Raw genomic sequence first — 54,199 nt, forward strand, 5'->3', positions numbered from 1 at the left:
GTGGCCATGATCGACGTGGCGCTCGCCCGCCGGGAAAGTCGGGGGTGTCACACCCGCGAGGACTTCCCCGACCGACTCGACGACTTCCGAGTGCGACTGCTCATCGGCGGCTGATCGCCCGGCGACCGGGCGTCCCTGACCATCAGGTGGTGACGTCAAGTTCCAGGCGAGCCTGTGGCCTTCCGCGACACGGGCAAGAATGGCACCATGCCCGGACCAGTCGATGACTACCTGTCCCCTCCAGCATTGGCGGTTCGTTCCGCCGTCGAACGTGCGTTGGCTGAGGATCTGACCCCGCTCGGCGATCTCACCAGCGTGCTGGTGCCCGCTGACGCGGTCACCACCGCCGAGCTGCGCGCCCGGCAGGCAGGCGTGCTCGCCGGCGTCGACTGCGTGATCGAGACCTTCGCGCAGGTCGATCCCTCCCTCACGCTCACCTGGCGGCTGAGCGATGGCGATCGTCTGGAGGCAGGCTCGGTGATCGGCACCGTGGAAGGTCACCTGCGCACGGTGCTGACCGCCGAGCGCACGGCGTTGAACTTCCTGTCGCACCTGTCCGGCGTGGCCACGAACACGGCCGCATTCGTCGACCGGGCGGCCGCCACCGGGTCGAGCACTCGGGTGTGGGATACCCGAAAGACCACGCCCGGTCTGCGGTCGTTGCAGAAGGCCGCGGTGCGGGCGGGCGGCGGGCGCAATCATCGGGCCAACCTGTCCGACGCGATCATGGTGAAGGACAACCATCTCACCGGGCTGGGCGTGGCCGAGGCGGTTGGCCTGGCCAAGGACCGTTGGCCCAACCGCACCGTCGTGGTGGAGTGCGAGCGTTCCGACCAGATGGTGGTCGCCATCGAGGCCGGTGCCGATTCGGTGCTGCTCGACAACATGACGCCGGAGCAGGTCTCCGAGTGCGTGGCGCTGGCGGCCGAGTTACAGGGCTCCTCGCCCCGCCGCTGCCTGCTGGAGGCGTCCGGTGCCATCACCCTGGAAACGGTGGCCGCGTACGCCGCCACCGGTGTCGACCTGGTGTCCTCCGGGGCGATCACCAACTCGGCCCCGGTGCTCGATATCGGCCTCGATATCGCCACCTGAGCGTCCCGCAGTAATGACACCCATGCAGCAACTGGGTGTCATTACTGCGGGACGCCCCACAACAAAGACACCCAGTTCGACCTTGGGTGCGATCGCTGTGCGTCGTGCCGGTGCCCGAGGCCGGCTTCACTGCGATCGGCTCCCCGTGGGAGAATGTCGGGTCCCCTGCCCCAAGGAGAAGTCGTGACCTCCGAAGTTCGACCGGTGCTCTCGGTTGTGATGCCCGCCTACAACGAAGAGGAGACGTTGCTGGCCTCGGCCACACGTGTGCTCGCGTCGCCCTGGTGCGCCGAGCTGGTGATCGTCAATGACGGCTCCACCGACAACACCCTCGAGCTGGCCCGTTCGATGGACGACCCTCGCGTGGAGGTGTACGACCAGGGCTACAACCAGGGCAAAGGCGCCGCGCTGCGACGAGGTTTCGCCGAGGCGACCGCCGACTACGTCGTGGTGCAGGACGCCGATCTGGAGTACGACCCCGCCGAGTTCGGGGTGTTGCTGGAGCCGCTGCTCGATGGCCGGGCCGACGTGGTCTACGGGTCGCGCTTCCTCGCCGGTGGGCCCCACAGGGTGCTCTACTACTGGCATTCGGTGGGCAACCGGTTCCTCACCACCCTGTCGAACATGTTCACCAACCTGAACCTGACCGACATGGAGACCTGCTACAAGATGTTCCGCCGTGAGGTGATCCAGAGCATCGAGATCGAGGAGGACCGCTTCGGTTTCGAGCCTGAGATCACCGCCAAGGTGTCAGCCCGCAACCTGCGCATCTATGAGACGGGCATCAGCTACTCGGGGCGCACCTACGACGAGGGCAAGAAGATCGGCTGGCGTGACGGTGTGCAGGCCCTGCAGTGCATCGTGCGTTATTCGCCGACGGGCACCCGCTTCAGGCGCCTCGCCCGGCGTTAGTTCGCTCTCGCCCGTTGGGCGGGGCGACGGTCAGTAGGTCGTCGTGTCGGTGGGGTTGCCGTCGCCGTCGTAGCTGCGCCACATGCCGGCCCGCTCGCCGACCCGGAAGGTGCCGACCCGCTCGAGGCTGCCGTCGGCGCGGAACCACTTCCATCGCCCGCTCGGCTTGGCGTCCTTCAACTTGCCCTGGGCCTTCAGTTGGCCATCGGGGTAGTACTCCGAGCGGATGCCCCGGTCGGTGTGGCCCAGCTCGTCCAGCTTCAACGAGACCATCAACGCAAGGATCGACTTCGGCAGCGGGGTGTCGACATCGAAGTGGATGCCGGAGCGGGTCGTGACGTAGCCGTCGAGCCGCTCGCCGGCCGCCTCGGTCGTGGAACCGCTGTGGGCGTAGTAGCCGCAGTGGTTCTTGTTGGCCGAGTAGCCCGCAACGGAGATACCGTCGAGCTTCACCGCCGGCATCGAGTAGCTCATCGCATCGCGCCCGTGGGGGAGCAGCTCCAGCAACGTGGCTCTGACCGTGCGCAGGGTCTCCCGTTGCGGCGACGGCGCTGCGTCGAGGTATGCGTCCACTTCGGTAATGTCGGCGGTACGGGTGTCGACGGTGAACGTCTTGTTGGCATCGTTCAGCGCGTCGCGCAGGATCGTGATCGCCTTGGGGCCAACCCCGTGCAACTCGCCAAGCGCTGCCTCGCTCCAGCCGGCGAGGTCGGTGAGCGACACGATGCCCGCCCGGGTGATCGCCCGGGTAGCGGGTGCGCCAATGTTGGGTGGAAACTCGGCCATGACCGAACGATACCGGCGCCCCGAGACCCGAGTGGGACTCCGACGGTTCACAGCATTGAGTAGCGTTCGACGCGATCGGCAGAACCTCCCACTATCGTCTCGCCGTGCAGCAGCGACCCATGAATCGAAGGCAGTTTCTCACTCGAGCGGGGGGCGGCGCGCTGGGCGTTGCTGCCCTTCCCGGCATGTTGGCCGCCTGCGGCGGTGACGTGGAGACAACGTCGGGGTTGTCGTCCTCGACGTCGGCCGGACCGAGCACCACGCGTGCGCTCACCCAGGTGAAGGGCGACAAGCCCTGGTGGCTGCAGGGCAACTTTGCGCCGGTCTCCAAGGAGGTTCGGTCGACCTCGCTCAAGGTCACCGGCTCGATCCCCGACGAGCTGGCCGGGCTGTACGTCCGCAACGGATCCAACTCGGTCAACGCCGACACCGGCCACTGGTTCATTGGCGACGGCATGTTGCACGGGGTTCGCCTTGAGGGCGGCGAGGCCAAGTCGTACGCCAACCGTTGGGTGAGGACCACCCTGTACGAAAGCGGTGACGGGTTCGCTGACGCCGGGATACCCGGTGGGGACATCGGCTACAGCAACGTCTCGGCGTTCACCCACAACAACAAGCTGTTCACGTCGGGCGAGATCGGCTTTCCCTACGAGCTGTCGCCGAAGGACCTGTCCACGGTCGGCGTCTACGACTTCGACGGCAAGCTGGACACCAACATGACCGCGCACCCCAAGGTGGATCCCGAGACCGGCGAGCTGCACTTCTTCGGCTACGGGTTCTTCGAGCCGTTCCTCACCTACCACGTGGCCGACGCCCAGGGCCGGTTGATTCACTCGGCGCCGATCGAGGTGGGCAAGTCGACGATGATGCACGACTTCGCCATCACCGACCGCGACGTGGTGTTCTGGGAGTTCCCGGTGGTGCTCGACCTGTCGATGGCGGCCAAGGGTGCCGACCTGCCGTTCCGCTGGGAGCCGGAATACGGCGCCCGCATCGGCGTGCTGCCCCTCGGCGGCACCAATGCCGACATTCGCTGGGTGGAGGTGCCGCCCGCTTACGTCTTCCACGGCATCAACGCGTTCCGGGACGGCGACGATGTGGTGGTCGACGTCAGCCAGTTCGAAACGATGTTCGAGAACGGGCCGCTGGGCCAGGCACCCGAACTGCACCGCTGGCGCATCAACACCGCCGGCAAGCAGTTGACGTTCTCCGACGACACCCTCGAGGCCGACCTGCACATGGACCTGCCCAGCAGGGACCCCCGCCGGGTGGGACGGCCCTACCGCTACGGCTACCTGATCGAGGCGGTGAACAACCCCGACACCGTGCAGCTGGGTGGGTTGTACAAGCAGGACTTCGAGACCAACACCCAGGAGTACTTCGACCCGGGCGCCGACCGGGTGTGCGACGAAGGGCTGTTCGTCCCCACCGGCGACGCCGAGGACGACGGCTACGTGTTCACCTACAGCTACAACGCCGAGCGTGACGGCAGCGACCTGTTGATCCTCGCCGCCCAGGACTTTGCCGCCGAGCCGGTGGCCACGATCGAGCTGCCCCAGCGGGTGCCCCACGGGTTCCACGCCACCTGGGTCGCCGCCGACGACGCCTGATCGGATGGTCATGTCGTGAGCCGACGATCGAGGGGATGGATCTTGGTCGCTGTGGCGGTCGTCGCGTTCGGCGGTTTCCTCTGGTTCCGACATCAGCAAGGTGTCGCCACCGACCAGGCTGCGGTCGAAGCCAAGGCGGTGGCCGCCGAGCTCTCGACCAAGTTCGACGCCGGGTCGGCGCGCCCCACGCCCGGCGCGGTGGCAGCCGAACTGTTTGACCCCGAGCGGGTCACCGTCACCTGGCCGGACGTCCCGGGCGTTCAGCAGTACACGTACACGGCTCAGGATGGGCTCGGCGATGCGGCAGCGACTCGGAAAGCTCGGGTGGCGGTGGTCTACGTCGGCCGTGGCCGGGCGCCGGGCTGGTGTTTCCACGTGGCCTATGGAGACGCCGGCAGCGCGGACGTCGAGAAGCGCGAGTGCCCGGATGGTCCGGGGCCGGTGACCGGCGAGAAGTAGCCGGAGTGCCGTCGCCGCACCCGTAGTTACTACGTTGCGGAGATGGCGAAGCAAAAGGTCACGCTGAGGCTCGATGCCGACCAGCTCGCCGAGCTGCGCGCGTTGATCGATCCAGGGAGCCTGTCTGCCTCGGTGGACGAGGCCATTTCGGCCCATCTCACTGAGGTGCGTCATGCTCGCTCGACGGACCAATGGCTCCAAGAACTCGTCGATGAGCACGGTCCCATGCCAGAGGAAGCGACGGACTGGGCCGCCGGAGTATTCAACGAGTGGCAGGCAACGAAAGCAGCCACGCTGCGCTGAGCCTTAGGACCGCCAGTGCACCGACCAGGTGCCCCAACCGGCCGACGACGCGACACCGGCCCACTCCCCGGGCAGCGCCTGGTCCACATCGTTCGACGGCAGACCGATGGGCGTCGCGGCGCCGCGGGAGTTCACCCAGATCAGCACCCCGTTCGGCGCCAGCACTCGTTCGATCTCAATGGGGAAGAGAAACGCGTTGATCAGGAGGATCACGTCGACCGAACGGTCGGCGACGGGCAGGCCTGAGCCGTCGGCCTGGACGCGGTTGGTGACGTGGTCGGTCGCGCTCCGCAGCATCTCCAGCGACAGGTCCAGCGTGATCAGGTCGGGAAACGTCGGCGTCAGGTGCCGGTCGTTGATGCCGTCGGCGGCACCCACATCGATGGCCACCCGACGCTCGGTCGAAGGCGCTGCTGCCAGTCCCCGGTCGAGCGCATCGAGGATGGGTGCCTCGCGGCCGGGTACATCCCGGCTCGACCAGTCCTCGGCCAGGGTGTCGAACAGTGCGATGAGCCGCCGTCGGCGTTCATCGGTCCAGGCGTCGGGGTCAAAGGCCGCGTCACGGGCGATCGTGCGCAGCGGGTGATCGGCTGACAAGCCATCGGGTGGTCCGTGCGCTGGGCAGCCGATCACGACCGGGAGATCACGGATCATCGGATCGCCTCGGGGGAGCGGGGAATCGGTCGGCCGGTCAGCAGGTGTGCCATCGGGTCAGCCTACGACGCACATAGTGCTTTTGGGCCTGGGGCCTGCTTCGCCTGATCGCCGCGGCTCGCCGCTCGTTCAAGTTGGTCAGGTACACTTGGTCACTATGGTCATCCAGATGAATGTCGCCGAAGCGAAGGCCAAGCTGTCCGAACTGCTCGATGCAGCGGCTGACGGGAACGAGGTGGTCATTGCCCGCTCTGGTCGCCGGGTGGCGCGTCTGATCCCGATCGAGGAACCCGCGCCGCGGACGCTTGGGTTCATGCACCTCGATGTACCGGACGAGATGTTCGATCCGTTGTCCGACGACGAGTTGGCGGAATGGGAGTGAGCACGGTTTTGCTGGACACCCATGCGTTGGTTTGGGCGCTGAGCGCACCGGAACGGCTGGGCGACACGGCGCGCACCCTGATCGAGAGTCCGTTCACCGAGGTCCTGGTTTCGGCGGCGTCGGCCTGGGAGCTGGCAACGAAGACCCGATTGAGAAAGTTCCGCGAAGCTGAGCCCATCGTGGCCCAGTACCTCTCGGTCGTCCAGACTCTCGGTGCTACCCACCTTCCTGTCGGGCCGGAACATGCGCTCCGAGCGGGCGGACTCCGGTGGGACCATCGCGACCCGTTTGATCGCATGCTGGCTGCCCAAGCGCTTCTCGAACACGCAACGTTGCTGAGCCGTGATGGCGTCTTCGCGGAGCTGGGCGGGCTCGACGTTGTTTGGTAGCCGCCGCCCAGTTGGCTGAGCGGTTGCGGGTTCAGCCCTTGCGAACCCGGCGGTACCAGGCCTTGGGGCCGAAACTCTCGGGCAGTGCCAGGGCGCCGATCTTGCGAACGACCGTGCCGAACTGCCTCGCCAGGCCGCCGGTGTTGTACTCCAGCCCGAACTCCTCGCACAGCTCCCGCACCCGGGGCGCCATCTCGGCGTAGCGGCGGGCGGGAATGTCGGGGAAGGCGTGGTGCTCGATCTGGTGGCTGAGGTTGCCGGTCATCAGGTGGAACAGCTGACCGCCGTCGATGTTGGCGGAGCCGAGGATCTGTCGGGCATACCAGTCGCCCCGGGTCTCACCCTCGATGATCTCCTCTGGAAACTGCTCCACCCCGTCCGGGAAGTGACCGCAGAAGATGATGAGGAACGTCCACAGGTTGCGCATCAGGTTGGCGGTGAGGTTGGCCCCGGCCACCGGCAGGAACCCAGGCCCGGTAAGCGCCGGGAACAGCACGTAGTCCTTCAGCGCCTGCTTGCCTGACTTCTGACCGATCTCCTTGAGGAGCGGCTTCACGTCGGCGAAGCTGCGGCGGCCGCGCTGGATCTCCTCGATGTGGATCTCGTGCAGTGCGACGCCGTGGTCGAAGTTGATCGCCAGCAGCGTGGCGAACACCGGGTTGAGGAGAAACACCGGCTTCCACGGGTGATCCTCGGACATGCGCAGCGTGCCGTACCCGACGTCGCGGTCGCGGCCCACGATGTTGGTCCAAGTGTGGTGCTCGTCGTTGTGGGAGTGCTTCCAGTGGGTGGACACCGACGGGTGATCCCACTCCCAAACTCGGGAGTTGATTTCGTCGTCACGCATCCAGTCGTACTGGCCATGCATGATGTTGTGGCCGATTTCCATGTTGTCGATGATCTTGGCCAGACCCAGCGATACGGCGCCCGCAACCCACAGCGGCGGAAGGAACCAGCCGAACAGGGCCAGGCGACCGCCGACCTCCAGCTTGCGCTGGGCGGCGATGACTCGGCGGATGTAGTTGGCATCCTCAGTGCCGAGGTCGGCCCGGATCAGTTCGCGAAGCTCGTCCATGGCGGCGCCGAAGGCCTCGGACTGCTCCAGGGTGAGCCCACCGGCGCGGGGGGTGGGCTTGGGGTCGAGCGCTTCGGTGTGACCTGGCGCCGTGGCGCCGTTCGGGCCGGACTCGTCGAGGTCGACCTGGTCGAACCTGGTGGTCGTGCGGGGAGTGAGGGTTGCGGTCATGCGGGGTCTCCGGTGGTGCGGATGGCGGGTGTGCGAGGGATGTTGAACTGGTGTTTTGGGTACGGGGCCGTGCGGCTACAGGGCGATGTCGACATCGCCGGCCGCGACCGACACGCAGATCTGTACCTGGGTGCCGGGCTCGGAAATGAGTTCGCCGGTGCGAACATCTCGGACGCAACCAGACTCGAGGGGCGCGATGCAGGTGTGGCAAATGCCCATGCGGCAACCCGATGCAGGGGTGAGGCCTGCTTGCTCGGCCCCATCCAACAGGGTGGTTGCGCCGTTCAGCACCGTCTCGGTGCCGCTGGAGGTGAAGGTCACCTTGCCACCCTCACCGGCTTCGCCGAGGTCGGTGCGCACCTTGGGAACGAACCGTTCGATGTTCAGCAGGTCGGTGGCATCGACCGATTCGAACGCGGTCTCGGCATCGTTCAGCATCGGTGCCGGGCCACATGCCCATGTGGTGCGGGTGCCCCAGTCGGGACACTCCCGGTCGAGACGCTCAGAGGTGAGCGCCAACTCGGGGGGAGGCGCTCCGGCGCCGGTGTGTGCGACGTTGACGGTCAGCCCGGGGGTTCGGGCGGCCAGTTCTGCGAGCTCGTCGGCGAAGATCGTCTCGTCGGCGCTGGGTGCATGGTGCATGAGGACCACGTCGTGGCACTCGCCCGCACCGATCAGCGTGCGGATCATGCCCATGGCCGGGGTGATGCCCGACCCGCCGGTGATGAACAGCATGGGAGTGTTGCGGTCGGCGGGCAGATGAAAATCGCCGGCCGGCTGCTCCAACGTGAGGTGATCGCCCGGCTGGGTCGAGTACACGAGGTGGTTCGACACCAGTCCGTCCTGAATGGCCGACACGGTGAAGGAGATCAACCCGCCCGAGTTTTTTGGGTCCGAGGTGAGGGAGTAGCAGCGTCGGTGCCGTACCCCGGCGATTTCGACTCCGATGGTGACCCACTGGCCTGCTTCGTACTGGCCGAAACCCCGGCCGGGATGGAGGACGATGGTGGTGGCCCGACTGGTCTCTGGTGCGACCGACACAACCCGACCTTTCAAGGAGCTGGACGACCAGAGGGGGTCGATCATGGAGAGGTACGCGTCCACGGGCAGCGGGCTGGCCAGCGCATTGGCGGCCCGACGGAGGGTGGATCGGGTTTGGGTGAACATATGTGCACTGTAACGTCCCTCAGGGTTTGAGTCAACGAGTGTTCACTCAATGTGACCAGGTCCACACCGGGCAACGGCGCATTGGGCATGGCGGCTACCGTTGAGGCGTGATCTCAACCGTCGTCTTGGAAACACCGTGAACTCCCCGGAGGACGAGATGGTCGAGCCCTCCAGGGAGCCTGCATCCGTTGAGGGCGATGCCGCCGCCGTCCGAAGTCACCGTCGATCTCCATCGAGGAGTCGTAACCCAGCGTCGCAGATTCCGGGAGCGAGAGCAGGCAGCGACGCTGCTGCCAAGAAGGGGAACGCGCCCGGCTCCGCGTCGTCGCCGAAGCGCAAGGCCGCAGCATCGAAACCGACGTCGAAGGCAAACCGCGCTCCGACGGGTACTCGCAGCGAACAGAAGGAACGCACACGTCGCTCGTTGTTGGACGCAGCCCTTGCTCGATTGGCCGGTGATCAGGCGTTCACCGATATTTCAATCCGCGAGATCACCGGGGATGCGGGTGTGGTGCCGGCCACCTTTTACCGGCACTTCGCCGATATGGGCGAGGTGGGGCTGGTTTTGGTCGATGAGAGTTTCACCGAGCTTCGCCAGGTCATGCGGGCAATCCGTGCTCAGCCGGTGTCCACCGCCGAACTGGTGGACAACTCGGTGGTGGCCTTTCTCGGGTATGCCCGCGAGCATCCCAAGCATTTTCGGTTCATCGCCAAGGAGCGGTACGGCGGATCGAGCGCGTTGCGCATGGCGCTTGGCCGGGAGATGCAGTTGTGGATCAGCGAGTTGGCCACCGATCTGGCCCGCTTCCATCAGGCTCGCGACCTGACCACCGAGGAACTCATGGCGGTGGCGTCACTGGTGATCGGGGCGGTGTGGTCGGGCACCGAACGGGTGGTCGACCTCCTCCCGGGCGCCTCGGGCGACAGCCAGTACGGGTTGATCGGCACGGAAGTGGAGTTGCAGGTCAACGTGATTTTGGCGGGCGCCATCTTCTATCCCGCGTATCGCGAAGGCTCGTTCTCGATGTCGGCAGCCAGGATGGTGGCCAACGTGCGCAGGGAGTTGGAGAAGTCGAAAAAGAAGTCCAAGTGATGCAGGCGGCGGCGACGAGGGCAGCCCGATGCTGCTGACCATCGATGTGGGCAACACCCAAACCGTGGTGGGCCTCTATCGGACCGCCCCGGAGCACAACGCCGACGTTGTCTCGGGCACGCCAAGCAGTGGGGCTGACGATTCAGACCTGGTGGATCACTGGCGCATTTCCACCGACGTTGACCGCACCTCCGACGAACTGGCCATGGTGCTGCGCCAACTCCTCGAGTCGGCCGAGGACGTCCTCGACGACGAGATCGAGTTGCATGGCATCGCCATCAGTTCCGGCGTGCCGTTTGTGACCGGTGAGCTCCGCCAAATGTGCGAGCACCGCTTCGGTATCGAGCCGGTGGTGGTGGGGCCGGGCGTGAAGACCGGCCTTCCGATTCGCTACGACAACCCTGCCGAGGTGGGTGCCGACCGGGTGGCCAATGCCGTCGGCGCGCTCGACCGATACGGCGGCCCCACCGTGGTGGTCGACTTCGGCACCGCCACCACGTTCGACGTGATCTCGGCCGACGGGGCCTACCTGGGCGGCGCCATCATCCCCGGGGTGGAGGTCAGCCTCGATGCGCTGTTCGGGCGCGCCGCCGGGCTGCGTCGGGTGGAGTTGGTGCCGCCCCGGTCGGTCGTTGGGCGTACCACGATGGAGTCGGTCCAGTCGGGCGTGCTCTACGGCACCGCCGCCATGGTTGATGGCATGATCAAAAGGATTGTCGATGAGCTGGGCGGATCGGCCACCATCGTTGCCACCGGCGGGCTGGCCGACGTGATCGTTCCCCACGCAGCCAACGTTGACCAACTCGACCCGTGGATCACGCTCCACGGCCTGCGCCTGATCTGGGAGAAGAATCAGTGACCGACCCCACCGACCTCGCACCTACCGATTCCTTGGATCCGAGCGGTGCAGCGTCCACCCGGCTGATGCAGCCCTACGCATTCGCTGGGGTGACCAGCAGCGACGTGGTCAGGGAGCGCTGGGGTCACTTGGAGCCCGGCAGCGAGACCGGCGAGACCATCACGGTGGCCGGGCGGCTGATGCTGCGTCGTATCCAGGGCAAGCTGGGCTTCGGCACGTTGGCTGACGGTTCGGGCCGGATCCAGCTGTTCGCCCCCAAGGCGTCCACCCCCGACTTTGACGTCTTCGCCGGGCTCAACCTGGGCGACTGGATCGGGGTGACCGGCGAGGTGATGACCACCCGTCGTGGCGAGCTGTCGGTAAAGGTGGACGACTGGGTTCGTCTCGCCGAGGCGAAGCGGCCATTTCCCGACAAGTGGCACGGCCTGACCGACACCGACACCCGGTACCGGCAGCGCTACGTCGACCTGTGGACCACCGAGGAGGCACGTGACGCCTTGGTGTTGCGCAGCCGCGCCGTGTCGATGATCCGCCGTTTCTTCGAGGACCACGGCTACCTGGAGGTGGAGACGCCGATGCTTCACAGCCAACCGGGCGGCGCGCTTGCAACCCCGTTCGAGACCCACCATGAGGCGCTCGACCTGCCGTTGTACCTGCGGATCGCCCCCGAGCTGTATCTGAAGCGCCTGGTGGTAGGCGGCATGGAGAAGGTCTTCGAGATCGGACGGGTGTTCCGCAACGAGGGCATCTCCACCCGGCACAATCCCGAGTTCACCATGATGGAGAGTTACGAGGCCTACGGCGACTCGGTCACCTACATGGACCTGACCGAGGCTCTGGTGGCCAAGCTGTCCAACGAGTTGTTGGGATCAACCACCATCACCTACGGCGAGCACGAGCTGAATCTGGCGCCGCCTTGGCGTCGCGTGCCGATGGACGAGCTGACCTCTGAGGCAGTCGGCGAGACCGTCGGTGTCGACACCCCCATCGAGCGACTGCGGGAGCTGTGCGACACCCACGACGTCGGCTGGTCTGACGGTGACGGCCCGGGCAAGTTGCTCCTGGAGCTCTACGAGAAGCTGGTTGAGCACACGCTGATCCAGCCGACGTTCGTCACCGACTATCCGGTGGAGGTGTCACCGCTCAGCCGGGCGCACCGTGATCGGCCCGGCTACGTGGAGCGCTTCGAGTGCATCGTCGGTGGACGGGAACTGTGCAACGGCTTCGCCGAGCTGACCGACCCGGACGAGCAGCTTGCCCGTTTCACCGACCAGGCCGAGGCCCGCGCCGCCGGTGACCCCGAGGCGATGACGGTCGACTCCGACTATGTGCGGGCGCTTCAATACGGGCTTCCGCCCACGGTGGGCCTGGGCATCGGCATCGATCGGCTGATCATGTTGCTCACCGACTCGGCGTCGATCCGCGACGTTGTGCTGTTTCCCACGCTGCGACCCGAGCCGTCGATCGACCTCGACGTCACCCGCTCCGAGCCGGCGACCGCCCCCAGGGACGAATAGGGGATGGCCCCGATGGTTTGAGGTCGCATGTGCCCCGACGATGGGGTCATGTTCACTTCGCAGGCCTCACCGTTCGCCCTCGATCCGGCCACCGGCAGCCTCGTGCCCATCAACGCCAACGTCGTGCTGTTCGCTTCGGTGCTCAGCCTGGTGCTCGTCGAACTCGTGGTCAGCGTCAGGGCCGATCGTTGGAATCGCCGCGACAGCACCACGTCGGTCGGCGTGGGTCTTGGCTACCTGGCGCTCAAGGTGGCTACTGCCGGATCAGCGGCCGTTGCCGCCTATATCTGGTTGTACCGCAACGTCGGGATTTTCGATTGGTCGTGGCGCAGCCCACTGACGTGGCTGGCCTATTGGCTGATCGGCGACTTCGCCTACTACTGGATCCACCGGGCCGAGCACCGCGTGGCCGTGCTGTGGGCGTCGCATCAGGTGCACCACTCGGCCGAATCGCTCACCTTCGTCACCGCAGTGCGCATGCCCTGGACCGAGGTTTTCTACAAGCCGTTCACCGGTCTCTGGGCGCCGCTCCTGGGCTTCCCGCCGATCATGTACCCGGTGATGGGTGCGTTCAGCCTGATGATCGGTCAGTTGCAACACACCGAAATGATCACTCGGCTCGGGTGGCTGGATCGTTGGTTCACCACGCCTTCCAACCACCGCGTGCATCACGCGTCCAACCGGCAGTACCTCGACAAGAACTTCGGTGGTCACACGATGATCTGGGATCGGCTGTTTGGTACCTATGAGCCCGAGGTGGAGGCGCCCCGCTACGGCATGACTGTGCCGCTGACCGATCAACGGGTTCGCCGGGTGGTGCTGGGCGGATACCCCCAGCTGATTCGTTCACTGCGTGGTGCGGAATCGTTGCGTCAGGCCGGGCGGGTGGCACTGGCCCCGCCGACTCACTGAGCCGGCTGGCCCCCGGGTCAGAAGGTGTGGTGTGCCAGCGTTGCCCTGGCCAGTTGGGACAGTTGCACCTCACCCAGCTGATCGACCGGGAACCAGGCTGCCTCTTCGGTGCTGCCGTCGGTTTCGAGCACCTCCGGATTGCCTCGGGCGGTGGCCCGGTAGATCACCCCGACGCTGTGTTTGATCTGCTTGGAGCCCCAGGCTTCGTAGACGCGTGAGTCGACCTCGTGCGGGGCGACGCTGGTGGGAGCCAGCCCCGTCTCTTCGTGAAACTCCCGGGTCAGCGCCTCCAGCGGCGACTCGCCCGGCTCCACCCCGCCGCCGGGCAGGTTCCAACAGCCGGCCTCGGGGTCGTCAGGCGCCAGCCTGGTCAGCAGAATTCGGGGAACCTCGGCGTCGTGGTTGGTGGCGATGGCGTAGGCGCCGAGGCGGCGGCGAGAGCTGCGGGGACGGTGGGGGATGCCGAGCCCCGGGCCGGGGATGTCTTCGGTAGGAGCCTGCGACCGGGCCCCGTCGTTCACCAGCTCAACCGCCACCTTGCTGTTCCACGCCAACGTCGGGAGGTCGTTCATCGGATGCCAGGCCACCTCATCGGTGGTGCCCTCGTCCTCGCCCAGCTTGGGATCACCATCGGCGGCACGGGTGGCGAAGAGCAGCCCCATCGCCACGCCCTTGGGGAATTTGCCCTTCGCGTCTACGTGTTGGGCGTAGGCGGCGAGGAACCGTCCGGGTGCCCCCATGAGCGAGGTCTCCTCGGCCATCTCTCGAACCAGGGTGTCGCGAGGATGCTCCCCCCACTCGATCCCACCGCCGGGGAGGGCCCACTCGCCGACGAATCTCGAGTCGGGTCCGCAGCGGGCCAACAGAATCTCCAGTGAATCGCCGGCTTCCCTGGTGCACACGGCGTAGGCCCCGACCCGTACTGCCAGTTGTTGTTGCTTGCTCATGCGTTGCAGTCCATGCGCCATCATCTCACGGCCAGCGTCGTTGCCAGCGATCACGTGCAGCTCGCCATGCCCTCCGACGAGGAGGACCGTGTCATCGCCCACTGCTTGGGCCCTCTTGCATCGCCAAGTGCACAGGCCTCCGCACCTGGCCGGTGCGTTGGTTGCCGAAATCTGGTCGCTACGGCTCAGGTTGAGCCATAATCAGTCCAGCCCGTGCTCCACCGCGTATCGGATCAGTTCCTGGCGACGGTTCAGGTGCAGCTTGGACAGGATGTTGCGCACGTGGTTTTCGACGGTCTTGTCGGCGATGAAAAGCTCGGCGCCGATCTCTTTGTAGGTGTGGCCTCGGGCGACGTAGGTGAGCACCTCCCGTTCGCGGTCCGACAGGGCGGAGTGGCTCTCTGTGCCCTTGGCGAGTCGCCGAAACTCGCCCAACACCAAGGCCGCAAGCGCCGGGCTGAATACCGGCTCGCCCTGAGCGGCCCGCCACAGGCCGTCGCGCAACTCGTTGGGAGGGGTGGACTTCACCAGGTAGCCGGATGCGCCGGCGGCGACCGCGTCCAGCAGGTCGCGCTCTTGCTCGGAGACCGTCAACATGACCACTCGGGTGGATTCGCCACATTCCTTGGCCACCTTGATGCCACCGCCCTTGGGCATGTGCAGGTCGCAGACCACAAGGTCGGGTTTGGTCTCACCAATGACCGCGATCGCTTCGTCGGCATCCCCTGCCTCGCCGACCACCCAGAAGTTCTCGCCCAGGTCTGCGCGCACTCCCGACCGCCAGATCGGGTGGTCATCGCACAGCACCACCTTTACCTGGCTGCGGTTGTCGGATGGCGTCGAGGCGTCGGTCATCGACCTCCACGGTACCCGGCCGGTGGCATCCCCAGACTCACTCAGTCGGGAGTCAGGCTGGACAGCTTGTCGTCCGGATTCTTGACGCAATACGCCTCGAGCGACGGGAGCCGCAGGCTGGGGTCGTCGGCCGTTGGATTGTCGGCCGACGGGTCGTCCCGCTCGTAGATTTCGTCGACTGCCTTCTGCTTATCCTCGTTGGAATAGTCAGCGAAGTCAGCACAGGTGTCGTCGCCGATTGAGAACGAGAAACTGCATCCGGTTACCGAGCCGACGAGCACGCCGACGGCGATGAGTGAGCGCTTGTTCACGGGATCTCCTTGGTCATCGTCACACCAGGACGCCTCAGCGTGATTCGACGTTACATCGCTGTCGGTAGTCGGCGCAGAGAATGGGACCGGCCGTCGCGCATCCCGTTGTCTGAGGTCCGACTGATCAGCGAGAGTGCCGATGTCAGTCGTTGGCCGACATGACAGCGAAGCGGGTGAGGAGCGAGCCGGTGAGAGCCAGAACCCCGGCGACGGGGCGGGCCCGCCGGAACTTCGTGGAAAGCAACGATCCACCGAGGGCACCGACGGTGAGCGCTTCGGCTGCCTTCATTCGGCGCCCAGCCTGACCTTCCTCGTAGGCGGCGATGACGTCGGGCGCCTCGGCGAGGTCATGGAGCATGGCCTTGGCTACGGCGAGGTCCACGGCACGGGCGCCGATGGCGAAAATACGGACGGCCCGTTCCTCGTCAGGTGACATGGGGATGAGTTCCAGGGCCCCCGCCCCGGCAGAGGCGGCGGACGCGACGAACAGCCTGGGCAACCAGCGCCGGGCGTGCCACCACGCCGGTTGGGCGGTGGCGCCGAGCAGCACACCGGTGTAGCCGGCCATCGGGAGGCCGAGCACGCCGGCAGTGAGTCCGGCGACGTCGCCGACGAACCGAAGCCGGCGGTAGGGGGATCGGCCCAGCACGGCGGCGACGGCCGAAGCGGTACCGAACCCGGCAAGCACCCAGGAGCCGACGTTCATCGGCGAGCTGGGACGAAACACTCGCAGCATGTGCCAGAACCGTTCGGGGCGGCCGAGGTCGGCAACTAACAACACCGAACCAACCACGGTGCCGCCAAGGGCGATCACCCGTCCCGACTGAACGAGCCGCCGGTCGTCGCCACCGAGCCCGGCGAGCTGGGCACCGGCGGCGAGCGTCGCTGCTGCGCCCGCCATGCCCCCAACGGCGAAGTAGGTGGGCACCTCCCACGTCCAGCGCGACTGCTTCACCACTCGCTGGGTGATCGCCTCGGCCATTGTGGTCTGCGATGCGTCGCCGAGGTGGCCTTGATCGCCCACTCGATCGCCAGCATCGAGGCCGGCCCCTTCGCCCGAGAGTTCGGCTCGCCGGGTATCGACGTTGCGGCCGTCGCTGGCGAACTCGCCGGCGGCCAGGGCCTGCCAGCTTCCCGGCGGGTGTTTCATCACGATGTCCGGCTGCGGCGTGGCACCGCGACCCTGCGAAGGTTGCGCCTGGTTCGGTGAGGTCGGATGATCCCGAGCGGCGCCGAAGCCGTCCGTCGAGCCGCTCATCGGGCTCGCCTCCCGGACAGCATGGCCACGCCGACACCGACCGCCATCGCCCCGAGCGCACCGGCCATCGAACGCCAGCTTTCGTTGACGGTGTTCTGGGGTGCCACCGGGTTGGTGGGCAGCGAATACACGTCGGGCGAGTCCAACAGCAGGTAGAACGCGTGCAGGCCGCGGGTGCCGGGCAGGTCGTCGTCGTGGGCGCCGTAGAGCCGGGCCTCGGCCACCCCACGATCGTGCAGTTCGGCCAGGCGAACGTCGGCCCGTTCGCGCAGCTCGCTGAGCTCCCCGAACGCGATCGCCTCGGTGGGGCACGCCTGCGCACACGCCGGGGTCTCGTCGTCCTTCAGCCGGTCGTAACACATGGTGCACTTCCAGGCCCGGCCGTCGGTGGGGTGCTTGTCGATCACCCCGAACGGGCACGACACCACGCAGGTGCCGCAGCCGTTGCAGATGTCGGGCTGCACGTAGACGGTGTCGTACTCGGTGCGAACGAGGGCGCCGGTGGGGCAGTTGTCGAGGCAACCGGCGTCCTCGCAGTGCTTGCACGAGTCGGCAATGAACAGCCACGAGAACGGGTCGCCCAGGTTGGTTTCCTGGCCCGACACCGGCTCGTCCCGTTCGATGAACCCCACGTGGCGCCAGGTGGTGGCGCTGAGGTCGATCGTGTTGTCGAAGCTCTTGGCGGTCAGGCTGAACCCATCATCGGGCAGCTGGTTCCACTGCTTGCACGCCACCTCGCACGCCTTGCAGCCGATGCACACCGAGGTGTCGGTGAAGAAGCCCACCTGGCGGGCGACGCCGGTGACCGGGTCGTTGGCGGTCGTGGTGTGCAACGTGGGTGTTGGGTTGCTCATGAGGTCGCTCCGGGCTCGGACTTGGACGTCGGGGCTTGGCTGTCGGGTTCGCCGCCCTGCTGGTCGGCGGCCATCGTGACGCCGTGGCGTCCTGCGGGCCGGGTAATGCCGGGCAGGTCGCGGGCTGGGGCGTCGCCGTCGGGTTCGGGCTGAAGCGGCCCGTCGGTGCCGGCGCGCAGGTTGCGGGCGACCCGTCCGGGCACCAGGTCGATCGTGATCGCCTTGCACTCCTCGATGGTCACGTTGGCCTCCCCCGAGATCTTCTGCAGCTCGTTGGGCGCGGCGCCGCCGATCTGGCCCGTGCGGCCCCACTGGTAGGGGAGGCCGACGGTGTGCACGGTGCGGCCCGCCACCTGCAGCGGCACGAGGCGTCGGGTGACCAGGACCCGCATCTCCACCTCGGCCCGCAGCGACTTCATCGTGACCCAGCCCCCATTCTCGATGCCTCGCAGCTCGGCCAGCTGGGGCGAGATCTCGCAGAACAGCTCGGGTTGCAGCTCGCCCAGCCAGGACAGGTTGCGGTTGGCCATCGACCCCGAGCCGAACGTCTCGGTCAGCCGGTAGGTGGTGAGCACAAACGGGAAGCGGGGATCGTCGTAGGCCCGGTGATACGGGTTGTCGTCGCGGTCCCACTGGGTGCGGGCGGGCGTGTTCTGCTGCCGATAGAGCCGGTTTGGGGCCACGCCCTCGAGGGGTTCGTAGTGGGTGGGCAGCGGGCCGTCGCGCAGGCCGTCGGCCACCCAGAGCGCGCCGAGCCCGTCGGTCTGCATGAGGAACGGCTGGTCGCCCGCGATGGCGTCGGTGCCGGTGTCCCCCGGCTCGGGCCGATACGACGGCGCCCGGTCGACCGGGAAGTCGGGCGTGTCATGGCCCACCCACGCCCCCCCGCCGTCGGGCCCGCCGGTCTCGTCCCACCAGATCAGCGCCTTGTCCTCCGACCACGGTCGGCCCTCTGGGTCGGCCGAGGCCCGGTTGTACAGGTTGCGTCGGTTGGCGGGCCACGCCCACCCCCAGTCGAGGGCAGCGCCCTTCTCGCCGGGCGTGCCGTCGCGGTGGCGGGCGTGGTTATCCCCGGAAGCGGTGACCCCGACGTGGGTCCAGGCCCCCGCCGAGGTGGTGCCGTCGTCGCGCAGCTCGCCAAAGGACGACAGCGGTCCGTCCGGTCCGAACCCGCCGATCTCGGCGAGCACGTCGTTGGCCGACGGCTCGTCGAGCGCACCCTCGACCTCGTAGTCCCAGGTGCCGTCGAGGATGGGCTGATCCTTGAGATCGGTGCTGTCGGCGTAGATGTCGCGCAGCCGGGCCATGAGGTGGTGGGTGAACCACAGCTCGCTGCGGGCGTCGCCCGGCGGCAACACGGCCTGGTCCTTCCACTGGAGGATCCGCTGGGTATTGGTGAACGACCCCTCCTTCTCCACATGCGCGGCGGCGGGAAACAGGAACACCTCGGTGTCGACGTCAGCGGGGTCGATGCGGTCCTCGCCGCGGTCCTTGGCGTACTCCTCGCCCCGCTTCCAAAACTCGGCGGTCTCGATCATCGTCAGGTCGCGCACCACCATCCAGCGCAGCTTGCGGAAGCCCGACCGCTGCAGCGACCCGTGCACCGACGACACCGACACGTTCTCGCCGGCGACCATCATGCCCTCGACCGCACCATCGGCCATCGCCGCCTGGGTCACCATGTAGCTGTGGTCGCCGGTGAGCCGGGGCATGCGATCGAAGCAGTAGTCGTTCTCAGCGGTGGCGGCGTCGCCGAACCACGCCTTCAGCAGCGACACGACGTAGGCGGGCGTGTTGGCCCACCAGCCGGTCGGCTTGGCGACCCGCTCCAGGTATCCGGCCAGATCGACATCGTCGGCCGTGGGCTTGGGCAGGTAGCCGGGCCACAGGTCGTACAGCACCGGAAGGTCGGTCGCACCCTGCACGTTGGCGTGGCCCCGCAACGCCAAGATGCCACCGCCAGGACGGCCGATGTTGCCCAGCAGCAACTGCAACACGCCCAACGAGCGGATGTTCTGCACACCTTTGGAGTGCATGGTGAGCCCGACGGCGTAACAGACCATGCCGGTGCGGTCCCGACCCGACGCCGCCGTGAACGTGTCGGCGGCCCGGTCGAACGCAGCGGGGTCGATGCCACAGATGTCGGACACCATCTCCGGCGTGTAGCGGGCGTAGTGGCGCCGCAACAGCGACATGACGCAGCGCGGGTGGGTGAACGTCGGGTCGGTGACGGCCTCCCCGGATTCGTCCCGTTCGAACTGCCAGGTGGCCGTGTCGTAGCGGCCCTCGTCGGTGACCCAGCCGCTGAACAGGCCGTCGAGCTCGTCGGGCAGTTCGATGCCCTCGGCGACGACGTGACCGGCGTTGGTGTAGGCGTGGACGAACTCGGTGAACCATCGCTCGTTGGTGAGGACGTAGTTGATCAGCCCGCCGATGAAGGCGATGTCGGTTCCGGGGCGGATGGGCACAAACTGGTCGGCCGACGCGGAGGTGCGGCTGAACCGCGGGTCGACGTGGATGATCTTGGTGCCCGCGGTGCGGGCCTCCATCGCCCACTGGAACCCCACCGGGTGCGCCTCGGCGAAGTTGGAGCCGATGATGAGCACCGCGTCGCTGTTGGGCAGGTCCTGGAGGTAGGTGGTGCAGCCACCCCGGCCAAACGTGGTCCCCAGACCGGGGACGGTGGCCGAGTGTCATATGCGGGCCTGGTTCTCCACTTGGAGCACGCCGAGCTGGGCCCAGAACTTGGCCAGCAGGTAGCACTCCTCGTTGTCGAGCGTGCTCCCGCCCATGAAGGCGATGCCCTGGCTACGGCGCAGCGGTCGCCCGTCGGCGTCCGACTCCTCCCAGGTGCGGTCGCGGGTCTCGGCGATCAGTTGCGCCACTCGGTCCATGGCGTCGTCGAGGGCGATCGGCTCCCACTCGGTGGCGCCCGGTCGCCGGTGCAGCACGGTGTCGAGGCGGTGGGTGCCGGTCACCAACTGGAAGGTGGCCGCCCCCTTGGGGCAGAGGCGACCCCGGTTGATCGGGCTTTCGGGGTTGCCCTCGATGTTGGTGATGCGGCCATTGCGCACAAACACGCGCTGGCTGCACCCGACGGCGCAGTATGGACACACCGACGTGGTGACCTCGTCGGCGTCGGCGGTGCGCGCCGACAGCTCGCGGGTGCGGCTGCTGTACGCACCCTCGCCGAGTGGGTCACCGCCCTTTCCGGTCAGCTGGGCGAGCACCGGCAGGGCGTCGGTGACCTTCCCCCACAACGAGCGGTCACTCCGGGCGCCGCCACGGTCGGTTGCTGACACCACTCGCCCCCTTGGTCGCCCCCGCTTGTGCACTACCTGAGAGCCGCAGTCCTCAACCTACTGGGTGCAATCAGAAGCGGTCCGGGCTGTGTGAGGTGATGGCGCAATGCCCATGAGGGTTCCAGGTTCAGTCGGCGGTGGTGACGGTTACCGGTCCGGTGCCCGCTCCGAGACCTGAAGGCGTCCAACCGGGCCGGCCGAAGATGTGACCCAACTTGTTGCGAACACCTGTGGCTGCGCGGATGTCCCGGGCGATGTCGGCGAACTCGTGGTAGGCGATTCGCACCGGGTTGAACGTGTCGATGTTCTTGGTCAGCCCGTACTTCACCTTGCGCACCTCGGGCTCGAACGTGCCAAACAGCTTGTCCCACACGATGAAGATGCCCGCATAGTTCTTGTCGAGGTACTGCGGGTTGGCGCCGTGGTGCACCCGATGGTGCGAAGCGGTGTTCATCACGGCCTCGACCGGCGCCGGCAGGCGGTCGATCGCCTCGGTGTGCACCCAGTACTGGTAGAGCAGGTTGTACAACCCCGCCTTGGAGGTCATCGCCGGGGTGAAGCCCAGCAGCGGCATCGGCAGGAAGACCCAGTGGGTGAGGATGCCCGACCATGGCTGACGGAGTGCCGTCGACAGGTTGTAACGCTCCGAGCTGTGATGTGAGACGTGGTTGGCCCACAGCAGCCGCACCTCGTGCATCCAGCGGTGGTCCCAGTAGTAGAGAAAGTCCCAGGCCATCATGGCTCCGGTAAAGCCGAACCGGGTTGATCCGAGGTTGGCAACCCGGTGGCGGTACGCCCATCGATCGATCCGATGGGTCAGGCCGAACACCGCCGCGTTGGCCACCAGGTTGCCGGCCAGCATCCCCAGGCTGGCAACGGTGTCGCGTGTCTCGTATCCCACCGGCACGAGCGGGTCGGCAGGCAACGACGGGTCGGAGAGCTCGTCGCGGGTGGCACCATCGAGGTCTCCGAAGGTGCGCTTTGGTCGGTCCTTCAACACGAGCGCCTCGGCGGCCATGGTGATCACGAAGGCAGGCAGAATGATCGCAGCCTGCTTGGGGTCGATGGCCGCCGGGGTGCCCCCGGAGGGTGGATGGATCGGTGAAGCGTGCGGCGATGACGGCGCCTGCGTGCCCCCGGAGGGTGGATGGATCGGTGAAGCGTGCGGCGATGACGGCGCCTGCGTGATTGGTCGCTTGGATCGACGGGAGCTCGAACGTCGGATTCGCATGCTCCTCAGCTTGTCACGCAGGGCAGCCCGGCAGATGGGCACCGACGGCCCGAGCCCGCGGGGGCCTGGCATCGCGTTTGGGCCCGACGGGGACCTCAGACGGTGGGCGGAGCCTGACGGAACTCGCGTCCGCCGTCGGAGGCCCATTGGTCGCGCAGCGAGCCGCGCATCCCGTCGAGTGCCCGGAATTGGGCAACCACTCCAATGATCAGGATGATGGCGTAGAGCACCCACCAGGCGGCCGAGTCGTTGACCGCACCGGTCACGCCCAGGTCATTTACGTCGGACGTGTGGATCGACCCGACCAGCAGCATGATGCCACCGACGACAGCGCTCGCTCCGGCGGCGGCGGTGAGGATCGTGAGCAGCAGCATCGGCAGCTCCCCGACGATTGCCAGCATGCCCAGAGCCACGGCCACAACGATTCCCGCCAACACGATGACCCAGCCCCAGGTGACGTTCAGCGCCACCATCAGGCTGGAACCCAGCATGAAACCGATGCCGCCCATGGCCAGCACAATCGATATCTCGTAGTACAGGTAGGCGAGAGCAGCGAAGACCACTGCCACTAATAAGCCTGCGATCCATGAGGCAGCGCCCGTGAGGAAGCCGTCGCCTGCGGCGCCGACCGCGCCGGCCCCCAGCATGAAACCGATCAGCGCGCCCCACACCGGGATGACCAGCCTCATGGTGAGATACCCGCGGAGCGCAAACAGCGCGCCTACGACGATGGCCAAGATCCCAAATACGACGTCATTCATCACCACATCATGCCCTATCTGGGTGGAATGTGAACGGCTCAACGGCGTTTCAGTCGTCGGATTCCAGCGCGTCGTGGCTGGTGACCAGCACCGTGCAGTGAGCGTGTCGGACGATGTGGTCCGACACCGATCCAAGGATGGCCCGCCGGATTCCGCCGTGGCCTCGCGATCCGATCACGATCGCCTCGGCGCCCACGTTGGCGGCATATTCGCAGACCAAGGCGCCCGCCGGCCCCATCAGCACCACGTGCTCGGCCGACGCGATGCCCAGTTCCTTCTGGGTGGAGGCGAGGAGCGCCTCGGCGTCCGCTCGCTGGGCGGCGTTCTCCTCGTCGAACTGTTCCGCCGTCATCGTGCTGCCCGTGAACCCGCCGCCGGTCACCAGGGTCGGGTCGGGCTCGGGGATCACGGTCAGGAGGGTGAGCGCAGCGTCGGTGCGCAGTACCTTCAGCCCGGCCGTTGCCGCCTGATGAGACAAGTTGGAACCATCGATACAGATCAGCACTGGGGTGGTCATGGCCCCGAAGCTATCGCCCCAGTTGCACCGAGGGCGCCACGGCGCGACGTGTGCGGGCCGCACGGCTCCGAGGGTCGGTCTCGGGTCAGAGCGGCAACGTGTGGTGGAGCACGCCGGTGCCTTCGGCGCGCTCGGCCAGGATCATCATGAACTCGAGCGTGTCGATCCGGACCGATTCGCCGCCCGAGCCCGAGGTGAAGTGTCCCCCTGCGGGGCCGGTCAGCTCGAGCGTGAAGGGCTCATCGAAGTAGCTCGACCACTCGGCGACGACGTCGGCGATGATTCGCCCGTCGTGGTTGGCGTCGAGGTCCATCGGCCGGTTGGTGGCAGCGGCGATGTCCATGCGGTGCGCCCACACGTCCCGGGTGAAACCCATGTCGAACAGGTAGGTCAAGCGCTGTCGGCCGACCGGCGCCGGCAGCTTAAGCAGCGGCAGCCTGCCGATCGGCTTGGGGAGCTTGTTTCGAGCGACCCGGGCCCGCTCGGAGTTGGTGATCCACTCGGCGATGAGCTCGTCGGTGCCGAGTTGCTCGCGCTCGCGCACCTGCACTTCGTTCATGCCGTCCCACCAGTATTGCGCGCCGATCTCCTTCACGAGCGGGCGTCCCGCACGCACCTGGCGCACGAACTCTCGCGGCGAGATCTGCCCGGCGGCGCCGCCAACGACGTGTGCTGCCATCGCCCGCACGTCCCACCGTTCGCAGGCGGTGGGGGCGGACCAGTCGTTGGCACCGAGGTTGCGCAGCTGTTCGCCGAACTTTCGATTCTCGACGGCGGTGATCTCGGTGGACTCGTCGTGGGTGATCCTGGGGATCGTGGATACGTCGACGCTGGGCTCGGTCATCATGTCGGTGTCCTTCTTGTCGTGGGCTGCTTCGTCAGCTGCTCCGCTCGGGGCTTTCTCGATGGAGCCGGAGTGGTACGGGTCCGGGCGACCTCGGCGAGGTACATGGCGACTGCCTGACCCGAGAGCCGCACCCAGCGGTCGCCGCCCGGATCGTTGGCGACCTGCTGATGGGTCAGGCCGGACACGACGGCGGTGAACAGGTCGACGTCGGCGGGATCCTCGACACCTGCTGCGGCGAGCCGTTGTTGGCCGATGTCGTAGAACTCCTCGGCAACGGCGTAGGACTCGGTCGACGGCTCGAAGCCGGGGATCGTGCGTTGAAACAGCAGCTGATGGCGGACGGTGTCGGCCGCTGCGAACCGGGTGAGCTCCTCGACGAACTCGATGAGCGCCGCGTGGGGATCGTCGCGCTCGGGCAACTTGGACACGACGTCGATCAGCTGACGGTTCCCGTCGGCGAACATCGTGTCGTAGAGCGCCAGCTTCGAATCGAAGTAGGCGTACAGCGACGGCTGCCGAAGCCCAACCTGGTCGGCGAGATCCCGAAGCGAGATGGCAGCGAGACCGTCGCGTTGGGCGAGCGTCCAGGCCTCGGCGACGATCGTGGCCCGCTTGGCGAGGTGCCGTTGGCGGCGTCGATCGGTCGTCGGGGCGGGAGCGGAGGTCACGGGAGTCCTTCGAGGGGGAGGATGTGTGGGTCAGGCAGCGGCGAGCAGCCGCTCGTCGTAGGAGTCGGCCAGCGCCATCAAGGTGGACGACGTGTCCCCGTCGAACGCCGAGCCGTGCATCGTGGCCAGCGTGGTGGTGTCCATGCCGGCCAGCCGTCGGATGGTTGGCGCCGTCGAAGGCGTCAGGCAGGTGGCGCCGAAGATGTCCTCGGCCAGCGCCGCTGCATCGAGCACGTCGCCGTCGACCATGGGTGCCACGTCGCCCAGCTGGGTCAGCAGATCGCCGCAGAAGAGGGTGCCGGTCGTTTCGTCGTACAGCAGACGAGCCTCCCAACCGTGGGGCACGTGTGGGGTGTCGATGTGTTGGACACGGTGCGCGCCCAGCTCGAGCATCTGGCCGTCCTCGAGCGGAACCGGAGGCCGGTCGGCCATGTCGTTGAGCGACACCATGCACCCCAGGGCGCCATGGGCGACCTGCGCGTCGGGGGCAGCGGCGAGGAACTGGTTCATCGCGCCGCATTCGTCGGCCTCGACGTGACCGAAGGCAAGCCAGCGGAGCTGGTTCAGCGGCATGACCGTGGCGATCGCCTCGGAGACCAGCGGGAAAAGTTGGCGGTGGCCGGTGTGGAACAGCAGCGGCTCGTCGTCTCGGATCAGAAACTGGTTGAACGTCATGCCCGTTGGGCCGACGTCTGGAATGAAGGTGGAGAACCGGAATGTGTCCGCAGCGATCTCGTCGATGTTGGTGTGCATGGTGAGCCCCCGTTGTGGAAGTGGAAGTACTTGGAACCGTGTACTATCGATGATAGATAACCTATCGCTCATAGGCAAGAGCCAGTTTCGAGACGATTCGGCGGGATCGAGAGGCTGCTCGACGAGCCAGGAACATGATTCCTGGCGAACGATCTTGACCTGGGGACTCCTTGGAGCGCGGCATCCTCAGGCACGACAATGACTTCCACCTCGGGGCGTGATCCGACGTGTTGGTGACGGCTCCGGCCGAACGGTGACTTGGACCGTGCGAGGAGGATCCGAGAGGCGATCCGACTACGCGACGGAGCCATCAGTCAACAGGCCGGCGACGGCGTAGGCCCTCTTGCGTTTCGATGGCGGACTTGAATGATGCCTGGGCGGCGCCGCCGCTCAATCGCAGCGCGAGTCGGTGATCCGTATCCTGCCCGAGCCTGGGACGTGGTGCGCTGTCAGGCATTTGCCCAGGGTTCATGCGGCTTGAATTCCGCTTGGTCGGCGTCCTTGCCGGACCAATGGGACCCGGCGCGTACAAGATGGGTCGAGCGGGTGACGAGAATCGAACTCGCATTCTCAGCTTGGGAAGCTGATGTTCTACCATTGAACTACACCCGCGAAGGCCTCTAGAGCATAGCGGACCCGCACTTTTCACATCGAGTGCAGCCCGCCTTCGAAGCGGTGTCGCCGGGGGACCTGGATGTCGGATTTCCGCCAGACGCCGGCCGGTTCGTCTGAGAGACTGGCACCATGTCCTCCCCTCAGCCGGCGAACTCGGCGGTCGCTGCAGCTGCCGACGACTGGTCGGTGACCTCGTTGTTGGCCGATCATGACCGCTGTTACCGGGCGGTGCTCAGCCGGGATCGCCGCTTCGATGGGCGGATTGTGTTGGCCGTGCTGTCGACGGGCATCTATTGCCGTCCCAGCTGTCCGACGGCGGTGCGGCCCAAGCGGGCCAACGCCAGGTTCTTCGCCACCTCGGCGGCTGCGCAACGCGCGGGATTCCGGGCCTGCAAGCGCTGCCGGCCCGACGCCGCACCCGGATCGCCCGAATGGGAGCTTGGTGACGATCTGGTGAACCGTGCGATGCGCTCGATCGCCGCAGGAGAGGTTGACCGGTTTGGTGTGCAGGGTTTGGCTGATCGGCTCGGGGTCAGCGCCCGGCATCTGGATCGGGCACTCCAAGCGAGGGTTGGTGCGTCGCCGGTTGCTCTGGCTCGGGCACGACGCGCTCACGCGGCCCGTCAACTGCTGGAGCACACCGACCTGTCGATGAGCAGCGTGGCGTTTGCCGCCGGTTTCGGGAGTGTGCGTCAGTTCAACGACACCGTGCGCGAGGTGTATGCCCGCACGCCTTCGGCCCTTCGAGCAGACAGGCCGGTCACGGCTCAGCGAGGCACAGCCGCCGATCGAGCCTCAGCGCACATCGGTTCGATCGTTGGGTTCGATGGTGGTCACAGTGGCCCAGCCGGGTCTTCGGCACCGGTGCCGGTGATCCTGCGGTTGGCGGTCCGTGCCCCCTTCGATGCCGCCGAGGTGCTGAGGTTCCTGGCGTTCAGAGCACTGCCCGGTGTTGAGGTTGGCCGGACTGAGAGTTTTTCTCGCACGTTGAGCCTGCCGGGCGGTCCGGCGGTCATCACCCTGCGTGCCGGTGACGCAGGCGACGCCATGGTGGTGGAGGTGTTGGCGACCGATCTGGCGGACCTCACCGCAGCAGTGTCTGTGGCCGAGCGGCTCTGCGACGCCACCTGCGATCCGCTGGAGGTGGCCGACCTGTTGGAGGCCGACGAGTTGCTGGCGCCCTCAATCGCCGCCCATCCGGGTCGGCGAATGCCCGCCTGCGCCGATGGCTTCGAGGCGCTGGTTCGCGCCGTGTTGGGCCAGCAGGTAGCGGTGAGGCGGGGCATTCGGTTGGCCGGGCAGCTGGTGGAGGCCGTTGGCCGTGTGGCACCGGCATGGGCGCCGGAGGGGCTGACGCACCTGCCGCTCGATCCTGGCGATGTGGCCGAGGCCGACCTGTCTTCGCTGGGGATGCCGGCGGCCCGGCGTCGGGCCTTGACCTCCGGTGCTGTGGCCGTCGCCGATGGCTCGGTCAGCTTCGACACACATGCCGGGCGCGAGGCCACCCGTGAGTCGCTCTTGGCCGTGCCGGGCATCGGCCCGTGGACGGCCGATTACGTGGCGTTGCGTGGCCTCGCTGACCCGGATGCCTTTCCCGTCGGCGACGTGGCATTGCAACGCGGGGCGGCCAATCTGGGTATCGACCGAGACCGCACAGCGCTGCTTGCCCGCTCCGAGGCGTGGCGACCCTGGCGGGCAATCGCCGTCGCCCACCTGTGGGCGGCATCACAGCAGCGCCCGACCGTTGAGTCGTCGATCCCGTGAGCGACGTCCAGAAGCAAACCGCCACCCACCGCAATTCACACCCGGGAGACAGAGCATGACCACCACCGGCGCATCGCAGCGAACGACCGACGAGTCTCGAGATCTGTCCACCGCCCAGCGGGTGATGGCGACTCCGATCGGGCCGCTCACCTTGGTTGCCGACGAGATTGGACTGCGTGCGGTCACCTGGCCGGACGAGGATGGCAGCCGCGTGGGCTTGGCCGGTCGCCTCAAGGAGGCTCCCGCCGGTGATCGGGGGTCCGATGTGCCCCCCAACTCCAGAGCCGAGGCCGTGCTTGATGCGGCGGAGCGGCAGTTGGTTGAGTACTTCGAGGGTGGCCGTTCAAACTTTGATCTTCCGATGCACCTGGTGGGCACCGAGTTTCAACAGGAGGCGTGGCGGGCCCTGGCCAAGATCCCGTTCGGCCAAACGATCAGCTACGGCGAACAGGCCGCTCGTCTGGGTCGCCCCAAAGCCGTGCGCGCCGTGGGCTCGGCCAACGGCCGCAATCCGCTCTCGGTGGTGTTGCCGTGCCACCGGGTCGTCGGTGCCAATGGGGACCTCACCGGGTTTGCCGCCGGTCTCGACACCAAGCGCTGGCTGCTGGACCACGAGTCCGGTCAGGCTCCGCTGCCCCTCGAGTGACCAGGTTCGGGCCTGTTGCGGGCGTTTAGGCTTCCAGCGCTGCGAGCAGCTTGATCGGTGTGTCCTTCGGGCTGATTTTGGGCCACGCCTGCTCGATCCTGCCGTCGGCGTCGATGAGATACGCCGACCGGATGATGCCGTCGTAGACCTTGCCATACAGCTTCTTTTGCCCCCATGATCCGAACGCCTCCGCGACGGCATGGTCGGGGTCCGACAACAGGGGAAACCCCAGCGTGTGTTTGGTGTCCCAGTTGAGCTGTCTGGTGGGCGAGTCGGGGCTGATGCCGATGATGGCCACGTCACCGATCTGCTCGGCGACGTCTCGTAACCCACAGGCCTGCGTGGTGCAGCCGGACGTGTTGGCCTTGGGATAGAAGAACACCAGCGTGCGGTGCCCGCGCCGGCCGGCAAGGGTCACGGTGTTGCCGTGCTGGTCCGGAAGTGAGAAGTCGGGTGCCATTTCGCCGATGGTTGCCATCGGGTCGAATCTAGCCAGTGGTCGCTCGACCGCCACGGGCCGGCAGCATGGGGATGATGAGTCGGTTCGGAGAGTTCACCAAGTTGGCCTCCGAATTTGTGGAGTACATGGCCAAGCCGCAAGGCGGATCGAAGAAGCAGCCCGATGGGTCGGGTCCACTTGAAGTCAGCTATGCGCCGGACCTCGACGGTGAGCCGGATCCGGGCGAGGTGGTGTGGACGTACGTGAGTTACGAGGATGATCCAAGCCAGGGTAAGGATCGGCCGGTGGCGGTCATCGGCTGGGACGGCCCGGTGCTCGGGGTGGTGCAGTTGACCAGCAAGGACAAGGGTCGCAGCGACTGTGTACCCATCGGCACCGGCGCGTGGGACAGCGAGGGTCGGCCCAGCTTCGCCAAGATCGATCGGATCCTCCGGGTGCAGCCATCGGAGGTCCGCCGCGAGGGGGCGGTGCTGGCGAAAGACCGCTTCACCCACCTGGTTGGTGAACTCCGTGCCATGCACGGCTGGCCGTTGGACACCACAGACGACGCCTGAGGCCACGGCTTGTCGTCGGCGGCGGACGAGCGCAACGCCCTCGGCACTGAACAAGCAGCGTCGGCGCGCCTTGGCTGTCAGTCGTGTCGACGGGCTGCGTGCAGGTAGTAGCGGTCGCCGTGAACGCCCAGGTTGCGGGTGACGTCGAACCCGGCCGCGTCCAGCATGGCATCGACACAGGCCACGTTGGGGCCCACCCAGTTGGTGGGGTCGTTGGACAGTTCGCTGTGGGGGTAGAACCACAGCCGCGGTCGGCGGCCGACATCGAAGCCCACAGCATCCCGCCCGGCCCAGCGCGCCAACGGGCCGCGAAGCCACACCCGAACGTCCTGATGAACGTAGGTTTTCATCACCAGCAGGCCACCGGGTTTGATGATCCGGGCCAGGTTGCGAAACCCAACCATCGGGTGTTCGAGGTGGTAGAGAACGTTGAGAAACCAAACGGCGTCGAAGGTGCCGTCGGTCGCGGGGTCGAGGTCGTAGATGGATCGGTCACGGAACTCGGCGGCTGACCCACGAAGCGCCTTTGCGATGACGAAGCCATTTCGTCCTTCCACCATCAGCGACGACAAGTCGTCGATACCAACCACCTCGGTGGCCCCGCGGTCTTCGGCCGTAAAGCTGTAGAAACCGTCGGAACAGCCGACGTCGAGCACCCGCTTGCCGTCCAGCCGATCGGGCAGTGCCAGGCGTGCCAATTCGGTTGCAACATCTTCACCCCCGGGGGTGAAGACGCCGCCACCGACATCGATCCGGTGCCGCCAGGTGGGGTGACCGTCTACTTCTGCCCGGATGGCTCCGTCCGCTGCGGGCTGAGAGACCGCGTTGCAGGGTTCAGCCACGGCCGAGAGCGTAGGCGGATTGCCCGGTCGGCCACAAAGGTGCGATGCGGCTCGTGGTGACGGCCGTCCGAATACGCGTCGGGGTGGAGGGTTGAGTGCCGAAACCCCGGATTCACCGCGACGAACGGCGACGCAAAATCCGAATGATGAGCAACGTGGCCGCCAGCAGCCCCAACGCAGGCACCAGCCGCTTTACCACCGGCGTGGCAGACGCGTCCAGGAGATCGGCGGCGTCGGATTCGAGCGGGCTCATCGGGTGCACTTCCAGCGGGTCTGTCGTTGCTGCAGCCGGCGTGGCGGTTGCAGCGCCGTTGTCGTCGTCGGATTCGAGGTTCTCGACGAGCTGCTCGATCAACTTCGTGGATGCGTCGGCCAGCACGCCGCTTGCGAACCGATCCATCAACCCGGTGAGCGTCAGTTCGGTGACCAACTCGACCTTGGTGGTAGCGGGGTTCGCTGCGGTGCACTGGGCCGTGATCACAGCGGTGGCTTCGTCCTGCGCGCTGGTGTCGTGTCCGTTGGCGACGATCACCGCGATCTTGGCGTCATCGTCTCGGTCGGTGATGCTGGCGGAACCCTGGTAGGTGACGGAAACGGGACCCACCTCCACCGTGAGCGTGCCTCGGTGGAGACCGTCGTTTTGAAGCTCCAGCCGTGTACCCGGCGTTGCCGGCGCGGTCAGTTTCAGCGAGGTGAGCTTCGCCCAGGCGTCCTCGATGGGCATCTTCACTTCAAAGGTGTGGGTCAGCTCCATCGGGGCGAAATCCTCCGGATGTCGATGTTGTCTGGACGGTCAGGCCTCCAGAACCCGTTGCGCGTCCTCAACCTACGCTGCGTCAATGGAATGGACGGTTCATGGTTGGCGATCGATCTATGAGAGTGACTGGATGTCGATGCGCCAGGCGGACGTCGAACTCCCCGACGGGCAGCGGCTCTGGCATCACGCAGTGATCTACCCACATGCGGCTGCTGCGGCCGTGGTGGCTCATCCCGACCGTGGAGTGCTGATGCTGTGGCGCCACCGGTTCATCACCGACAGTTGGGGGTATGAGATCCCGGCCGGTCGCGTGGACCCGGGAGAAAAACCGATCGACGCAGCGGCGCGCGAGGTCGAGGAGGAGACCGGGTGGCGACCCGGGCCGCTGACGCCCCTCACCCGCTATCACCCGTCAAACGGTTCCAGCAACCAGACCTTCCACGTGTTTCAGTCGTCGGATGCCACGTACCTCGGCGACCCGAGCGACCCCAACGAGGCGGAGCGGATCGAGTGGGTGGCGCCGAGCCGGCTGCCGGGGTTGATCGCCGACGGGCAGGTGACTGACGGGTTCTCGTTGACGGCGATCTCAACGGCGTTTCTGCTGGGTCGCCTGAGCTGATCACGTCGGCGGTGGGTCCGAGTGGACACGCGAGGTGCCTCGCGGAGTCAGTAGGTGCTGGCGGTGCCGCCGGCAATCATCAAGATCACCCAGGCGATGCCACCCAGGACGCTCAGGACGATCGAGATCCAACCCAGGACGAACCCGGCGGTGCCAAAGCCCTGTTGCGGGTTGTTGGGGTCCTTGCGGACCCGGTTGCCGAAGATGATCGCGGGGATGGCGGTCACAAAGCTGCAGCAGATGATGCTGAGGATGCCGCACACCAATGCGATGGTGGCGTCGTTGTTGGAGGAAGTGGACACCATGCCCTGAGGAGGCGGTTGAAACCCGCCTCCGGGTGGAGGTGCCTGATAGCCGCCACCACCGGGTGGGGGAGGAGGTTGGTAACCGCCGCCTGACATGCTCATTGAAGGTCCCTCTCGTTGTGGCGGGGCGAAAGCGCCGGGCCGTTCCCTTGGGTGAAGTTACCCGGCTCAGAATCTAGCTTCCCGGGACCACCTCGGTATCGAGCTCGTGCGTATGAGCGGAGGTTGGGCCAAACTGGTTCTGATGAACGCTTCACAATCGGGCCAGGCCCTGGCTGCTCGCACCAAGTCGCTGGTTGCCAAGATGACGACCAACCCCAGGATTCAGCCACTGCTCCGGCGGGTGGTCCCCACATCCGATCGCATCCTGGCCAGGCTTACCGGCGGACGGCTGCACCTTTCCGACGCGATCCTGCCGACCTTGATCCTGCATCACACCGGGCGGAAGTCCGGGCATGCACGGGCCACTCCGCTGGCCCATTTGGTTGATGGGGATCGCTATTTGGTGGTCGGCAGCAACTGGGGTCAGGCAAGCCATCCGGCTTGGGCACTGAACATCACCGACGAGCCCAAGGTGGAGATCGAGGTGAAGGGCCGCAGGTTTCCTGCCGTGGCAAACCGACTGACCGGTACCGACCGGGCCGACGCATGGGAGCGCATGCGCACCCTGTGGCCCTCGTTTGACACCTACGAGGTGACGTCAGGCGAACGTGACATCCGGGTGTTCGAACTCATCCCCACGTAGCCGAAGGGGAACGGTTCGTAGGCGGCCTGCCTGCGCCGGTGGGGTCAGGCCCCTCCGGTGGAACCACCGGCCGGCACGTAGCTCCACAGCTCGGCGCTCATCGCCACCGGCGGGGGTGCCCCGCCTTCGGTGCCACCCGGACGTCCGCCGGGATGTCCGCCGGTTTCACCCCCGGGGTGCCCGGTACCCGCCTGGTCGCCCGCTGGCTTTGCGTCGCTCTGGTGGCCACTGCCGAACGCGGGGCTGCTCACCCACGCGTTGAAGCTCTCGTCATCGCGCCAGCGGGTGATGACCAACCATGTGGTTCGGTCGTCAGTGGGCTTGAGCAGTTCGAAGCCCTCGAAGCCGTCCTGACCGTCAACGGCACCGGCACGAGCGGCGAAGCGCTGGGCAAGGGTGTCGCCGGAATCGGCGGGGACGGTGATGGCGTTGATCTTGATGACTGTCATGACGTCGAGTCTGTCAGCAGCGGCACGCAGTGGTACCAACGGCACGCCAGAGCGGGAGGAACGTGCGCATCTGTGGGGGACGTTCAGGCGTGGGTGCCTCTCACGGGCGCTCCCGGTCGTCGGCGTCCTCGGTGACGACTCGGGTGGTCACCCGCTCCTCCGGATCTTCGAGCGGCTTCATCCCCGGCAGCTTCAACGGCTTGCTGTCCTGGTCGATGAGCCCGCCCCGGTTGGTTCGGGATTCACCGGTTGGGTCGGCGATCCGGGGCACGCTCACCAACATGTCGACCTTGCCGGTTCGGCGCTCCTCGAGGACCACGTTGAGTACCGAGGCGTACACGATGACCTTCCCGAAGATCAGCAGCCAGGCAAAGATGCCGAACACGATGCCGATCGAGCCATAGATGCCCTGGCTCTTGGCGATGACCCCTGGCAGCCAGTGGATCGCAAGCAGCTTCAGCACTTCCACGCCGATCGCCGCCACCACTGCACCGGGCAAGACCTGGCGCACGGTCAACCCATACCGGCACAGCAGCCAGTACATCCAGCCGAACAGCAGCACCGACACTGCAAACGGCACGAGCGTGCCGGCGGCGCTCGCCCAGCCCGGGAGCAGGCCAATTGCCCAGCTGGCCACTGCAGACCCGATGAAAACCACTGCTGCCCCCAACAGAAACAGCACGCCAACGGCCTTGTCCTTGATGCCCCGTCCGGCCACCTGCCAGGGCACGTTTGCGGCAACCTGCAACGCAGTGGTGACCCCCAGTGCAGACCACGCGCCGGTGAGCAGTCCGATCAGGCCAACGGCGCCTCGGTTGGCCTGGGCCGAGTTGACCGCATTGGTGAAGATCCCTTGGGCGTCTCCGGTGAGGTTCAGGCTGTTGATCGTGTCGGTGACGAAGTCCGGGTTGCCGGCGGAGACGAAACCCATCACCGACACCGCCACCAGGATCAGCGGGAAGATCGAAAGGAACAGCGACAGCGTCAGCGCGCTCGCAGCGTTCTGGCCTCGGATGCCCCGAAACCGCTCCTGCACGGCGATGAGAACACCGAGCAGGCCAGGGTGTTGCCGGGCCGTCGGGTGCGGGTTGACGTCGCTCATGGCCCAATGTTGGTCGATGAGGTGCGCAGAACGCACCCTCGGTACCGGGTGGCTCTAGCCGAGGCGCCGCATCAGGTTGGTGTAGAGCCGGTCGAAGCGATCCACCAGGTCGCGTCCCCGAGCCCCAACGTCGTCCAGCGGACGACGGCTGGACATCGCCTCGTTCATGATGACCCGCTGGGGCAGCTCTGGGCTGAGCATCGCCTGTTTGCCAACGTCGTCGATCAGGGCGTCCCGCTGACGTCCTGCCTCGGCCGACCGGGCCGGCACCCGGTTGAGCAGCACCCCCATCAGCTGCAGATCCGGGTTGGCTTTGGCGTTGACCGTTTCGATCGTCGAGCGCAACTGGCCCAGGCCGCGACGGCTGAGGGCTGACGGTTCGGCGACCGCCAGCGCACCGTGCACGGCGCCCAGCGCAGCGTGGGTGATGGCGCCCAGCGAGGGGGCGCAGTCCACCAACGTCAGGTCGTAACCGGTGGCCAATTCCGCCACGACCGGTACCAGCGAGGTCACCCGGCTCAGCGGGTCCCCGCCGTCCTCTCGAACCAGCGAGGCGCTGGCGGCAACCACGTCCACACCCTCACCCCAGCCCGAGGTCACCAACGCATTGTGAGCCGTGGTCACCGACGGACGTTCCAACACGTCAGCGGATGTCCAGTAATCGTCGTCGGCGTCCACGCCCAGGCACCAAGTGGCCGAACCCTGCGGATCAAGGTCGATCACCAGCGCCTTCCTGCCGGCACGGCGCGCCGCCATGGCCAGGCCCAGCACCACCGATGTCTTGCCCACGCCCCCCTTCTGGTTGACCACTGCCAGCGAGTAGCTGGGGCGTCCGGATGGGGTGGTTCGATCGCGCTTGGTTGCCACGTCTCAAGCGTAGATGGGGGGCGTTGTTGGCCTCGACTCGGCGGGATCGCCGCTGGATGTCAAAGTTGGGGATGAACGATGACCAGCGACCGGACCCGGGCGACGAAGGTGACCAGGCCGATCAGCGCCGGTCCGACGGTGATGTGTCGGCCGTGCGTCAGGTGTCGACGACCTCCGCCGGGAGCGCCTACCTGGTGCACCCCGACGATGGTCCGGGACCGGGCGTGCTGGTGCTGTCGTCGTGGCGGGGACTCAACGATGTCACCAAGTCGATGGCAGATTCGCTCGCCGACGCCGGTTTCACGGCCCTCGCACCCGACCTGTTCGGTTCGGTGCCCGTCGATGACGCAGCCGGGCAGGCGCTGCTCGGTGAGGTGGATGCCGATGGCATCGCTGCACTGGTGATCGCCAGCGTGGTCGCACTTCGATCCCAGTGCGCCGATCCGTCGGCGCCGGTGGGGGTGGTGGGCTTCTCATCGGGAGGATCGCTGGCCATGTGGGTGGCCACTCGCAACCCCGACTCCATCGCCGCAGTGGTCACCTATTACGGCGCTCAGGACATCGATTTCACGTCGCTCAACGCGCCGGTGTTGGGCCACTTCGCCGAATTTGACGATCTCTGCACCGTCGACGATCGGGTGGAGATGCAGTCACACCTGTTGCTGTTGGACAACATGGTTGAGGTGTTCGAGTACCCGGGCACCTGGCACTTCTTCGCTGAGGACGCCGAGTTGGATACGCCGGCGGGTGAGGCGGCGGCGCTGGCATGGGGGCGCACCGTTGCGTTCCTGCAACGTCATCTTGGATTGGATGACGGCTGAGGCAGCAGCGAACGCCACCGACCGAACGCCGGTCTAGAACAGCTGATCGCAGTAGGTATCGGTGCCGGGGATGGCCGGGGTGAACGGTGCGGTCAGTGCCACGCGGGCGATCCCCGCCGCCTCGATGGCCTCGGAGAACGCCACCAGGTGGTCCCAGGCTTCCTCGACCTGTTGATCAAGAAAGCACAGCAGCAGGCTCCGGTCCTTGCCGCCTGGGCCCGAACCCAGGTCCATCGGCCCTTCCCTGTCGGGAATGATCGGGCGCCAGCTCAACACCTGGTCCACCGGTGAGCCCCCGCCGAGCACGACGTCGCGCCCGTCGCCGTCGAGCCACGCGTCCAGGTCTGTGGTGCTCACGCCGTCGGCCCGGTCCACGTGGATCGACGCCAAGCCGGCGTAGGGGTGATCGAGCGCCAGGTGGGCAGGGATGGGGGCGACATCCCGGTGATGTGCTGCCCGCATCGTGTACAGCACCGTGTGGGCGTGGGTGCGCTCCTCGAAGCCGCGACCGGCCGCGTACAGCTTGTGCACCTCCTCGGACGCCCACGCAAAGTGGTTGGCCACTGAGGCGGCGTCGATGAAGTAGGTGGCAAGGAAACTGCCGGCGTCGATGGGATTGGTCACCGGTGAATGGCCCGACGGCTCGGTGGGGAAGCGCAGGTCCTTCAACGCCCGGGTGGCCACCCAGCGCCTGCCCGAAAGCGTGCCGGGCCCCACCATGACCCCGCCGTAGAAGTGGTCCCGTTCGTACCAGCGGTTGTAGGCCACCTCAAACCCCGGGGTCGGGTCCACCAGGGTGAACAACATGGCGCCAACCCTGATCGGCCCCGAGTCGACGTTGTCGTCAGTGGCGCCCCCGTTGGCAATCGCGTCGGTTCTGGCGTCGTTCATCCCGTTACCCCATCTGCGTTGTTGGTCGGTTCCGTCCATCCGTGTGGATGGCTGGGTTACGGTACCTGACGCCTCGTCAGATGCGTTCTGACCGGCAACCTGCGGAACGATCCGCCCGGCCGCTTACACCATGAGCGTGCCGATCAACGCCACGACAAGTTGGGGAGGGCCGATGGGCCGATTTGAGGGTAAGTCCGCATTGGTCACCGGGGCCGCGTCCGGCATGGGCCGAGCCACCACGCTGGCGTTCGCCAACGAGGGGGCCAATGTGTTGGCCGTCGACATCGATGCCGACGGGCTGGCCACGTTGGCGACCGAGGCCGCCGAAGCTTCGGGCTCGGTCGTGACCCATCACGCCGCCATTGGCACCCGCGATGCGGGGCACGCTGCGGTGGCAGCGGCAGTTGAGGCGTTCGGCGGGCTGGACGTGCTGGCCAACGTGGCAGGCGTGGTCCGGTCGGCCCACACGGTGGACGTCACCGAAGACGACTGGAACCTGATGTTCTCGGTCAACGTGTCGGGCATGTTCTGGTTGTGTCAGGCGGCCCTGGGCGCATTTGATGGAGGCGGCGTCATCGTCAACGTTGCCTCCAATGCCGGCCTCATGGGCCAGGCCTATTTCGCCGGCTACTGCGCATCCAAAGGGGCGGTGGTCAACCTGACCAAGGCGCTGGCCATGGAGTTCGCCAAGGACAACAGCATCCGCATCAACGCGCTTGCTCCGGGTCAGACCGCAACGCCGATGACCGGCACCATCGAGCTGCCCACCGACTGTGACATCGATCTGATGCGTCCCTACATGGGCTATCGAAAGGCCGCGCAGCCCGAGGAACAGGCGGCGGCGATCCTGTTCCTCGCCTCCGATGACGCGTCGGCGTTTCATGGGGCGGTCGTGTCCTCTGATGGGGCTCTGACTGCGGGCTAAGGGTTTGGCCAGGCCGGTAGGGGTGATCGGCGCCCGAATCCAGCTACTGGAGCCGTAGTGGCAGGACTGCCATGTTGGGCGTAACGTGAGCCGGTGCGATCACTGACCGTTGAGCAGGCCTACGACAAGCGCTGGTGGACCCTGGGCGTTCTGTGCGCCTCGCTGTCGGTAATCAGCATCGATAACACCATTCTCAACGTTGCCCTGCCGAACATTGTGGACAACCTTGGGGCCTCCGGCTCCGACCTGCAGTGGATCGTGGATGCGTACGTGGTGGTGTTCGCCGGGCTGCTGCTCACCAGCGGTGCGCTCGGCGACAAGTTCGGTCGCAAGCTCATGCTCACCGGTGGGTTGGCGCTGTTCGCCGCGACCAGCGCGTTCGCCGCCTTCAGTGGTTCGCCGGGAGCGTTAATCGGGGCTCGTGGATTGATGGGCATTGCCGGAGCGGCCATCTTTCCGTCAACGCTGTCGATCCTTACCAACACCTTCGAGGGTCCCGAGCGCGGTCGGGCCATCGGTATCTGGGCTGCGGTGTCGGGCCTGGGCATTGCGGTCGGCCCGTTGCTTGGCGGGTTTCTGCTCGAGCATTTCTGGTGGGGTTCGGTGTTCCTGGTCAATGTGCCCATCGCGCTCGGCGCCATCGTGGCCGGTCGGTTCCTGGTGCCCGAGACCGTCGGCGAACGCGACCGTCCTCTCGACCCGATGGGCTCGCTGCTCTCCATCGTCGGGCTCACCGGTGTGCTCTACGCCATCATCGAGGCGCCCGGTGCAGGGTGGCTGGCGCCCGAGACGCTCATTCCAGGGGCCATCGGCGTGGCTGTTTTGGCGGCGTTCGTGGTGTGGGAACTGCGCAACCCCCATCCGATGCTCGACGTGAGCTTCTTCTCTAATCCCCGGTTTTCGGCAGCGTCGGCCACGATCACCTTGGTCTTCTTCGCCCTCTTCGGATCGACGTTTCTGCTCACCCAGTACTTCCAGTTCGTGCTCGGCTATTCGCCGCTGAAGACCGGCATGCTGACCGCGCCGGTTGCCCTGGGCATCATGACCGCCGGCCCGCTGGCACCCCGCCTGGTTGAAAAGGTGGGCACCAAGTTGGTGGTGCTGGCAGGCTTGTTTGTCGTTGGCGTCGCCCTGCTCTGTTACGGCTCGGAGTTTCTGATGGAGTCGGTGCCGCTGGGCATGGGCGTCCGCTTGATCTTCGGCTGGGGCATGGGGCTGGTGATGCCGCCCGCCACCGAGTCGATCATGGGTTCGCTTCCACGCGCACGTGCCGGCGTGGGGTCGGCGGTCAACGACACCACACGGCAAACCGGCGGCGCGCTCGGCGTCGCCGTCATCGGGTCGATCTTCGCCGCTCAGTACCGCTCGGTGGTCAAGATCCCGGCCGATCTCCCCGTTCAGGTGCGCGACGGCATGGCCGACTCGATCGGCTCGGGGCTGCGCATCGCCAAAGAGATGAAGCTGCCTGTGTCGGATCTGGTGCGGGTGCACGATGCCGCCGCGCCGGCGTTCGTCTCGGGCATGCAGATGGCGGTGGTGTTTGGGGCTGTCGTCGTGGCGATTGCGGCCGTGGTGGCCTGGCGCTATCTGCCGGCCCGCGAGGCCGGGCCGGTCACCGAAGGCGAGGCGGCCGCCGTCGGTCACCCCGACGGCGGCCTTCACGGGAGGGTTGAGACCGAGCGCCTCACGATTATCGCAGGGGACTGAAACGGCGCTCTCCTCGGGCTTTCGGGAGGAGCGGCATGACCAACTCCAGGTGCTGAGCAGTAGGAAGCGCCAGTTGTTGCGACACGCCTACACGGCAGTGCCGGCCCGTGTGGCGTGGGCGTGCAGCACGTCGGCGACGCAGCCGGTGAGCCGCTCGGCGAACGCCACGTCCAGAAACTCGTTGGGACCGTGCGCGTTTGACCCGGGGCCGAGCACCCCGGTGACCACAAACTGGGCGTCGGGGAACTGCTCGCCCAGCATGGCCATAAACGGGATCGTGCCGCCCTCACCGATCCAGCGAGACTCCTCCCCGAACCAGGTGGTCGAGGCACGCTGCAACGCATCCGCCAACCACGGGGCGGTCGGCGGGGCGTCCCACCCGGTTGCTCCCCAGCCCGGGCTGACGGTAACGGTGGCACCCGCCGGAGGGTCGTTGGTCAGCAGTTCGGTGAGCCGCGCGGTGATCGCCTCGGGATCGACGCCGGGCGGAATGCGAATGGACAGGCCCAACGTGGTGGACGGGCGGGCGACGTTTCCGGCGTCGGCGAGCTGTGGTAGCCCGTCGGCGCCGATCACCTCCAGCGCCGGGCCCCAGGTGCGAGCCAGCAGTTGGTCGGCCACGTCGTCGGTTGCCGGGTGGGTATCGTCGGCCCACGGAAAGGCCGGCGGGCGGCCCAGCGTTCCGGCCGACTGGGCTGCCTGTTCCCGTCGCGCTTTGGGGATCTCGGGGAAGAGCTCGTCGATCAGCAGGCGGCCGTCGCTCGCCGCTTCGATCCGGTCGAGCAACGTGCGGGCGATGCGGAAGCTGGAGGGCACGATGCCCCCGGCGGCGCCGGAGTGGACGCCTTCGGTCAGCACGTCCACCCGCAGGTCGACCGACACCAGTCCTCGCAGCGAGGTGGTCACCCACAGCCGTTCGTAGTCGCCACAGCCCGAGTCCAGGCAGACGACCAGCTCGGGCGAACTTAGCTCGTCCCCCAACGCCTCGAGGTGGGCGGGCAGGTCGGGGCTGCCCGACTCCTCCGAGCACTCGATCACGCCGACGATGCGGCCGTGTTCGCCACCGGCCCGGTCCAGCGCGACCAGTGCGGTACCCAACGCGTACACCGAGTAGCCGTCGTCGGCGCCGCCGCGCCCGTACAGGCGGTCGCCCTTGCGCACCGGGGTCCACGGGCCCAGGTCGTCGTCCCAGCCGACCATCTCCGGTTGCTTGTCCAGGTGGCCGTAGGCCAGCACCGTGCCGCCGTTGGTGGCCCCGTCCGTCGCCGGTACGTCGACCAGCAGCAGCGGCGTGCGGCCGGGTAGATCGCGGCGGCTCACCGTCAGCCCGGGCACGCCCAGCGATTCCAACCAGTCCGATGCAGCGACCAGCACGGTGTCGATATGGCCGGCAGCGGCCCAGCCTGGGGCGAACGCCGGTGACAGGGCGGGCACGGCGATGTGGGCCTCGATCGCCGGGACCGCCGAGTCGTTCCACACCTCTGCAACCGTCGAGGTGAGCACCTCCCGGTCGGGCGGGTTCGTCGTTGGCGCGTCGGGCGTGGGGTGGTCGACCATCGCCCAAGTCTGACGTGTTCTACCGTGCGGAGATGAAGATTGGCGTGCAGATCCAACCGCAGAACACCACGATGGCGGCGCTGCGGGCGTCGTGGATGGCCGCCGAGTCGCTCGGGGTCGACAGCATCTGGGTGTGGGACCACTTCTACCCGCTCTTCGGCGACCCCGATGCCGCGCACTTCGAGGCCTACACCCTGCTGGCCACCATGGCCGCCGACACCACTTCGGCCTCGATCGGTGCGCTGGTGAGCTGCAACAGCTACCGCAACCCCAACCTGCTGGCCGACATGGCCCGCACGATCGATCACGTCGCTGATGGCCGGTTCGTCTTGGGCATCGGCTCGGGCTGGTTCGAGCGGGATTACGACGAATACGGCTTCCCGTTCGGCACCGCCCGCCAGCGCCTGGCCGACCTGGAGCGCGACCTGCCGATCATCAAGGATCGTCTCGCCCAGCTGACTCCGGGCCCGGTGGGGGACATGCCGATTCTCATCGGTGGCTCGGGGGAGAAGGTCACGCTGCGGCTGGTGGCCCAGCACGCCGACGCTTGGAACACCTTTGGTCCGCCGGACAACTTCGCTGCGAAGAACCGGGTGCTCAACGAGTGGTGCGCACGTGAGGGGCGCAACCCGGCGGACATCGAGCGCACGGTCGGCATCAGCGTTGACGAGGTCGATCAGCTGGAGGCGTATGCCGAGGCCGGTGCCGACCATGTCATCTTCATGGTGGGCGCTCCGTTCGATCTCGATCCGGTCTCCCATGCCCTCGACGCCCGATGAGCGATGACTTGATCCTCAAGGTCACATCGTGGGAGACGGTCGGCCGCGTCGCGGTGATTCGGCTGAACCGTCCGCATCGCAACAACGCCTGGACCGGGCGCATGCACCACGAGTACCGGGCACTGATCGAGCGGGCCGAGACCGACCCCGATATCCGCTGCATCGTCGTCACCGGGGAGGGCCGATCGTTCTGCGTGGGGGCCGACAGTGATGCGCTTGCCGGTCATGCCGATAGGGGTGGTTACGACCCGGGGTTGCCCGCCGAGTTGCCGATGCCCGGCTACGGCGTGCGGGACGACTACGACGACGACTTCGTCTTTCACTATGGCCTGAGAACGCCGGTGATCGCGTCCATCAACGGCCCGTGTGCGGGCGTCGGATTCGTGCTGGCCTGCTACGCGGACCTCCGATTCGCCGCCAAGGGCGCTCGGCTGGCCACGGCCAACGCCCGGCTCGGACTCCCGGCGGAGTTCGGTCTCAGTTGGGTGCTACCCCGCCTGGTCGGGGTCACCCGAGCGGCTGAGCTGCTGATGACCGGCCGAAAGTTCCGGGCCGAGGAGGCCGAGGGTTGGGGCCTGTTCAACGAGGTGATCGAGCCCAACCAACTCATGGCGCACGTCATGGAGGTGGCCCGAGGCCTGGCCGAGGACGTGGACCCCAAGGCGGTCGCTACCACTAAGTACCAGCTGTACCGGGATGCCGACCGCAGCGTCGGGCCGGCCGTGTCCGACGCCCAACGGTTCATGCGTGAAACCATGGCCGGACCCGAGTTCGCCGAGGGCGTGAAAGCCTTCCGGGAGGGCGTCCCGCCCGACTTCCCGAATGCGGCCGTGGAGCCAGCCGGTCCGGGCTCTAACATGGGCGATACGCCCGGATAGCTCAGTTGGTCAGAGCAGCTGTCTTGTAAACAGCAGGTCGTCGGTTCGAATCCGACTTCGGGCTCCAAAACCCTTGCAATTGCAGCGATCTGAGGCTTCTAGCGACTGCTTGATAAATGGTCGGGCCACTTTGGGGGCCACAAACCCTCCTGGTAGGGAGTGGTACTGGGTGGTAGGTGCTGTCGAAACGGGTCCAATGGGAACTGGGTACCAGCCCCTACCACCTCCTACCAGCAAAACCGACTGTTTCTGGGGGTTTCTGATCGACGGGCGGATCTGCCTGACGAACAATATTCAGTCGTCCCGGGCTGTGAGGTTGTTCTCGATCGACCGTAGAAGCGCATCGAGGTGCCCGGTGCCCGGTGCCCGGTGCCCGGTTCGGCTGCTCTGCGCATCCCGAACCATCGGTCCGAAGTCGGCCACTCAAGACTGCTTTGCCGGTCTGCTGAACTGTCAGGGGTCAGGGTCATGATTGGAGCGTCGTGATAGTCGGACGAAAGGATTCCCATGGACGCGAAGGTTTCCTCCATCGCGAGACGCGTGGTCGAAGTCTCCAGCGAGGTCAGGCTCGACAAGCCGAAGCTGTCGCGGTGGAACCTGTGGCGACGACGAAACGACTGGGCATACGACCATGAGGCAACGTCGAACCGCCGAGAGCTTGTTGTGCGTCGGGTTCGCAACCCCACAGCGACGCGGGGGCTACATGTGCTTCAGTCTCATGGCGTCGGCACGATGGGGTTCTCTCGGGGGGTCGATCGTGACAGCTGGATGGTGATCGCAAACGTTGCTGGCCATCCGGTCGGATTGGCTTATGGGCACCGTTTAGCTGCCAAAGACGAGGCCCAAATAGATGATGTTGTGGTCGACGTCTCCTGTCGTCAGCAGGGGCTCGGCAAGATGGTCGTGGCGGACCTCATGGATTGGCTTGTCGATGAAGGGCTCCAGCAGGTGAATCTGTGCCCGGCCGAAACGTGGCAGCAGAATTTGTATCAAGGCCTTGGGTTTACCGCCCAAGGACGCGGCAGGTCGATGTCAGCTTCTCTCCGGTGAGTGAAGCGTTGCGGCGCTATTGGGCCTGTTTGTCCAGCTCGTGCTCGACCGCACGACGGATCCAGCTGGATACCGACCTCTTGTCTTCGTCGGCGCGGCGCCGGACCTCGTCCAACGTTGCTGGTGGTAACCGGACCAGGAATGGCTCGGTCATCCTTGAGCGGCGTCGTGGCGGCCCCTGTGGCACTTGGTTCTCCGGACGGGCGTAGAACTCGTAGTCCTCGTCGGGGTTCATCTTCTTGGTGGTCATCGGCTAGTGGATGTTGCATCTACAAGCCGGGTTGAGGCCCGACTGGCGACCTTTTGGTCGGCGGCGCTTGATGGGGCCGAGCTATAACCGGCCTTCGTCTTGAGTCCAAGCAGTCTGCGGAGTTCCTTTCCGAGACCGGCGTCGGCTTGGTCGAGCAGCGCCGCCGCAGCGGCGTGGTCCTGCCCGCTGGCGTGAACGCCGAGCCGTGAGCAGCAGATCACGTCTGCTGCGGCTATGCCGGCATGCACGCACAGGGTGATGTAGGCGTCGCCAAGGTTGCTGTCGTCGGAGGCCAGTTCGCTGATGAGCGTCGCTGCGTCGCTGAATTGGCGGGCCTTGGCCATTCGGCCCGAGCGGTCCTTCGCCGAGCATTTTCTCGTCGGTGCGGCCACCAGAAGTTCACCCCGCCTGCCGGTAGTCCGGCCTTGGCTTCACGCTTGCGAGGTATCCCGGGGTGCCAGACAAGACGATGCCGTCGCGGGCGATTTCAGCGAGGATCTGCTCGGTCGCGATCGTAGCTGCGACTTCTGACTCTGACATCTCAAGGATGCGTGCGTCGTTGCCGGTCCACGAAGTGCTGGCAGTCGCGAAGGCGTCGAGCTGCTCGTGCCACTGCACGTCATCTTCGACGACGACCGAATCGGGTCGCACGACGAACACATCGATGTCGCTTCCCTCGGTCATCCTCCCGGTAGCGGCAGAACCGAAGAGCGCGGCAAAGTCACAGGGCGTCGACCAGGTGTCGATCAGGTCGCGCATTCGCTGCAACACTTCGCGGCTGGCGTCAGCCAGCCCGATGATGTGTGGGGCGCACACGTGCTGCCGGTTAAGCCGGTAGGTGTAGGCGCGGCCAACCTGCTCGCTGTGGAGGACACCCTGACCGGTCAATCGAACGAGCGCGTTTCGGACACCAGCAACAGAATGAAACCCGATGAGGTCGTGCACCTGCGGTGGGGTGAACGAAGCGTCGGCTCGGGCCAGCACCCCAAGGACGTCCCCATCGATCGTCGGGGTCACCGCTAGGAACGGTCGACTCAAGATCATGTGCAGGATGCTACACCTATACCAAGTAATGTTCACACGTCTGGAGGAGGGTTTGGTGCGGCGGCGCCGACAACCTCGACCGCTTGCTGGCGCTGGGAACCGCCGCCTTCGGAACCGGTTCGATGGCGTCCTAGCCGACGAGACCCCGATCATGGCCGTTGCGGTTGCTGCGAATAGGGGTAACATCGGTGTTGCGGCGGTCGACGGACCAACCAACGAGAACACGCCCGTCTGGTTGTCGACCCCTGCCAAGGAGGACACCATGGCCCCATCAACACTGCTCCGCAGCAACCTCGACATTCCCGACGAGGCAACCTCAGCCGAAGCAGCTGAAGCGGTCGACCTACTCGACCGGTTCCAACGGACCCATCCTGGTGACATCGGCACGGTGCGTCTCGTCGCCGACAATTCCGATCTGAGCGTCACCATCCCCGGCAGCGCGCTTAGCCATCTCGTCGAACTGCTTGCGCACATCGCCAACGGCAATGCCGTCACCATCGCTCCGGTGCACGCAGAACTCACCACCCAACAAGCCGCCGACATGCTCGTCGTGTCGCGGCCCTACCTGATCGGGCTCCTCGAAGAGGGCCAGATCCCCCATCGGCGCGTAGGGAACCGGCGCCGTATCCGGCTCACCGACCTCCTCGCCTACATGCGCGAGGACGACCGCAAACGCGCTGAAGCCAGCGGCTGAACTCACCGCCGAGGCCCAACGCCTCAACCTCGACGATGAGTAGAGCGTGTGCGCCAGTCCCGGAAATGAACCGACTCTGCGGCCGACTGAGCATTGCACGACGATGCCGCCAGAGAACTAAAGAATCTAAAGAATCTAAAGACATCTAAACCGACGCGGTTGGGATGGGGAGCATGCAGAATCCCTTCACGCCGTCCTTCGGCGTCTCCCCGCCGCTCTTGGTTGGGCGTGACGACGTGCTCGCACGGTTCGGTGAAGCGCTCGAGGAAGGCCTGGATCACCGGGCCGAGCGACCCTCTATACCGGCGCGCGGGGTGCTGGAAGGACCGTCCTTCTCAAGGCGGTCGAGGATCTTGCCCGCTCGCACGGTTGGTCGGTTATATCCGAGACGGCTTCGCCCGGCTTTGTTGAGCGGCTTGTCAACGAGCACCTTCCAGGTCTTCTCCGCGTCCACGATCCTGAGGCAACGACGACCGAGCTGTAAGCCGTCTCGGCACCGGTCGTCGTCGGCGGCGCCACGTGGGGCAAGACACAGAATCATGTCGGTGCCCCTGGACTCCGTGGGCAGCTTACGTCGGGCGGACAGGTATCAACTTGGCCGCGTATCCCTCGCGGATGTCTCTGAGGCCATCACCACTCCAATCGTGGATGCTGGCCGATCGATTTCCGCTGAGCTGAGCCAGCGAGCCGCCGAGTCGACGGACGGTTACCCGTTTCTCATCCAGCTCGTCGGCTACCACCTCTGGCGCCTGCACCCCGTGGCCAGCGATGTGTCGGCCGACGACGTTGACGTCGGAATCATGGCAGCGCAACGGCGGCTCGGTTCGCTGGTTGTGGAACCGTCGCTGGCCGACTTGTCGAACGTCGACAGGACGTTCCTCCTCGCTATGGCCCAGGACGACGGGCCTTCCAGAATGACCGACATCGCGAGCCGCTTGAACTGCGATGCCAACTACGCCAGCCAGTACCGACTCTGACTCATCGCGGCCGAGCTCATCGAGACCGCAGGTCACGGAGCCATCACCTTCGCTCTTCCGCACTTACGCGAGTACCTGCGCGAGTACGGTGCCTTGGACGCACAACGCGGGCTCACCGAAAGCCAACCGACGACGCTTCAACGCGAGCTGGTTGCGCGACCTCTGGGCGAGGCCACCGACAAATAGCGGCAGGTCTGACATTTGTCTGACGTAGTGGTTATCCTTCGACCCAAGAAACCGTAGAATGTCGTGATAGATAAGGCTTAACATTTAGGTAATATACCATGAGGACCGCATCGTCTGTCTCGACTGGACGTGCTGGGGTGGACGCCGTGAAGTGTTCGTCGACGGACAACAGCGCCATGAGAGCGTCATCCCGATGCGCTGGCGGTCGTCCCAGGCATTCGAACTCGAAGGTGCCCACTGTGTCGTGATGACCGAGCCGACCGGTTTGATGTCCACGAAGTTTTGTACCTTCCTGGAGATCAACGGAGAAAGCATCAAACCCCATCCGGGCTTATCGTTCTGGAAAGGCTGAAGTAGCTCACCCAACAAGGTCCGCGATAGCCCAAGGACGCACCGCGACAACAGAGGTTCAGGTCCGCCCTGCGGTGGCTTCGACGAGTTCTGCGAGGTTCATGGTCGATGTACCGTCTGGGCTATGGGTAGACGGGCCAACCATCGAGGATGGATCGTGCTCGAGAGCATCCCGTTCGACGACGGAACGCTGTGCGTCGACCTCTTCGAGGATCCAGCGGGCGGCTTCGGCTTTGAACACATGCGCTCCGATCCCGAAGACGGTGGCCGGTGGACCATCGTCGGTGGATTCTCGTCGGCCCGATACGACTCAGCGTTGCACGCAGCGCTCGCTGCCCGAACCGCTGTTCCTTGGTCGAACGACGACCGAGCGATCCAGGTATGGAACAGGTGGTGCTCTCACCTGCAACCGGAGTAGTCATCATCCTGGGGGGGTGGTCACCTTGACCCTGCGGGCCTTCCCAACGCCGTAGGGGTGCGTCGACGAGCTGCTGGGGCGAACACCGGGCAACTCCGGGTCCGAACCGAGCGCGATCGTGTGGGGTTCACCGTCGAGTCACTCGTCCCACCGATACCGGCACGCCAGGCAAACGACGCTGGTGCCGTTATGGATTTGCGATGGGGGGCCTGCGAGTGAGGACAGTCGGGACGCGGCTTGTGTTGGTCACCCAGATGGAGAGATCGGCGGAGATCCACCCGGCCACATCTAGGCAATGCTGGTGGAGGCTGGCGAGGCTAAATCGGGTTTCCTTGAACGGTTCCTTGAAGATCGGTTCGTGATGCCCGATGCGGTTTCGAAGGGTCTGAACGGTCCGAAGCCCTTGGTTGGTCTTCCGTTGGTGGCCGAGCCCTGAGGGGAAGGCATACCGAAGAGCCGGTAGCCACAGGGTGTCGTGGTAACGCAGCCTGCGTCCTTCATGGGTCGAGTCCCCACCACGATCGAGCAGAGCTACCCAGTTGCCAAAGCTCATCTCGCCGACGACCTTGCCGGGGGTCGGGGCAGCGCCTGCTGGTAACCCCCGTCGTGCACGGCTCTTTGCGATGCGGACTGCCTTGAGCGAGCGATCGTCAAGGATGGACTGGTTGTCGTACCAACGGTCGTCGTAGGCCTCCGTGAGGCGATCGTGCATCGCGTTGCGCATGGTTACCTAGACCAATACGCCCCAACCAAACGGCTTAAGTAATACACCCACCACACCCAAAACCCCTGTCACACCAACGAAAACCGGCCCCCCACGATCCTTAGCCAGGAAAGTCCCGCTAGGGCCAGCTGCGGGTCGTTGTCGCACGCGTCAAGGTACGGCTGGAACCGCGCCGGAGAGAGGTACTCCTGGATCGTTTGGAGGTGTCCTGGCTGCGCTGGTGGCATCACGAGTATGATGGTAGAGAACTTCCCGAGGCCCCTGCCGCAAGGTACGCCTCGGGGTTTGACCGTTTTGGACGCTTGTGGACCAACGTCCTTAACGGCCGCTGGAACGTCGTCGGTTCGAACCTCCGCCCTTGGTCGTCTCCACTACGATCGCTTTATGTACGACGCCGCCGTCTCACAAACGAAGGTTTGTGAGACGGTGCAAGGCCCGGCCGTTCGGCCCAACCACGGCGCCACGGAACCGGCGCATTCGGGCTCCTGTCGGCCGGGGTTATGCAGCGTGCGACTGGGGCCGTTATGCGGCGCGGTGTTCGGACCAAGTGCGGGGATTCTGTGGCGGCGTTATGTGCGGGTCGGAAGCCTTTCCTGGTACTGACATCGGCGCGATTGGTGGGTCCGGCTGTGCGCTGGGCCGGTCCCGGGCTGGGCGGAGTAGCCTTTTGAATTCGGTCTTCGCCGCCCAGCTGTAGGAGCGATTTGTCAACCGATACATCTGGGTCAGCGGACGGACGTTCTTTTGCGGTCGGGGTCGCCGCATGTGTTGCTGAGTTCGGCGATCAGGCCGTGGGGCCGGTGTCGTTGGAGGTCGGGTGGGGGGAGACTGTTGCGTTGGTTGGACCATCGGGGGCTGGAAAGTCGACGGTGTTCCGCTGGCTTCGTGGTGACCTGATTCCTACCTTTGGTCATGCGGAGGTGTCGGGGGTTGAGTTGGGTCGTCTATCTGGCGGCGAGCGCGGCGACTTCATCCGGGAGCACATCTCGGGTGTTGATCAGTCACCGTTGTTGCTGCCCGAGTTGGACGTGTTGGAAAACACGGCTTTGCCGTTGTTGTTGGACGGAATGGGTTCTGAGTCGGCGTTTGAGAGTGCCCGGTCGGCTTTGTCTGCTGTTGGGATCGAGGACTTGGCCGGTCGGGACCTGCGGTCGTTGTCGGGTGGTCAGCATCAACGCGTCGCTGTGGCGCGAGCGCTGGTTCGACCGGCGGGGGTTGTGCTGGCTGACGAGCCCACGGCTTCGCTGGATCGGACAAATGCTGATCGTGTGGGCTGGTTGTTGGTCGATCAGGTGCGAAGCAACCCGCAGCGTGCGCTGTTGCTGGCGACGCACGACTTGGCTGTCGCAGGGTTGTGCGATCGTGTCGTCGATCTGACGATGATGCCGAGCAACTGTTGATCCGTGTCGTAGCGAAGTTGGCCGGGCGAGTGGCGGTCTCGCGCCGAGGGGGCCAGCGGGGCCGCGCCTGGCTGGTCGTGATCGCTGTTGGCGTGTTTACGGCTGCGACCTGGTGTGCCGCGGGTTTCTGGTCGGCGAGTCAGCGAAACGAAGTCAGGGATCGCGCTCGTATGCCGGTGGTGAGCTTCTCCAACGATGGAGTTGGGGTGCCGATGGTTGAAGACAGTTTGCCGATTATGGATGGGCGCCAGTTCGAAATCCACTGGCTTGGCGCCGATGCTGAGTCGGTACCGGCCGAGTTCGGCGGGCGACTACCGGCGCCGGGGAAGGGGTTCGTGTCTCCGGGCCTGTTGGAGGCTTCTGGTGGCGTTTCGGGTTTCCACGAGCGGTTTGGTGTTGGGGTGGATGAACACAGTGGGGATGTCCGTTGGGATCGGGTAACGGCCTTTGCTGAGGAGTTTCTGGCGTTTGCGACGCTTCCGGAAGGCCTGGTGCTTCCGGAAGCGCGCGTCGCAGGGCAGCAGCGCTTCCTGGTGGGTTTCGATGCTGAGGAACTGGGCGCCGGCTTGCCGACAGGATTTCAGACACCAAGCGGTCTCGTGGCGGTGCCACATTCGCTCGACGAACGTTTGCCTTCTCCTTCACAGGCGCTGACGGGCGCTCTATTTGGGCTGTTGATACCTGGTCTGTTGGTGCTGGGTCTTGGCTTGTCTGCCCATTCGACGCTGCGCGCGCAACGGAGCGACGCGTTGGTCTACCTCGGGGCTGGCCCCAATTCGTTGGATGTGTTCGATGCTGCGGAGGCCGCCGTCCTGAGCGTGCCGGTCGCTTTGGTCGTTTCGGCGATGATGTGGGGCGTCCTGGGTGTGCCGACAACGTTGCCGTCCGGCTCGGTTGAGTACCTGCCCGGAGACTTGCGGCCGGGTGCGGGTCCTTCGGGCGTCGCTCTGGTCCTCGTTCTGCTGGTGCCGGTGGCGGTCGGGGCGCTGATGCCAAAGGTGACCGCTTGGCGAACGCGGCGTAAGCAGCGCACCGTCAAGTTGGGCGGCCTTGTCTTGTTGCTCGTACCCGTCGCGGTATCTGCCGCGAGCACCCTGATCCCACCCCAGGCGAGGGCTCTGCGTTTTGTGGCGGTACTGGCGTCGGTCGTCTCGGTGGTTCCTCTCGTCGCCGTTGCTGTTCTTCCGTGGCTCGGAACGCTGTTGGTGGTGCCTGACCGCGTGGCGAGACTGCTTGCCGGTCGCCGGTTCCAGTGGGGCGACAAGCGGGGATCTGATCTCATTCGAATCACGACGCTGACCGTCGTGGCCGTCGTCGTGGTTTCGTCGATCAATCTCCTTGCCGACAGCGCCGCCCTGGAGGAGTCGAGTTCGCGGTCGGGTATCGTGACCATCGACACCTTCGCAGAAGTGGATCAAGCGGCATTCACCGAATTCGATGCACGCGTGCCCGGGGCTCCAATCGGGGCTGTGGTCGATGGGCAAGTGTTCGTTGCCAACTGCGAACAACTGGCGGCTCTTGTCGACGTCAGCGCGCAGGGGTGCGCAACGAACCCCGAACGGTTCATGAACGAGGTCAATCGCTCGGAGTCTCGCCGCTTCGAGACGTACACGATCGGCAACCCGCCACCAGATCGGCCGGTCGGCCAGATGATTGCCCGAGTCGATTCGGACAGCCGAGCCCATGCGCTTCAAGCCAACGCCAACGCCATGTTCGGTCCTTCAAGCGTGTTGGGTTGGGAGTATCTGGGGCCAAACCCCATCACCGGGTGGATCTCGCCCCTCGGTGCTGCAGCGGTCGGCCTGTTCGGCGTTGCGGTGGCCTTGCTGATTGCGAACACGATCAGGTTCCCATCCCAGAGCGACCAATCGTTGGTCTGGCTCGCCGCGCCGGCTCCAACCCGCCGCGCAGTATTGCGCTGGGGCCTTCATTCCGCGGTGTTATTCGGTGTGCTGCTCGGAAGCGGATACGGCATCATCGCAGTAAGTGCGGGAACACCAGGCGAAATCACCCAACTGGACCATGTCTCGCTGGCCATCACAGCGATCACCTGCGGGATCGCAATTTCGGCCATCGTCGAAACATCCCTCTGGGCCCGTGCCAGGAAGCCGTAGGTCGCACACACCCCGTTCAACGTGAACCGCTCGACACCCGCCGCATAGTCGAGAGCCCCTATGGCGCCTGCCCGGGTTTATGCGGTGTTCGGGTTGGATGGATATGCCCGTGAAATTGCGGCGCCACGATGGGGCCGTTACAGCGCACGGCCTTCCGGTCGTCGGCAGCGATTCCTGGGCGCAGTTATCGAGTGGGCTTGTCGGTTCGATCTCCCAGCTCCTGCCTGATGGCGACAAGCGGTACGGCCAGCCCAGCAGCGAATGCGACGTTGAACGCGGCGTGGCCAGCAAAGCCGAGAATCAGAGAGAGCCCGGTGTCCAGGATGAACCACGCTCCAACACTGCCAACGATGGTGTTCCACGCCCACGCTTCACGTCGCCGGAGAGGGCCAGCCACCAACGCTGCGATGGTCAGCATCCAACCAATGATGACTGATCCGAGGATCGCGTAAACTAGGCGCACGTAGTGGCGGGGTTCGGCCCTGACGATGGCACCATCGTCAGGGCCGAAGCCGAGCCGATCGAAGACATGGTCGCCGAGGAAGAGCCCGGCAACAACGAGTCCGAACGCGTAGGTCGCGACGATCCCGACGACAACGAGAAGGAACCGGTCCCAGCGGGTGGGCTGTTCGGTCGCAGTCACCAGGTCATCCTGGCAGCTGTCGTTGGACTTCACGAGGCCACGACAGGCACGGTCTGACCACACGAAGCAAGGGACCCATGCGGCGCCTCACTTGGGTGGATATGCCCGTGAAATTGCGGCGCCACGATGGGGCCGATACCGGGTGGGCGAAGTGGAGGCTCGGCCGATGATTCCGGGCGGTCATACGTGCTGTGTGCGGTCAGGTTGTCCGGCGGAATTCGACGAGATGACAACTCCTATTGTCATCCGTGCTTGTGGCAACTAGTGTTGTCGCTGTGGAGATCCTGGCAAGTGCTCGCAAGCACGGCATCTCCGACGACGACATCGACCATGCAATCGACCACGCTCTTGGGTGGATCAGCCACCCTGATCAACCTGACTTCACCATGCTGGTCGGCCCCGACCGCCGGGCTGCGCTCCTCGAGGTCGGCGTGCTCCAAGCAGGAGAACAGGAATACGTGATCCACGCAATGCAGGCCCGACGCAAGTACTTGAAACTGATTGGCCCTCCAGGAGGTGACCCTCGATGAAGACATCCAAGCACCCAAAGAACCTCACCGAAGACGAAGCAGCGGCAATCGTCAAAGCGTTCGACGACGCACCCGAGGATGGCTACGTCGTCGTTGAGGGCGACGCACTCGCCGAACTTCGCGCGGCGGCAGCGGAACGCAAGGATGCCGTCGACCGAATCAACTCAGCGGCCATGCGCGCCCGGAGCGAGGGAGCATCGTGGGGGGTCATCGGAGCGCAGCTTGGCATGACCCGACAAGGCGCTCGCCAGCGCTTCGAACGACTTACCAGCACCTGATCAGCGTCCTCAGCGGAGGTAGCCGGTGGCATGCCGGGTGGCGCCCAATCGGAGCACCAACCGATCGCCTGACCGAAATCCGGTGCCAACATCAGCCGCCCGTTGTCCGGAACTGGGCAACTACCCCGAACGCCCGGCACCCGCTCGATAATCGCGGCTCGAAGTGCGCCACCGCCCACTCGGTAACCGGCGAAGTGCGGCGCCGCTGGTCAAGTTCGCAGCGCCTCATAACGCTCACCGGCCCGAATCCGGCCGTCTCAAATACGACCGTTAACGAACGCTGGTGAAGGCGGCTTCTGAAATCCGCTGGGCACCGGCTCGAAGTGTTCATAACTCGTGCGCGGAATCAACGTCTCACTACTCCCTCACCCGACCCGGTATTGATACGGTCGCCCGATGGGCGCCGGTCACCTTCCTCGGGTACGCACGGGTCTCGACAGCCGGACAAGACGCGTCCGGTCAGATCGACGCGCTGAACGCTGCCGGCTGTGCTCGGATCTTTGTCGAGCACGCCTCCGGCGCGAAGACTGAACGGGTCGAACTGGCCAAGCTCCTCGACCAGGCGCTGCCCG

At 66.0% G+C, this 54,199-nt stretch carries 62 protein-coding genes, 2 tRNA genes and 1 pseudogene (2 of these 65 running past the window's edge); 33 read left to right on the top strand and 32 right to left on the bottom strand.

Translation table 11 applies throughout. The annotated features are described in order from the left end of the window. The 3 genes from MPARV_RS0118760 to MPARV_RS0118770 all read left to right on the top strand — a co-directional run. Positions 1-114: the 3' end of an L-aspartate oxidase gene (locus MPARV_RS0118760; protein ID WP_012223717.1), read on the top strand. The gene continues 1,554 nt to the left of window position 1, outside the view; only the last 114 of its 1,668 coding nucleotides appear in the window; the start codon falls outside the window, past its left edge; its stop codon occupies positions 112-114. A gap of 93 nt (positions 115-207) precedes the next feature. Further along, the gene (nadC, locus tag MPARV_RS0118765) at positions 208-1,092 is read left to right on the top strand and encodes a carboxylating nicotinate-nucleotide diphosphorylase (protein WP_031279341.1); all 885 of its coding nucleotides are present in this window, start codon (positions 208-210) and stop codon (positions 1,090-1,092) included. Positions 1,093-1,275: 183 nt separating this feature from the next. Further along, on the top strand, positions 1,276-2,004 hold the full coding sequence (locus MPARV_RS0118770; protein ID WP_012223720.1) for a glycosyltransferase family 2 protein: 729 nt from the start codon (positions 1,276-1,278) through the stop codon (positions 2,002-2,004). Positions 2,005-2,034: 30 nt separating this feature from the next. On the opposite strand, the gene MPARV_RS0118775 is transcribed toward MPARV_RS0118770, so the two are convergent. Next, complete coding sequence (locus MPARV_RS0118775) at positions 2,035-2,790, bottom strand: DUF1801 domain-containing protein (protein WP_020379341.1); 756 nt, start codon at positions 2,788-2,790, stop codon at positions 2,035-2,037. 119 nt (positions 2,791-2,909) lie between these two features. Here MPARV_RS0118775 and MPARV_RS0118780 point away from each other — a divergent pair, with 119 nt between their 5' ends. Genes MPARV_RS0118780 through MPARV_RS0118790 form a run of 3 tightly spaced genes read left to right on the top strand, consistent with a single transcriptional unit; the run spans position 2,910 to position 5,162 of the window. Beyond that, entirely contained in the window at positions 2,910-4,400 is a 1,491-nt protein-coding gene (locus MPARV_RS0118780) for a carotenoid oxygenase family protein (protein ID WP_172636601.1), read from the top strand. Positions 4,401-4,415: 15 nt separating this feature from the next. Beyond that, positions 4,416-4,859 (top strand): hypothetical protein, encoded by a 444-nt coding sequence (locus MPARV_RS0118785; protein WP_155852334.1) that lies wholly within the window; start codon positions 4,416-4,418, stop codon positions 4,857-4,859. 42 nt (positions 4,860-4,901) lie between these two features. Continuing rightward, positions 4,902-5,162: a type II toxin-antitoxin system CcdA family antitoxin gene (locus MPARV_RS0118790; RefSeq protein ID WP_012223729.1), complete on the top strand. Its 261-nt coding sequence runs from the start codon at positions 4,902-4,904 to the stop codon at positions 5,160-5,162. Positions 5,163-5,165: 3 nt separating this feature from the next. On the opposite strand, the gene MPARV_RS0118795 is transcribed toward MPARV_RS0118790, so the two are convergent. After that, positions 5,166-5,816, bottom strand: coding sequence for a class I SAM-dependent methyltransferase (locus MPARV_RS0118795; RefSeq protein WP_020379344.1), 651 nt, complete (start codon positions 5,814-5,816; stop codon positions 5,166-5,168). Between the two features lie 169 nt (positions 5,817-5,985). On the opposite strand from MPARV_RS0118795, the gene MPARV_RS0118800 reads away from it, so the two are divergent. Both MPARV_RS0118800 and MPARV_RS0118805 read left to right on the top strand, forming a co-directional pair. Continuing rightward, positions 5,986-6,198, top strand: coding sequence for a type II toxin-antitoxin system Phd/YefM family antitoxin (locus tag MPARV_RS0118800; RefSeq protein ID WP_200865178.1), 213 nt, complete (start codon positions 5,986-5,988; stop codon positions 6,196-6,198). Then, positions 6,189-6,587, top strand: coding sequence for a type II toxin-antitoxin system VapC family toxin (locus tag MPARV_RS0118805; protein ID WP_012223733.1), 399 nt, complete (start codon positions 6,189-6,191; stop codon positions 6,585-6,587). The genes MPARV_RS0118800 and MPARV_RS0118805 overlap by 10 nt, the downstream gene beginning before the upstream one ends. A gap of 31 nt (positions 6,588-6,618) precedes the next feature. On the opposite strand, the gene MPARV_RS0118810 is transcribed toward MPARV_RS0118805, so the two are convergent. Together MPARV_RS0118810 and MPARV_RS0118815 are read right to left on the bottom strand one after the other, a co-directional pair. After that, positions 6,619-7,662 (bottom strand): fatty acid desaturase family protein, encoded by a 1,044-nt coding sequence (locus MPARV_RS0118810; RefSeq protein WP_051012065.1) that lies wholly within the window; start codon positions 7,660-7,662, stop codon positions 6,619-6,621. 246 nt (positions 7,663-7,908) lie between these two features. Beyond that, positions 7,909-9,000 carry a ferredoxin reductase gene (locus tag MPARV_RS0118815; protein WP_020379347.1) on the bottom strand — a complete coding sequence of 364 codons (1,092 nt, stop codon included), beginning with the start codon at positions 8,998-9,000 and terminating at the stop codon, positions 7,909-7,911. Positions 9,001-9,136: 136 nt separating this feature from the next. Between MPARV_RS0118815 and MPARV_RS21725 the strand changes: the two genes are divergently transcribed. From MPARV_RS21725 to MPARV_RS0118835, 4 genes are read left to right on the top strand one after another with little or no spacing between them, the layout of a single operon-like run. Then, the gene (locus MPARV_RS21725; RefSeq protein ID WP_081582446.1) at positions 9,137-10,093 is read left to right on the top strand and encodes a TetR family transcriptional regulator; all 957 of its coding nucleotides are present in this window, start codon (positions 9,137-9,139) and stop codon (positions 10,091-10,093) included. Positions 10,094-10,121: 28 nt separating this feature from the next. Further along, positions 10,122-10,952, top strand: coding sequence for a type III pantothenate kinase (locus tag MPARV_RS0118825; RefSeq protein ID WP_012223741.1), 831 nt, complete (start codon positions 10,122-10,124; stop codon positions 10,950-10,952). Continuing rightward, positions 10,949-12,469, top strand: a complete 1,521-nt coding sequence (lysS, locus tag MPARV_RS0118830) for a lysine--tRNA ligase (RefSeq protein WP_012223742.1) — start codon at positions 10,949-10,951, stop codon at positions 12,467-12,469. The genes MPARV_RS0118825 and lysS overlap by 4 nt, the downstream gene beginning before the upstream one ends. A gap of 48 nt (positions 12,470-12,517) precedes the next feature. Beyond that, on the top strand, positions 12,518-13,381 hold the full coding sequence (locus MPARV_RS0118835; RefSeq protein WP_157789734.1) for a sterol desaturase family protein: 864 nt from the start codon (positions 12,518-12,520) through the stop codon (positions 13,379-13,381). 17 nt (positions 13,382-13,398) lie between these two features. Here the strand turns inward: MPARV_RS0118835 and MPARV_RS0118840 are convergent, their stop codons facing one another. The 13 genes from MPARV_RS0118840 to MPARV_RS0118905 form a co-directional block, all read right to left on the bottom strand. Beyond that, entirely contained in the window at positions 13,399-14,328 is a 930-nt protein-coding gene (locus MPARV_RS0118840; protein WP_172636602.1) for an NUDIX hydrolase, read from the bottom strand. A gap of 201 nt (positions 14,329-14,529) precedes the next feature. Beyond that, positions 14,530-15,183 carry a response regulator gene (locus MPARV_RS0118845; RefSeq protein ID WP_020379351.1) on the bottom strand — a complete coding sequence of 218 codons (654 nt, stop codon included), beginning with the start codon at positions 15,181-15,183 and terminating at the stop codon, positions 14,530-14,532. 41 nt (positions 15,184-15,224) lie between these two features. Next, positions 15,225-15,494, bottom strand: coding sequence for a hypothetical protein (locus tag MPARV_RS0118850; protein ID WP_020379352.1), 270 nt, complete (start codon positions 15,492-15,494; stop codon positions 15,225-15,227). A 142-nt stretch (positions 15,495-15,636) separates the two neighbouring features. After that, complete coding sequence (gene nrfD, locus MPARV_RS0118855; RefSeq protein WP_020379353.1) at positions 15,637-16,752, bottom strand: NrfD/PsrC family molybdoenzyme membrane anchor subunit; 1,116 nt, start codon at positions 16,750-16,752, stop codon at positions 15,637-15,639. Next, complete coding sequence (locus MPARV_RS0118860) at positions 16,749-17,606, bottom strand: 4Fe-4S dicluster domain-containing protein (RefSeq protein ID WP_020379354.1); 858 nt, start codon at positions 17,604-17,606, stop codon at positions 16,749-16,751. The genes nrfD and MPARV_RS0118860 overlap by 4 nt, the downstream gene beginning before the upstream one ends. Continuing rightward, positions 17,603-20,866, bottom strand: a complete 3,264-nt coding sequence (fdnG, locus tag MPARV_RS0118865) for a formate dehydrogenase-N subunit alpha (RefSeq protein ID WP_274517219.1) — start codon at positions 20,864-20,866, stop codon at positions 17,603-17,605. The genes MPARV_RS0118860 and fdnG overlap by 4 nt, the downstream gene beginning before the upstream one ends. Before the next feature lie 169 nt (positions 20,867-21,035). Next, positions 21,036-22,139, bottom strand: a complete 1,104-nt coding sequence (locus MPARV_RS0118875; RefSeq protein WP_238538897.1) for a sterol desaturase family protein — start codon at positions 22,137-22,139, stop codon at positions 21,036-21,038. Positions 22,140-22,234: 95 nt separating this feature from the next. Continuing rightward, positions 22,235-22,900 carry a hypothetical protein gene (locus MPARV_RS0118880; RefSeq protein WP_012223773.1) on the bottom strand — a complete coding sequence of 222 codons (666 nt, stop codon included), beginning with the start codon at positions 22,898-22,900 and terminating at the stop codon, positions 22,235-22,237. Positions 22,901-22,949: 49 nt separating this feature from the next. Beyond that, positions 22,950-23,417 (bottom strand): universal stress protein, encoded by a 468-nt coding sequence (locus MPARV_RS23170; protein WP_012223774.1) that lies wholly within the window; start codon positions 23,415-23,417, stop codon positions 22,950-22,952. An 85-nt stretch (positions 23,418-23,502) separates the two neighbouring features. Beyond that, a complete protein-coding gene (locus tag MPARV_RS0118890; protein WP_012223775.1) occupies positions 23,503-24,264 on the bottom strand; it encodes a maleylpyruvate isomerase family mycothiol-dependent enzyme in 762 nt (253 codons plus the stop codon). Continuing rightward, a complete protein-coding gene (locus MPARV_RS0118895) occupies positions 24,261-24,932 on the bottom strand; it encodes a TetR/AcrR family transcriptional regulator (RefSeq protein WP_020379360.1) in 672 nt (223 codons plus the stop codon). Before MPARV_RS0118895 ends, MPARV_RS0118890 begins: the two co-directional genes overlap by 4 nt. Before the next feature lie 30 nt (positions 24,933-24,962). Beyond that, positions 24,963-25,685 carry an oxygen-binding di-iron domain-containing protein gene (locus MPARV_RS0118900; protein WP_020379361.1) on the bottom strand — a complete coding sequence of 241 codons (723 nt, stop codon included), beginning with the start codon at positions 25,683-25,685 and terminating at the stop codon, positions 24,963-24,965. A 541-nt stretch (positions 25,686-26,226) separates the two neighbouring features. Beyond that, positions 26,227-26,297, bottom strand: a tRNA-Gly gene (locus tag MPARV_RS0118905). A gap of 132 nt (positions 26,298-26,429) precedes the next feature. Between MPARV_RS0118905 and MPARV_RS0118910 the strand changes: the two genes are divergently transcribed. After that, complete coding sequence (locus MPARV_RS0118910) at positions 26,430-28,064, top strand: AlkA N-terminal domain-containing protein (protein ID WP_020379362.1); 1,635 nt, start codon at positions 26,430-26,432, stop codon at positions 28,062-28,064. A gap of 55 nt (positions 28,065-28,119) precedes the next feature. Beyond that, a complete protein-coding gene (locus tag MPARV_RS0118915) occupies positions 28,120-28,710 on the top strand; it encodes a methylated-DNA--[protein]-cysteine S-methyltransferase (RefSeq protein ID WP_020379363.1) in 591 nt (196 codons plus the stop codon). A gap of 25 nt (positions 28,711-28,735) precedes the next feature. On the opposite strand, the gene bcp is transcribed toward MPARV_RS0118915, so the two are convergent. Next, positions 28,736-29,188: a thioredoxin-dependent thiol peroxidase gene (gene bcp / locus MPARV_RS0118920; RefSeq protein ID WP_012223792.1), complete on the bottom strand. Its 453-nt coding sequence runs from the start codon at positions 29,186-29,188 to the stop codon at positions 28,736-28,738. 56 nt (positions 29,189-29,244) lie between these two features. Here bcp and MPARV_RS21735 point away from each other — a divergent pair, with 56 nt between their 5' ends. Next, a complete protein-coding gene (locus MPARV_RS21735) occupies positions 29,245-29,724 on the top strand; it encodes a type II toxin-antitoxin system PemK/MazF family toxin (protein WP_202948864.1) in 480 nt (159 codons plus the stop codon). Between the two features lie 77 nt (positions 29,725-29,801). Here the strand turns inward: MPARV_RS21735 and MPARV_RS0118930 are convergent, their stop codons facing one another. Continuing rightward, the gene (locus tag MPARV_RS0118930) at positions 29,802-30,566 is read right to left on the bottom strand and encodes a class I SAM-dependent methyltransferase (protein WP_020379365.1); all 765 of its coding nucleotides are present in this window, start codon (positions 30,564-30,566) and stop codon (positions 29,802-29,804) included. Positions 30,567-30,678: 112 nt separating this feature from the next. Beyond that, positions 30,679-31,320, bottom strand: a complete 642-nt coding sequence (locus tag MPARV_RS0118935; protein WP_020379366.1) for an SRPBCC domain-containing protein — start codon at positions 31,318-31,320, stop codon at positions 30,679-30,681. An 85-nt stretch (positions 31,321-31,405) separates the two neighbouring features. On the opposite strand from MPARV_RS0118935, the gene MPARV_RS0118940 reads away from it, so the two are divergent. Next, positions 31,406-31,942, top strand: a complete 537-nt coding sequence (locus tag MPARV_RS0118940) for an NUDIX hydrolase (RefSeq protein WP_031279367.1) — start codon at positions 31,406-31,408, stop codon at positions 31,940-31,942. 47 nt (positions 31,943-31,989) lie between these two features. On the opposite strand, the gene MPARV_RS25250 is transcribed toward MPARV_RS0118940, so the two are convergent. Next, entirely contained in the window at positions 31,990-32,349 is a 360-nt protein-coding gene (locus tag MPARV_RS25250; RefSeq protein ID WP_081582448.1) for a DUF4190 domain-containing protein, read from the bottom strand. Between the two features lie 142 nt (positions 32,350-32,491). Between MPARV_RS25250 and MPARV_RS0118950 the strand changes: the two genes are divergently transcribed. Further along, the gene (locus MPARV_RS0118950; protein ID WP_157789736.1) at positions 32,492-32,992 is read left to right on the top strand and encodes a nitroreductase family deazaflavin-dependent oxidoreductase; all 501 of its coding nucleotides are present in this window, start codon (positions 32,492-32,494) and stop codon (positions 32,990-32,992) included. Positions 32,993-33,036: 44 nt separating this feature from the next. Here MPARV_RS0118950 and MPARV_RS0118955 read toward each other — a convergent pair whose 3' ends face one another. The 3 genes from MPARV_RS0118955 to MPARV_RS0118965 all read right to left on the bottom strand — a co-directional run bounded on the left by MPARV_RS0118955 (position 33,037) and on the right by MPARV_RS0118965 (position 35,410). Next, positions 33,037-33,441: an antibiotic biosynthesis monooxygenase family protein gene (locus MPARV_RS0118955; protein WP_012223801.1), complete on the bottom strand. Its 405-nt coding sequence runs from the start codon at positions 33,439-33,441 to the stop codon at positions 33,037-33,039. A gap of 100 nt (positions 33,442-33,541) precedes the next feature. Continuing rightward, a complete protein-coding gene (locus MPARV_RS0118960) occupies positions 33,542-34,543 on the bottom strand; it encodes a YihY/virulence factor BrkB family protein (RefSeq protein WP_012223802.1) in 1,002 nt (333 codons plus the stop codon). Positions 34,544-34,597: 54 nt separating this feature from the next. Further along, positions 34,598-35,410: a ParA family protein gene (locus MPARV_RS0118965; protein ID WP_012223806.1), complete on the bottom strand. Its 813-nt coding sequence runs from the start codon at positions 35,408-35,410 to the stop codon at positions 34,598-34,600. A gap of 71 nt (positions 35,411-35,481) precedes the next feature. Here MPARV_RS0118965 and MPARV_RS0118970 point away from each other — a divergent pair, with 71 nt between their 5' ends. After that, on the top strand, positions 35,482-36,231 hold the full coding sequence (locus MPARV_RS0118970; protein WP_020379371.1) for a dienelactone hydrolase family protein: 750 nt from the start codon (positions 35,482-35,484) through the stop codon (positions 36,229-36,231). Positions 36,232-36,264: 33 nt separating this feature from the next. On the opposite strand, the gene MPARV_RS0118975 is transcribed toward MPARV_RS0118970, so the two are convergent. Beyond that, positions 36,265-37,122: a hypothetical protein gene (locus MPARV_RS0118975; RefSeq protein ID WP_012223822.1), complete on the bottom strand. Its 858-nt coding sequence runs from the start codon at positions 37,120-37,122 to the stop codon at positions 36,265-36,267. A 172-nt stretch (positions 37,123-37,294) separates the two neighbouring features. Between MPARV_RS0118975 and MPARV_RS0118980 the strand changes: the two genes are divergently transcribed. Together MPARV_RS0118980 and MPARV_RS0118985 are read left to right on the top strand one after the other, a co-directional pair. Next, positions 37,295-38,047, top strand: coding sequence for an SDR family NAD(P)-dependent oxidoreductase (locus MPARV_RS0118980; RefSeq protein ID WP_012223824.1), 753 nt, complete (start codon positions 37,295-37,297; stop codon positions 38,045-38,047). Between the two features lie 93 nt (positions 38,048-38,140). Further along, positions 38,141-39,754 carry an MFS transporter gene (locus MPARV_RS0118985; RefSeq protein WP_020379372.1) on the top strand — a complete coding sequence of 538 codons (1,614 nt, stop codon included), beginning with the start codon at positions 38,141-38,143 and terminating at the stop codon, positions 39,752-39,754. 87 nt (positions 39,755-39,841) lie between these two features. Here the strand turns inward: MPARV_RS0118985 and MPARV_RS0118990 are convergent, their stop codons facing one another. Continuing rightward, on the bottom strand, positions 39,842-41,311 hold the full coding sequence (locus tag MPARV_RS0118990) for a M20/M25/M40 family metallo-hydrolase (protein ID WP_012223830.1): 1,470 nt from the start codon (positions 41,309-41,311) through the stop codon (positions 39,842-39,844). Between the two features lie 32 nt (positions 41,312-41,343). Between MPARV_RS0118990 and MPARV_RS0118995 the strand changes: the two genes are divergently transcribed. The 3 genes from MPARV_RS0118995 to MPARV_RS0119005 all read left to right on the top strand — a co-directional run bounded on the left by MPARV_RS0118995 (position 41,344) and on the right by MPARV_RS0119005 (position 43,035). Further along, positions 41,344-42,090, top strand: coding sequence for an LLM class F420-dependent oxidoreductase (locus MPARV_RS0118995; protein ID WP_031279379.1), 747 nt, complete (start codon positions 41,344-41,346; stop codon positions 42,088-42,090). Beyond that, positions 42,087-42,968 carry an enoyl-CoA hydratase-related protein gene (locus MPARV_RS23975; protein ID WP_081582451.1) on the top strand — a complete coding sequence of 294 codons (882 nt, stop codon included), beginning with the start codon at positions 42,087-42,089 and terminating at the stop codon, positions 42,966-42,968. Before MPARV_RS0118995 ends, MPARV_RS23975 begins: the two co-directional genes overlap by 4 nt. Further along, positions 42,959-43,035 (top strand) — tRNA-Thr (locus MPARV_RS0119005). The genes MPARV_RS23975 and MPARV_RS0119005 overlap by 10 nt, the downstream gene beginning before the upstream one ends. Positions 43,036-43,262: 227 nt before the next feature. Here MPARV_RS0119005 and MPARV_RS25865 read toward each other — a convergent pair. Next, positions 43,263-43,391: a hypothetical protein gene (locus tag MPARV_RS25865; RefSeq protein WP_020379373.1), complete on the bottom strand. Its 129-nt coding sequence runs from the start codon at positions 43,389-43,391 to the stop codon at positions 43,263-43,265. 84 nt (positions 43,392-43,475) lie between these two features. On the opposite strand from MPARV_RS25865, the gene MPARV_RS23980 reads away from it, so the two are divergent. Next, positions 43,476-44,018: a GNAT family N-acetyltransferase gene (locus MPARV_RS23980; protein WP_081582452.1), complete on the top strand. Its 543-nt coding sequence runs from the start codon at positions 43,476-43,478 to the stop codon at positions 44,016-44,018. A gap of 16 nt (positions 44,019-44,034) precedes the next feature. Here the strand turns inward: MPARV_RS23980 and MPARV_RS0119020 are convergent, their stop codons facing one another. From MPARV_RS0119020 to MPARV_RS25025, 3 genes are read right to left on the bottom strand one after another with little or no spacing between them, the layout of a single operon-like run. Further along, entirely contained in the window at positions 44,035-44,268 is a 234-nt protein-coding gene (locus MPARV_RS0119020; protein ID WP_020379375.1) for an Arc family DNA-binding protein, read from the bottom strand. Further along, the gene (locus MPARV_RS0119025) at positions 44,265-44,612 is read right to left on the bottom strand and encodes a hypothetical protein (protein WP_020379376.1); all 348 of its coding nucleotides are present in this window, start codon (positions 44,610-44,612) and stop codon (positions 44,265-44,267) included. Before MPARV_RS0119025 ends, MPARV_RS0119020 begins: the two co-directional genes overlap by 4 nt. Before the next feature lie 55 nt (positions 44,613-44,667). Next, positions 44,668-45,312 (bottom strand): nucleotidyltransferase family protein, encoded by a 645-nt coding sequence (locus tag MPARV_RS25025; RefSeq protein WP_020379377.1) that lies wholly within the window; start codon positions 45,310-45,312, stop codon positions 44,668-44,670. A 262-nt stretch (positions 45,313-45,574) separates the two neighbouring features. Here MPARV_RS25025 and MPARV_RS25030 point away from each other — a divergent pair, with 262 nt between their 5' ends. The 4 genes from MPARV_RS25030 to MPARV_RS0119055 all read left to right on the top strand — a co-directional run bounded on the left by MPARV_RS25030 (position 45,575) and on the right by MPARV_RS0119055 (position 47,938). Continuing rightward, positions 45,575-46,006: a helix-turn-helix domain-containing protein gene (locus tag MPARV_RS25030; protein ID WP_157789737.1), complete on the top strand. Its 432-nt coding sequence runs from the start codon at positions 45,575-45,577 to the stop codon at positions 46,004-46,006. 644 nt (positions 46,007-46,650) lie between these two features. Then, positions 46,651-46,983, top strand: coding sequence for a hypothetical protein (locus tag MPARV_RS25255; RefSeq protein ID WP_193788473.1), 333 nt, complete (start codon positions 46,651-46,653; stop codon positions 46,981-46,983). A gap of 337 nt (positions 46,984-47,320) precedes the next feature. Further along, positions 47,321-47,521 carry a hypothetical protein gene (locus MPARV_RS0119050; RefSeq protein ID WP_020379381.1) on the top strand — a complete coding sequence of 67 codons (201 nt, stop codon included), beginning with the start codon at positions 47,321-47,323 and terminating at the stop codon, positions 47,519-47,521. A gap of 156 nt (positions 47,522-47,677) precedes the next feature. After that, the gene (locus MPARV_RS0119055) at positions 47,678-47,938 is read left to right on the top strand and encodes a hypothetical protein (RefSeq protein ID WP_157789738.1); all 261 of its coding nucleotides are present in this window, start codon (positions 47,678-47,680) and stop codon (positions 47,936-47,938) included. A gap of 187 nt (positions 47,939-48,125) precedes the next feature. Here the strand turns inward: MPARV_RS0119055 and MPARV_RS0119060 are convergent, their stop codons facing one another. Next, positions 48,126-48,662: a hypothetical protein gene (locus MPARV_RS0119060; RefSeq protein ID WP_020379383.1), complete on the bottom strand. Its 537-nt coding sequence runs from the start codon at positions 48,660-48,662 to the stop codon at positions 48,126-48,128. 704 nt (positions 48,663-49,366) lie between these two features. Here MPARV_RS0119060 and MPARV_RS0119065 point away from each other — a divergent pair. Further along, the gene (locus MPARV_RS0119065) at positions 49,367-50,062 is read left to right on the top strand and encodes an ABC transporter ATP-binding protein (RefSeq protein ID WP_051012063.1); all 696 of its coding nucleotides are present in this window, start codon (positions 49,367-49,369) and stop codon (positions 50,060-50,062) included. Positions 50,063-50,274: 212 nt separating this feature from the next. Next, positions 50,275-52,176, top strand: coding sequence for a hypothetical protein (locus MPARV_RS0119070; RefSeq protein WP_238538898.1), 1,902 nt, complete (start codon positions 50,275-50,277; stop codon positions 52,174-52,176). A 184-nt stretch (positions 52,177-52,360) separates the two neighbouring features. Here the strand turns inward: MPARV_RS0119070 and MPARV_RS25035 are convergent, their stop codons facing one another. After that, complete coding sequence (locus MPARV_RS25035) at positions 52,361-52,819, bottom strand: hypothetical protein (RefSeq protein WP_157789739.1); 459 nt, start codon at positions 52,817-52,819, stop codon at positions 52,361-52,363. A 275-nt stretch (positions 52,820-53,094) separates the two neighbouring features. On the opposite strand from MPARV_RS25035, the gene MPARV_RS0119085 reads away from it, so the two are divergent. From MPARV_RS0119085 to MPARV_RS21755, 3 genes and pseudogenes are all read left to right on the top strand, one after another. After that, entirely contained in the window at positions 53,095-53,349 is a 255-nt protein-coding gene (locus MPARV_RS0119085) for a hypothetical protein (protein WP_020379389.1), read from the top strand. Beyond that, positions 53,346-53,627: a hypothetical protein gene (locus MPARV_RS0119090; protein WP_020379390.1), complete on the top strand. Its 282-nt coding sequence runs from the start codon at positions 53,346-53,348 to the stop codon at positions 53,625-53,627. The genes MPARV_RS0119085 and MPARV_RS0119090 overlap by 4 nt, the downstream gene beginning before the upstream one ends. Before the next feature lie 379 nt (positions 53,628-54,006). Next, a pseudogene (locus tag MPARV_RS21755) lies at positions 54,007-54,199 on the top strand (recombinase family protein) (its annotated part continues 233 nt past the right edge of the window); the annotation flags it as partial.

Origin of the sequence: Candidatus Microthrix parvicella Bio17-1, assembly GCF_000299415.1 — a bacterium.
Lineage (GTDB): Bacteria > Actinomycetota > Acidimicrobiia > Acidimicrobiales > Microtrichaceae > Microthrix > Microthrix parvicella.

Coding starts and splice junctions, on each gene's coding strand:
- MPARV_RS0118950 (WP_157789736.1), top strand. CDS start 32,492: ATGAACGCTTCACAATCGGGCCAGGCCCTGGCTGCTCGCACCAAGTCG.
- MPARV_RS0118960 (WP_012223802.1), bottom strand. CDS start 34,543: ATGAGCGACGTCAACCCGCACCCGACGGCCCGGCAACACCCTGGCCTG.
- MPARV_RS0118890 (WP_012223775.1), bottom strand. CDS start 24,264: ATGATGACCGAGCCCAGCGTCGACGTATCCACGATCCCCAGGATCACC.
- MPARV_RS0118970 (WP_020379371.1), top strand. CDS start 35,482: ATGAACGATGACCAGCGACCGGACCCGGGCGACGAAGGTGACCAGGCC.
- MPARV_RS0118845 (WP_020379351.1), bottom strand. CDS start 15,183: ATGACCGACGCCTCGACGCCATCCGACAACCGCAGCCAGGTAAAGGTG.
- MPARV_RS23980 (WP_081582452.1), top strand. CDS start 43,476: ATGGACGCGAAGGTTTCCTCCATCGCGAGACGCGTGGTCGAAGTCTCC.
- MPARV_RS0118815 (WP_020379347.1), bottom strand. CDS start 9,000: ATGTTCACCCAAACCCGATCCACCCTCCGTCGGGCCGCCAATGCGCTG.
- MPARV_RS25030 (WP_157789737.1), top strand. CDS start 45,575: ATGGCCCCATCAACACTGCTCCGCAGCAACCTCGACATTCCCGACGAG.
- MPARV_RS23975 (WP_081582451.1), top strand. CDS start 42,087: ATGAGCGATGACTTGATCCTCAAGGTCACATCGTGGGAGACGGTCGGC.
- MPARV_RS25250 (WP_081582448.1), bottom strand. CDS start 32,349: ATGAGCATGTCAGGCGGCGGTTACCAACCTCCTCCCCCACCCGGTGGT.
- MPARV_RS0118805 (WP_012223733.1), top strand. CDS start 6,189: ATGGGAGTGAGCACGGTTTTGCTGGACACCCATGCGTTGGTTTGGGCG.
- MPARV_RS0118900 (WP_020379361.1), bottom strand. CDS start 25,685: ATGCACACCAACATCGACGAGATCGCTGCGGACACATTCCGGTTCTCC.
- MPARV_RS0118980 (WP_012223824.1), top strand. CDS start 37,295: ATGGGCCGATTTGAGGGTAAGTCCGCATTGGTCACCGGGGCCGCGTCC.
- MPARV_RS0118775 (WP_020379341.1), bottom strand. CDS start 2,790: ATGGCCGAGTTTCCACCCAACATTGGCGCACCCGCTACCCGGGCGATC.
- MPARV_RS0119020 (WP_020379375.1), bottom strand. CDS start 44,268: ATGACCACCAAGAAGATGAACCCCGACGAGGACTACGAGTTCTACGCC.
- MPARV_RS0118880 (WP_012223773.1), bottom strand. CDS start 22,900: ATGAATGACGTCGTATTTGGGATCTTGGCCATCGTCGTAGGCGCGCTG.
- MPARV_RS0118800 (WP_200865178.1), top strand. CDS start 5,986: ATGAATGTCGCCGAAGCGAAGGCCAAGCTGTCCGAACTGCTCGATGCA.
- MPARV_RS0118975 (WP_012223822.1), bottom strand. CDS start 37,122: ATGAACGACGCCAGAACCGACGCGATTGCCAACGGGGGCGCCACTGAC.
- MPARV_RS0118825 (WP_012223741.1), top strand. CDS start 10,122: ATGCTGCTGACCATCGATGTGGGCAACACCCAAACCGTGGTGGGCCTC.
- nadC (WP_031279341.1), top strand. CDS start 208: ATGCCCGGACCAGTCGATGACTACCTGTCCCCTCCAGCATTGGCGGTT.
- MPARV_RS23170 (WP_012223774.1), bottom strand. CDS start 23,417: ATGACCACCCCAGTGCTGATCTGTATCGATGGTTCCAACTTGTCTCAT.
- MPARV_RS25025 (WP_020379377.1), bottom strand. CDS start 45,312: ATGATCTTGAGTCGACCGTTCCTAGCGGTGACCCCGACGATCGATGGG.
- MPARV_RS0118835 (WP_157789734.1), top strand. CDS start 12,518: ATGTTCACTTCGCAGGCCTCACCGTTCGCCCTCGATCCGGCCACCGGC.
- bcp (WP_012223792.1), bottom strand. CDS start 29,188: ATGGCAACCATCGGCGAAATGGCACCCGACTTCTCACTTCCGGACCAG.
- MPARV_RS0118955 (WP_012223801.1), bottom strand. CDS start 33,441: ATGACAGTCATCAAGATCAACGCCATCACCGTCCCCGCCGATTCCGGC.
- MPARV_RS0118875 (WP_238538897.1), bottom strand. CDS start 22,139: ATGCGAATCCGACGTTCGAGCTCCCGTCGATCCAAGCGACCAATCACG.
- nrfD (WP_020379353.1), bottom strand. CDS start 16,752: ATGAGCGGCTCGACGGACGGCTTCGGCGCCGCTCGGGATCATCCGACC.
- MPARV_RS0119060 (WP_020379383.1), bottom strand. CDS start 48,662: ATGCGCAACGCGATGCACGATCGCCTCACGGAGGCCTACGACGACCGT.
- MPARV_RS0118780 (WP_172636601.1), top strand. CDS start 2,910: ATGAATCGAAGGCAGTTTCTCACTCGAGCGGGGGGCGGCGCGCTGGGC.
- MPARV_RS0119070 (WP_238538898.1), top strand. CDS start 50,275: ATGGTTGAAGACAGTTTGCCGATTATGGATGGGCGCCAGTTCGAAATC.
- MPARV_RS0118915 (WP_020379363.1), top strand. CDS start 28,120: ATGACCACCACCGGCGCATCGCAGCGAACGACCGACGAGTCTCGAGAT.
- MPARV_RS0118935 (WP_020379366.1), bottom strand. CDS start 31,320: ATGGAGCTGACCCACACCTTTGAAGTGAAGATGCCCATCGAGGACGCC.
- MPARV_RS0118810 (WP_051012065.1), bottom strand. CDS start 7,662: ATGGACGAGCTTCGCGAACTGATCCGGGCCGACCTCGGCACTGAGGAT.
- MPARV_RS0118990 (WP_012223830.1), bottom strand. CDS start 41,311: ATGGTCGACCACCCCACGCCCGACGCGCCAACGACGAACCCGCCCGAC.
- MPARV_RS0118790 (WP_012223729.1), top strand. CDS start 4,902: ATGGCGAAGCAAAAGGTCACGCTGAGGCTCGATGCCGACCAGCTCGCC.
- MPARV_RS0118995 (WP_031279379.1), top strand. CDS start 41,344: ATGAAGATTGGCGTGCAGATCCAACCGCAGAACACCACGATGGCGGCG.
- MPARV_RS0118840 (WP_172636602.1), bottom strand. CDS start 14,328: ATGAGCAAGCAACAACAACTGGCAGTACGGGTCGGGGCCTACGCCGTG.
- MPARV_RS0118860 (WP_020379354.1), bottom strand. CDS start 17,606: ATGAGCAACCCAACACCCACGTTGCACACCACGACCGCCAACGACCCG.
- MPARV_RS0119025 (WP_020379376.1), bottom strand. CDS start 44,612: ATGGCCAAGGCCCGCCAATTCAGCGACGCAGCGACGCTCATCAGCGAA.
- MPARV_RS0118910 (WP_020379362.1), top strand. CDS start 26,430: ATGTCCTCCCCTCAGCCGGCGAACTCGGCGGTCGCTGCAGCTGCCGAC.
- MPARV_RS0118795 (WP_020379344.1), bottom strand. CDS start 5,816: ATGATCCGTGATCTCCCGGTCGTGATCGGCTGCCCAGCGCACGGACCA.
- MPARV_RS0118940 (WP_031279367.1), top strand. CDS start 31,406: ATGGAATGGACGGTTCATGGTTGGCGATCGATCTATGAGAGTGACTGG.
- MPARV_RS0119090 (WP_020379390.1), top strand. CDS start 53,346: ATGAAGACATCCAAGCACCCAAAGAACCTCACCGAAGACGAAGCAGCG.
- MPARV_RS21735 (WP_202948864.1), top strand. CDS start 29,245: ATGAGTCGGTTCGGAGAGTTCACCAAGTTGGCCTCCGAATTTGTGGAG.